Annotated in this window: 48 protein-coding genes and 4 pseudogenes (2 of these 52 only partly in view); 20 read left to right on the forward strand and 32 right to left on the reverse strand. The window is 64.8% G+C overall.

The features are described 5' to 3' along the window. Positions 1-206: the end of a cupin gene (locus tag ABQJ48_RS16870; RefSeq protein ID WP_367839146.1), read on the forward strand. It extends 340 nt beyond the left edge of the window; the window shows 206 of its 546 coding nt (coding positions 341-546); its start codon lies off the left edge, out of view; the stop codon is at positions 204-206. 310 nt (positions 207-516) lie between these two features. Further along, positions 517-2,598, forward strand: a complete 2,082-nt coding sequence (gene tkt / locus ABQJ48_RS16875) for a transketolase (RefSeq protein ID WP_367839147.1) — start codon at positions 517-519, stop codon at positions 2,596-2,598. Positions 2,599-2,702: 104 nt separating this feature from the next. Here the strand turns inward: tkt and ABQJ48_RS16880 are convergent, their stop codons facing one another. The 5 genes from ABQJ48_RS16880 to ABQJ48_RS16900 all read right to left on the reverse strand — a co-directional run bounded on the left by ABQJ48_RS16880 (position 2,703) and on the right by ABQJ48_RS16900 (position 8,604). Beyond that, positions 2,703-2,912, reverse strand: coding sequence for a hypothetical protein (locus ABQJ48_RS16880; protein ID WP_367839273.1), 210 nt, complete (start codon positions 2,910-2,912; stop codon positions 2,703-2,705). A gap of 262 nt (positions 2,913-3,174) precedes the next feature. Continuing rightward, positions 3,175-4,248, reverse strand: a complete 1,074-nt coding sequence (gene zapE / locus ABQJ48_RS16885; RefSeq protein ID WP_367839148.1) for a cell division protein ZapE — start codon at positions 4,246-4,248, stop codon at positions 3,175-3,177. Between the two features lie 125 nt (positions 4,249-4,373). Further along, the gene (locus tag ABQJ48_RS16890; RefSeq protein ID WP_367839149.1) at positions 4,374-6,716 is read right to left on the reverse strand and encodes a hybrid sensor histidine kinase/response regulator; all 2,343 of its coding nucleotides are present in this window, start codon (positions 6,714-6,716) and stop codon (positions 4,374-4,376) included. Between the two features lie 4 nt (positions 6,717-6,720). Beyond that, entirely contained in the window at positions 6,721-7,524 is an 804-nt protein-coding gene (locus ABQJ48_RS16895; protein WP_367839150.1) for an alpha/beta fold hydrolase, read from the reverse strand. Between the two features lie 177 nt (positions 7,525-7,701). Further along, entirely contained in the window at positions 7,702-8,604 is a 903-nt protein-coding gene (locus ABQJ48_RS16900; RefSeq protein ID WP_367839151.1) for a YihY/virulence factor BrkB family protein, read from the reverse strand. Between the two features lie 213 nt (positions 8,605-8,817). On the opposite strand from ABQJ48_RS16900, the gene ABQJ48_RS16905 reads away from it, so the two are divergent. The 3 genes from ABQJ48_RS16905 to ABQJ48_RS16915 all read left to right on the forward strand — a co-directional run bounded on the left by ABQJ48_RS16905 (position 8,818) and on the right by ABQJ48_RS16915 (position 12,533). Continuing rightward, positions 8,818-9,936, forward strand: coding sequence for a ligase-associated DNA damage response exonuclease (locus ABQJ48_RS16905; RefSeq protein ID WP_367839152.1), 1,119 nt, complete (start codon positions 8,818-8,820; stop codon positions 9,934-9,936). After that, positions 9,933-11,621 carry an ATP-dependent DNA ligase gene (locus tag ABQJ48_RS16910; protein WP_367839153.1) on the forward strand — a complete coding sequence of 563 codons (1,689 nt, stop codon included), beginning with the start codon at positions 9,933-9,935 and terminating at the stop codon, positions 11,619-11,621. Before ABQJ48_RS16905 ends, ABQJ48_RS16910 begins: the two co-directional genes overlap by 4 nt. Before the next feature lie 453 nt (positions 11,622-12,074). Next, positions 12,075-12,533: a response regulator gene (locus ABQJ48_RS16915; protein WP_473094148.1), complete on the forward strand. Its 459-nt coding sequence runs from the start codon at positions 12,075-12,077 to the stop codon at positions 12,531-12,533. A gap of 162 nt (positions 12,534-12,695) precedes the next feature. Here ABQJ48_RS16915 and ABQJ48_RS16920 read toward each other — a convergent pair whose 3' ends face one another. Continuing rightward, complete coding sequence (locus tag ABQJ48_RS16920) at positions 12,696-13,106, reverse strand: PRC-barrel domain-containing protein (RefSeq protein WP_367839155.1); 411 nt, start codon at positions 13,104-13,106, stop codon at positions 12,696-12,698. A 362-nt stretch (positions 13,107-13,468) separates the two neighbouring features. On the opposite strand from ABQJ48_RS16920, the gene glgX reads away from it, so the two are divergent. From glgX to ABQJ48_RS16935, 3 genes are all read left to right on the forward strand, one after another. Next, positions 13,469-15,685 (forward strand): glycogen debranching protein GlgX, encoded by a 2,217-nt coding sequence (gene glgX, locus ABQJ48_RS16925; protein ID WP_367839156.1) that lies wholly within the window; start codon positions 13,469-13,471, stop codon positions 15,683-15,685. 134 nt (positions 15,686-15,819) lie between these two features. Next, positions 15,820-15,999 carry a DUF2934 domain-containing protein gene (locus tag ABQJ48_RS16930; protein WP_367839157.1) on the forward strand — a complete coding sequence of 60 codons (180 nt, stop codon included), beginning with the start codon at positions 15,820-15,822 and terminating at the stop codon, positions 15,997-15,999. Between the two features lie 292 nt (positions 16,000-16,291). Then, positions 16,292-18,325, forward strand: coding sequence for an AI-2E family transporter (locus ABQJ48_RS16935; protein ID WP_367839158.1), 2,034 nt, complete (start codon positions 16,292-16,294; stop codon positions 18,323-18,325). Between the two features lie 72 nt (positions 18,326-18,397). Here ABQJ48_RS16935 and ABQJ48_RS16940 read toward each other — a convergent pair. The 3 genes and pseudogenes from ABQJ48_RS16940 to ABQJ48_RS16950 all read right to left on the reverse strand — a co-directional run. Beyond that, positions 18,398-18,589: pseudogene (locus tag ABQJ48_RS16940) on the reverse strand (EmrB/QacA family drug resistance transporter); the annotation flags it as partial. A gap of 111 nt (positions 18,590-18,700) precedes the next feature. Further along, positions 18,701-18,997 (reverse strand): DUF4148 domain-containing protein, encoded by a 297-nt coding sequence (locus ABQJ48_RS16945; protein ID WP_367839159.1) that lies wholly within the window; start codon positions 18,995-18,997, stop codon positions 18,701-18,703. 141 nt (positions 18,998-19,138) lie between these two features. Further along, positions 19,139-19,842, reverse strand: a pseudogene (locus ABQJ48_RS16950) (HlyD family secretion protein); the annotation flags it as partial. A 283-nt stretch (positions 19,843-20,125) separates the two neighbouring features. On the opposite strand from ABQJ48_RS16950, the gene ABQJ48_RS16955 reads away from it, so the two are divergent. The 3 genes from ABQJ48_RS16955 (at position 20,126) to ABQJ48_RS16965 (ending at position 27,307) form a co-directional block, all read left to right on the forward strand. Next, a complete protein-coding gene (locus ABQJ48_RS16955) occupies positions 20,126-22,276 on the forward strand; it encodes a hybrid sensor histidine kinase/response regulator (RefSeq protein ID WP_473094149.1) in 2,151 nt (716 codons plus the stop codon). Positions 22,277-22,439: 163 nt separating this feature from the next. Continuing rightward, positions 22,440-22,718 (forward strand): hypothetical protein, encoded by a 279-nt coding sequence (locus ABQJ48_RS16960; protein ID WP_367839160.1) that lies wholly within the window; start codon positions 22,440-22,442, stop codon positions 22,716-22,718. 383 nt (positions 22,719-23,101) lie between these two features. Next, positions 23,102-27,307 carry a CheR family methyltransferase gene (locus ABQJ48_RS16965; protein ID WP_367839161.1) on the forward strand — a complete coding sequence of 1,402 codons (4,206 nt, stop codon included), beginning with the start codon at positions 23,102-23,104 and terminating at the stop codon, positions 27,305-27,307. A gap of 157 nt (positions 27,308-27,464) precedes the next feature. Here the strand turns inward: ABQJ48_RS16965 and ABQJ48_RS16970 are convergent, their stop codons facing one another. The 3 genes from ABQJ48_RS16970 to ABQJ48_RS16980 all read right to left on the reverse strand — a co-directional run bounded on the left by ABQJ48_RS16970 (position 27,465) and on the right by ABQJ48_RS16980 (position 29,497). Next, on the reverse strand, positions 27,465-28,484 hold the full coding sequence (locus tag ABQJ48_RS16970) for a class I fructose-bisphosphate aldolase (RefSeq protein ID WP_367839162.1): 1,020 nt from the start codon (positions 28,482-28,484) through the stop codon (positions 27,465-27,467). A gap of 131 nt (positions 28,485-28,615) precedes the next feature. After that, on the reverse strand, positions 28,616-29,035 hold the full coding sequence (locus ABQJ48_RS16975; RefSeq protein ID WP_367839163.1) for a secondary thiamine-phosphate synthase enzyme YjbQ: 420 nt from the start codon (positions 29,033-29,035) through the stop codon (positions 28,616-28,618). A 141-nt stretch (positions 29,036-29,176) separates the two neighbouring features. Further along, entirely contained in the window at positions 29,177-29,497 is a 321-nt protein-coding gene (locus ABQJ48_RS16980) for a thioredoxin family protein (protein ID WP_367839164.1), read from the reverse strand. A 234-nt stretch (positions 29,498-29,731) separates the two neighbouring features. On the opposite strand from ABQJ48_RS16980, the gene ABQJ48_RS16985 reads away from it, so the two are divergent. From ABQJ48_RS16985 to ABQJ48_RS17005, 5 genes are all read left to right on the forward strand, one after another. Beyond that, complete coding sequence (locus ABQJ48_RS16985) at positions 29,732-30,028, forward strand: DUF2628 domain-containing protein (RefSeq protein ID WP_367839165.1); 297 nt, start codon at positions 29,732-29,734, stop codon at positions 30,026-30,028. 140 nt (positions 30,029-30,168) lie between these two features. Next, entirely contained in the window at positions 30,169-30,726 is a 558-nt protein-coding gene (locus ABQJ48_RS16990; protein WP_367839166.1) for a hypothetical protein, read from the forward strand. 187 nt (positions 30,727-30,913) lie between these two features. Beyond that, complete coding sequence (locus tag ABQJ48_RS16995) at positions 30,914-32,260, forward strand: sugar efflux transporter (RefSeq protein ID WP_367839167.1); 1,347 nt, start codon at positions 30,914-30,916, stop codon at positions 32,258-32,260. Positions 32,261-32,700: 440 nt separating this feature from the next. Continuing rightward, positions 32,701-33,738 (forward strand): phosphogluconate dehydrogenase (NAD(+)-dependent, decarboxylating), encoded by a 1,038-nt coding sequence (gene gnd, locus ABQJ48_RS17000; protein WP_367839168.1) that lies wholly within the window; start codon positions 32,701-32,703, stop codon positions 33,736-33,738. A 261-nt stretch (positions 33,739-33,999) separates the two neighbouring features. Beyond that, on the forward strand, positions 34,000-34,698 hold the full coding sequence (locus tag ABQJ48_RS17005; protein ID WP_367839169.1) for an HAD family hydrolase: 699 nt from the start codon (positions 34,000-34,002) through the stop codon (positions 34,696-34,698). Between the two features lie 74 nt (positions 34,699-34,772). Here the strand turns inward: ABQJ48_RS17005 and ABQJ48_RS17010 are convergent, their stop codons facing one another. Further along, positions 34,773-35,312: an ankyrin repeat domain-containing protein gene (locus ABQJ48_RS17010; protein WP_367839170.1), complete on the reverse strand. Its 540-nt coding sequence runs from the start codon at positions 35,310-35,312 to the stop codon at positions 34,773-34,775. Between the two features lie 106 nt (positions 35,313-35,418). Continuing rightward, a complete protein-coding gene (locus ABQJ48_RS17015) occupies positions 35,419-35,544 on the reverse strand; it encodes a hypothetical protein (RefSeq protein WP_367839171.1) in 126 nt (41 codons plus the stop codon). Positions 35,545-35,741: 197 nt separating this feature from the next. Here ABQJ48_RS17015 and ABQJ48_RS17020 point away from each other — a divergent pair. Then, a pseudogene (locus tag ABQJ48_RS17020) lies at positions 35,742-36,171 on the forward strand (phosphoketolase family protein); the annotation flags it as partial. 47 nt (positions 36,172-36,218) lie between these two features. Here ABQJ48_RS17020 and ABQJ48_RS17025 read toward each other — a convergent pair. Then, positions 36,219-36,506: a BON domain-containing protein gene (locus ABQJ48_RS17025; RefSeq protein ID WP_367839172.1), complete on the reverse strand. Its 288-nt coding sequence runs from the start codon at positions 36,504-36,506 to the stop codon at positions 36,219-36,221. A 266-nt stretch (positions 36,507-36,772) separates the two neighbouring features. Here ABQJ48_RS17025 and ABQJ48_RS17030 point away from each other — a divergent pair, with 266 nt between their 5' ends. Next, positions 36,773-37,465: a YceH family protein gene (locus tag ABQJ48_RS17030; protein ID WP_367839173.1), complete on the forward strand. Its 693-nt coding sequence runs from the start codon at positions 36,773-36,775 to the stop codon at positions 37,463-37,465. Between the two features lie 158 nt (positions 37,466-37,623). Here ABQJ48_RS17030 and ABQJ48_RS17035 read toward each other — a convergent pair whose 3' ends face one another. The 7 genes from ABQJ48_RS17035 to ABQJ48_RS17065 all read right to left on the reverse strand — a co-directional run bounded on the left by ABQJ48_RS17035 (position 37,624) and on the right by ABQJ48_RS17065 (position 43,932). Further along, positions 37,624-38,142, reverse strand: a complete 519-nt coding sequence (locus ABQJ48_RS17035) for an SLATT domain-containing protein (protein ID WP_367839174.1) — start codon at positions 38,140-38,142, stop codon at positions 37,624-37,626. Between the two features lie 228 nt (positions 38,143-38,370). Continuing rightward, on the reverse strand, positions 38,371-39,414 hold the full coding sequence (locus ABQJ48_RS17040; RefSeq protein ID WP_367839175.1) for a rod shape-determining protein: 1,044 nt from the start codon (positions 39,412-39,414) through the stop codon (positions 38,371-38,373). Positions 39,415-39,694: 280 nt separating this feature from the next. Then, positions 39,695-39,865 (reverse strand): hypothetical protein, encoded by a 171-nt coding sequence (locus ABQJ48_RS17045; protein WP_367839176.1) that lies wholly within the window; start codon positions 39,863-39,865, stop codon positions 39,695-39,697. Positions 39,866-40,149: 284 nt separating this feature from the next. Then, a complete protein-coding gene (locus ABQJ48_RS17050) occupies positions 40,150-40,974 on the reverse strand; it encodes an IclR family transcriptional regulator (protein ID WP_367839260.1) in 825 nt (274 codons plus the stop codon). Positions 40,975-41,084: 110 nt separating this feature from the next. Next, a complete protein-coding gene (locus tag ABQJ48_RS17055) occupies positions 41,085-41,813 on the reverse strand; it encodes an SDR family NAD(P)-dependent oxidoreductase (RefSeq protein ID WP_367839177.1) in 729 nt (242 codons plus the stop codon). Positions 41,814-41,832: 19 nt separating this feature from the next. Continuing rightward, a complete protein-coding gene (locus ABQJ48_RS17060) occupies positions 41,833-43,134 on the reverse strand; it encodes an MFS transporter (protein WP_367839178.1) in 1,302 nt (433 codons plus the stop codon). Between the two features lie 276 nt (positions 43,135-43,410). Continuing rightward, positions 43,411-43,932, reverse strand: coding sequence for a 2,4'-dihydroxyacetophenone dioxygenase family protein (locus ABQJ48_RS17065; protein WP_367839179.1), 522 nt, complete (start codon positions 43,930-43,932; stop codon positions 43,411-43,413). A gap of 331 nt (positions 43,933-44,263) precedes the next feature. Between ABQJ48_RS17065 and ABQJ48_RS17070 the strand changes: the two genes are divergently transcribed. Next, complete coding sequence (locus tag ABQJ48_RS17070; RefSeq protein ID WP_367839180.1) at positions 44,264-45,673, forward strand: trypsin-like peptidase domain-containing protein; 1,410 nt, start codon at positions 44,264-44,266, stop codon at positions 45,671-45,673. A 71-nt stretch (positions 45,674-45,744) separates the two neighbouring features. On the opposite strand, the gene ABQJ48_RS17075 is transcribed toward ABQJ48_RS17070, so the two are convergent. The 9 genes from ABQJ48_RS17075 to ABQJ48_RS17115 all read right to left on the reverse strand — a co-directional run bounded on the left by ABQJ48_RS17075 (position 45,745) and on the right by ABQJ48_RS17115 (position 56,305). Beyond that, positions 45,745-46,290 carry a TolC family protein gene (locus ABQJ48_RS17075; protein ID WP_367839181.1) on the reverse strand — a complete coding sequence of 182 codons (546 nt, stop codon included), beginning with the start codon at positions 46,288-46,290 and terminating at the stop codon, positions 45,745-45,747. Then, positions 46,227-47,228 carry a TolC family protein gene (locus ABQJ48_RS17080; RefSeq protein WP_367839182.1) on the reverse strand — a complete coding sequence of 334 codons (1,002 nt, stop codon included), beginning with the start codon at positions 47,226-47,228 and terminating at the stop codon, positions 46,227-46,229. Before ABQJ48_RS17080 ends, ABQJ48_RS17075 begins: the two co-directional genes overlap by 64 nt. After that, positions 47,218-48,849 carry an efflux RND transporter permease subunit gene (locus tag ABQJ48_RS17085; RefSeq protein WP_367839183.1) on the reverse strand — a complete coding sequence of 544 codons (1,632 nt, stop codon included), beginning with the start codon at positions 48,847-48,849 and terminating at the stop codon, positions 47,218-47,220. Before ABQJ48_RS17085 ends, ABQJ48_RS17080 begins: the two co-directional genes overlap by 11 nt. Positions 48,850-49,409: 560 nt before the next feature. Further along, positions 49,410-51,929: a penicillin acylase family protein gene (locus ABQJ48_RS17090; RefSeq protein ID WP_367839184.1), complete on the reverse strand. Its 2,520-nt coding sequence runs from the start codon at positions 51,927-51,929 to the stop codon at positions 49,410-49,412. A gap of 129 nt (positions 51,930-52,058) precedes the next feature. Continuing rightward, on the reverse strand, positions 52,059-52,958 hold the full coding sequence (locus tag ABQJ48_RS17095) for an amino acid ABC transporter permease (RefSeq protein ID WP_367839185.1): 900 nt from the start codon (positions 52,956-52,958) through the stop codon (positions 52,059-52,061). Beyond that, on the reverse strand, positions 52,955-53,599 hold the full coding sequence (locus ABQJ48_RS17100) for an amino acid ABC transporter permease (RefSeq protein ID WP_367839186.1): 645 nt from the start codon (positions 53,597-53,599) through the stop codon (positions 52,955-52,957). Before ABQJ48_RS17100 ends, ABQJ48_RS17095 begins: the two co-directional genes overlap by 4 nt. A gap of 22 nt (positions 53,600-53,621) precedes the next feature. Then, complete coding sequence (locus tag ABQJ48_RS17105) at positions 53,622-54,458, reverse strand: glutamate ABC transporter substrate-binding protein (protein ID WP_367839187.1); 837 nt, start codon at positions 54,456-54,458, stop codon at positions 53,622-53,624. 66 nt (positions 54,459-54,524) lie between these two features. Beyond that, positions 54,525-55,295: an amino acid ABC transporter ATP-binding protein gene (locus ABQJ48_RS17110; RefSeq protein WP_367839188.1), complete on the reverse strand. Its 771-nt coding sequence runs from the start codon at positions 55,293-55,295 to the stop codon at positions 54,525-54,527. Continuing rightward, positions 55,286-56,305 (reverse strand): asparaginase, encoded by a 1,020-nt coding sequence (locus ABQJ48_RS17115; RefSeq protein ID WP_367839189.1) that lies wholly within the window; start codon positions 56,303-56,305, stop codon positions 55,286-55,288. Before ABQJ48_RS17115 ends, ABQJ48_RS17110 begins: the two co-directional genes overlap by 10 nt. Before the next feature lie 105 nt (positions 56,306-56,410). Here ABQJ48_RS17115 and ABQJ48_RS17120 point away from each other — a divergent pair. Continuing rightward, positions 56,411-57,387: pseudogene (locus tag ABQJ48_RS17120) on the forward strand (LysR family transcriptional regulator). Positions 57,388-57,443: 56 nt separating this feature from the next. On the opposite strand, the gene ABQJ48_RS17125 reads toward ABQJ48_RS17120, so the two are convergent. Then, positions 57,444-57,671 carry the final stretch of a hypothetical protein gene (locus ABQJ48_RS17125; protein WP_367839190.1) on the reverse strand. The gene runs 516 nt beyond the window's last position, so 228 of the gene's 744 nt are visible here — the last part of the coding sequence; its start codon lies off the right edge, out of view — the gene reads right to left on this strand; its stop codon occupies positions 57,444-57,446.

Here is a 57,671-nt window from a genome sequence, read left to right on the forward strand (position 1 = left end):
CCGCCGGCACCGGCCACTGTCTGCAATCGTTCGAGCGGCAATTTCAGGTGGTGGCCGGTTATCCGGAGGGCCAGCAGTGGGATATTCGCCGCGAAGCGCTGTCGCCCCAAGAGTTGCAGGCGATGAACGCGCTGCCGTTCCCCGCGCTGGATCCGATCGACGGCAAGCATGGGCCGGTCGTCGAACAGTGGTTGCGTGCGGCGTGAGGCGGTTGCGATGCCACGATCAGGTTTCGGCCCGCGGCGTGCGTGGACGTGATGCGCGGCGACGCCGCGAGCGCCTCGGCGAAAACGGCTCGCTGTCGCAAGCACCCTGAAAGTTCGTTCGCCTTTCCCGGTCACTCCCGGGCTCACCGCATGCGAGGCACCGTGCAGAGTTGCGCGCATCGGCGCATCATCGGTGAGTCTTGCCGCGGTTCCACTGCGTGTTTTTACGCCGAACGGTCCGCCGTGGTGCGCGTTGCGCGTCGACAGTGCGTGCCGGTCGTCTTTCCAATCGCCGAACAAGGAGCGTTCCATGCAAAACGATCCCGCCCTCGACCAGTTGTGCATCAACACGATTCGCACGCTGTCGATGGACGCTGTGCAGAAGGCCAATTCCGGGCACCCCGGCACGCCGATGGCACTGGCCCCGGTCGCCTATCATCTGTGGCAAAACCATTTGCGCTACGACCCGGACGAGCCGTTGTGGCCGAACCGCGACCGCTTCGTGCTGTCGGTCGGGCATGCGTCGATGCTGCTGTATTCGCTGCTGCATCTGGCCAACGTCAAGGCCGTCGATCACGCTAGCAAGCCGACCGGAGCACCCGCCGTATCGCTCGACGACATCGAGCATTTCCGCCAGATCGACAGCAAGACGCCGGGCCATCCCGAATACCGCATGACGACCGGCGTCGAAACCACCACCGGCCCGCTCGGCCAGGGGCTCGGCAACAGCGTCGGCATGGCGATGGCCGGGCGCTGGTATGAGAGCCATTTCAACCGGCCGGATGCGCCGCTGTTCGATTACCGCGTCTATGCGCTGTGCGGCGACGGCGACATGATGGAAGGCATCTCGCACGAAGCGGCGTCGCTGGCCGGCCATCTGAAGCTGTCGAATCTGATCTGGATCTACGACAGCAACCGCGTGACCATCGAAGGCCACACGGACCTCGCATACAGCGACGACGTGGCAAGCCGCTTTCGCGGCTACCACTGGCACACACTGCACGTGGACGACGCGAACGACGCAGCCGCGCTCGAAGCGGCCTTCGTGGAAGCGAAGAGCGTGACCGACAGGCCGACGCTGATCGTGGTCCACAGCATCATCGGCTGGGGCGCGCCGAACAAGCAGGATACGGCGGCGGCGCACGGCGAAGCGCTCGGCGTCGCGGAAGTGGCGCTGGCCAAGAAGGCCTACGGCTGGCCCGAGGACAAATTCTTTTACGTGCCGGACGGCGTGCATGAACGTTTCGCGGCGGGCATCGGCGCGCGCGGCAAGGCGGCGCGTACCGAATGGCAAGCGCGGCTCGGCGCGTACGACAAAAAGTACCCGGACCTCGCGCGCGAATTCGCACAGATGGAAGCGCATGAATTGCCGGCCGGCTGGGACACCGACATCCCCACTTTCGACGCCGACCCGAAGGGCGTCGCGTCGCGCGAATCGTCGGGCAAGGTGCTCAACGCAATTGCTGCGCGCGTGCCGTGGATCATCGGCGGCGCGGCGGATCTCGCGCCGTCCACCAAGACCAATCTGAAGTTCGAAGGGGCGGGCAGCTTCGAGGCCGACAATTACGGGGGCCGCAATCTGCATTTCGGCATTCGCGAACATGGGATGGGAGCGGTGGTCAATGGGCTGGCGCTGTCGAATCTGCGGCCCTACGGCTCGACCTTCCTGATCTTCAGCGACTACATGAAGCCGCCGATCCGTCTGTCGGCGATCATGGAAGTGCCGTCCATCTGGGTGTTCACGCATGATTCGATCGGTCTCGGCGAAGACGGTCCGACCCATCAGCCGATCGAGCAACTGGCGTCGCTGCGCGGCGTGCCGGGGTTGACCGTGCTGCGTCCGGGCGACGCTAACGAGGTGTCCGAAGCATGGCGTGTGGCGTTGGCGGACCCGCGGCGGCCATCGTGCATCGTCTTGTCGCGCCAGGCATTGCCGACGCTCGATCGCAGCCGCTATGCCGCCGCCAGCGGCCTGCGCAAGGGCGCGTATGTGCTCGCCGATGCGCCCGCTGGAGAGCGGCCGCAGGTGATCCTGATGGCGACGGGCAGCGAGCTGTCCATTTGCGTCGACGTCTACGAGAAGCTCAAGGGCGAAGGCATCGCGGCGCGCGTGGTGTCCATGCCGTCGTGGGATATTTTCGAGCGCCAGGACGACGCGTATCGGGACTCGGTGTTGCCCGCGGACGTGGATGGACGCGTCGCCGTCGAGCAGGCCGGGACGCTCGGTTGGGACCGATACGTTGGCCGGCTCGGCGCGCAGGTGGTGATGCATACGTTCGGTGCGTCGGCGCCGCTTGCGGAATTGAAGAAGAAGTTCGGCTTCACGCCGGAGCATGTGTACGAAGCCGCGAAGCAGCAGATCGCGCGGGTGCAGTCCCAGCGCGGCGGCTGATGGCTCGACGCTTGCGGTAAAGCAACAACCGGCGGCATTCGAGCCGCCGGTGTCCCGAAGCATCCGGCTATCCAGGCGCCCGATTGCCCCCGCTCGATGCGGTCTCAGCTCGCCGGGATCGTCACCAGCAGCGCCTTGCTGCTGGTGTCGGCTGCCGCGAGCGCCATCAGATTCTGCACGACCGTAAACGCGTATTTTGAGTCAAAGTCGTTGCGCTCCACCCGAGGACCATGAGCAATCGACACATACGTGCACGCACCCGAGGTGAGGCACGCGGCGCACAACGCAGCGGCAAAGGAAACTGCTTCGACCATGAAGGCGAGACGCGGAGTGCAATCCGCTGACGAATGATCGTGAAACGGCGATAGCAGGACCGATCCCAGGCGGCACGCGTGCCGAGTGATTCGTCCGTTAGAGCCGATGAATAGGCGGTTGGCGCATTCAGCCGCGCATTCGGCCGGTACGTGAGCCGTTGCGCATGATTTGCCGCTGCATTGCAAGAATTGCACGAAGCGCGGGAGGATGGCGCACGGTCGGCACGCTGATGAGCATTCGCAATTGTGATGCCGTCGCGCACTATCCAGCGGCGTGGCCCCGATCTTCAAGCGTGTTGCGATACGCGCGCGACTGCATTTCGGCGAGCCGGCTCAAGGTCCGCGACAAATCATGCGCGCCCTCGACGCCGATCAACGCCGTATCGAGCGGTTGATCGGAAGCGATGAACAGTGCGCGTTTGCGGTCGTAAAAAATGTCGATCAGCCAGACAAGGCGCTGCAGCGTATGCGGGTGCCCGAGCCACGGGGTGCGCAGATTGTCGAGAATCAGACCGTGCCATTGCTCAGCGAGATCCAGGTAGTCGAGGTGCGAGCGGTTTGCCACGCACAGGCTTTCGAAGTCCGCCCATAGCAGCGCCGAGCCGGCCGCGCGCGCCGCGAGTGGGCGGCCGGCTGCGCTCCATGTGGCCGGCTCGACGCTCGCGCCGCCTTCATGGCGGGTGAAAATGTCCAGCAGCGCATCGCGGCTCGATGTATCGAGCGGCGCAAAGAAACGCTGCACTTCGGCGAGTTCTCCACCCAATCGATAGTCGCGCGCGCCGTCGAAATGAATGACGGCGAAGCGGCGTTTGATCTGCTCGATGGTCGGCAAAAAGCGCTCGTGAATCTCAGGGTCGGGCAGCAGTGCGTCGGGCGCGTAGTTCGACGTGAGCACGATGTGTGTGCCGAGGTCGATCCCGGTATCGAGAAAACGGCCCATCAGAAACGCGTCGGCGATATCGTGCATATGAAACTCGTCGAAGCACAGCAGCTCCACACCGTCGAGCCATTCACGCGATACCGTGCCGAGCCGGTCATCGCTGCGTGGTGCGTTGACGAGGCGCCGGTTCATCTCGCGCAGGAATTCGTGAAAGTGAAGACGCCGTTTGCGGCAGTTCACCAGTTCGAATGACGTATCGACGACGAGGCTCTTGCCGCGTCCCGGCAGCCCGTGACAATAGACGCCTTGCTGCACGAACGCGGCGCGGGGCTTGGCGTGCCGCGAGCCGTGGCTGCCGAGCAGAGCGACCAGCGCCGCGATTGCGTCGGACTGCCGGGCATCGGGCACGATGCCGCGCGCGGCCAGCTTGCGTGTGATGCGGGCTTCGTCAAGCATCGGCGAGCGTGCCCATGCACGGAGCAGGGACTGCGTGACAGCGCGATGCGAGGACGACGACGAGGTTGTTGAACATGACGTGAGGGCTTGCGAATATCGCGCCAGTCTAGCAGGCACGTCTGCTGTCAAACGCGCTGCTGGCTGCGCTGTTGGCTCAATACCCGTTGCAATGCGCGAGGATCGACCGGCTTGGTGAAGTGATGATCGAAACCGGAATCGACCGCGGTCTGCTTGTCGTGTTCCTGACCCCAGCCGGTCACGGCGATCAGCAGAATGCCGGTGTCCGGTTGCTCGCGCCGGATGCGCCGCGCCACTTCATAGCCGTTCAACTGGGGCAAGCCGATGTCGAGAATCACCGCGTGCGGCGCAAATGCGCCGATCAGCGCGAGGCCGGCAACGCCGTCGCTGGCCGTGCGCACTTCGTGGCCCTCGAGTTCGAGCACCATCGCGAGGCTGTCCGCGGCGTCGGCGTTATCGTCGACGATCACGATGCGCATGCCGCCCGGGTGCGGCAGTTCCGGCAGCGCGCCGGGGGCTGGCTTGGCTGGCGCTGCCGACAACGGCAGGCGGATCATGAATTCACTGCCGGTGCCGGGCCCGCCGCTGAATGCCGCCACCGAGCCGCCGTGCAATTCCGCGAGCCCGCGCACCAGCGCGAGGCCGATGCCGAGACCGCCTTGCGAGCGGTCGAGCGCCGGCGCGAGTTGCGAAAACATTTCGAACACACTGCTCAGATGCTCGCGCGGAATGCCGATGCCCGAGTCGCGCACGACGATTACCGCCTCGTTGCCGTCGCGCCGCGCCGCCAGCGAGATGCTGCCGCCGGGCGGCGTGTACTTGGCGGCGTTATTCAGCAGGTTCAGGATCATCTGCGACAGGCGCGTCGGATCGGCGTCGAGATACAGCGGTTCGTGCGGCAGCGTCACGCTCAGCTGATGCGACGACGCCTGCACGGTCGGCCGCGCGGCTTCCATTGCCGACTGCACCGCGCGCGCGAGTTCGAGCCGCTGCTTGCGCAATTCGAGCTTGCCCTGCGTGATGCGCGACACTTCCAGCAAGTCGTCGACCAGATGCGTCATGTGTTGCAGCTGGCGGTCGAACACATCGCGCGACCAGTTCAGTTGCGGGTCCGCGAACTCCTTGCGGCGCAAAATCTCCAGCACGTTGCGCATCGGCGCGAGCGGATTGCGGAGTTCGTGCGCGAGCGTGGCGAGAAATTCGTCCTTGCGCCGGTCGGCGTTCGAGAGTTCGAGATTGAGCCGCGTGAGTTGCTGCTCCGCGCGCCGCCGTTCGGTCATGTCGCGGCTCACGCACACCGCACCGTAGATGTCGCCGCGTGCGTTGGCGAGCGGCTTGACGACGGTATCGCATACGCCGCGCGTGCCATCGCGCCGCACGAAGGTCAGCTCGCCGCGCCACGTGCCCTCGGCGGCGAGCGCGGCCAGCGCCTGGCGGCGAATGCGCAGCGCGTCTTCCGGCGGATGGAAGATCGACACCGGCTTGCCGAGAATCTCGCGCAGGCGATAGCCGAGCATGCGTTCGCCGCCGACGTTGAAGTCCGTGATGTTGCCGCGCAAATCGGTGATCACGATCGCGTCGCTCAGATGCGCGAAGATCGCCGCCTGGCGCAACAGCACCGTCTGCGCCTGCTTGCGCTCGGTGATGTCGAGGCCGAGCCCGTAGATGGTCAGCGGCGTGCCGTCGCTCTCGTAAGTGGCGCGGCCGCGGCCTTCCATCCAGCACCATTCCCCGCTCGCATGCATGAAGCGGAATTCGGCCACATAGTCCTCGCCGTTCTTCACCGCGTATTCGACCGCTTCGTTCAGACCAAGCAGATCGCCCGGATGAATCAGATCGAAAAAGCCGCCGGCGCTGTGCGTGAAATGGCCCTCCGCATAACCGGCGAGCGCCTCCAGTTCGCGGCTCCACCAGAACTTGCCCGAGCCCGGATCGTGCGACCAGGCGCCCATGCGCGCGCCGCGCATGGCCAGACTCAGCACGTCCCGGCTTTCCTGCAAGGCCTTTTGCGCGAGCTTGTGCGCGGCGACCGACGCCTCGGCGTTGCGCCGCGCGAGCAGCAGTTCCTGCTCGTACTTGTGGCGGTCGGCGACGATCAGCATCGCGACTTCGAAGTAGCGCTTGTCCCCGTGACGGTGGCACACCGCGTTGAGCAGCATCGGCACCGTGTGACCATCGCGGTGGATCATGTTCAGTTTTACCTCGGCCACCGAGCCCTGCATTTGCAGCAACGGCGCCCAATGCGTCTGATAGAACACTTTGCCGCCGGCGCTCAACAGCTCCTGAATGTACTTGCCGCCGGTCAAATCCGCCGCGCCGTAGCCGAGCCAGCTGCAGAAGGTCGCGTTCACGCGTTCGATGCGGCCGTTGGTGTCGGCAACGAGCAGGGCGCACGCGGCGTTCTCGTATAACGTATCGGCTGACGGTAGCGGATGGTCGGCGGAGGCCATTGCTTTACACGCTCAACTGTCCGAGAAAGGCGTTGATTGCGGCGGAACTGGCGCTGGGCGCGCTCAGATGCGGACAATGGCCGACGTTCTCGACCACATGCAGCGAGCTGAGCGGCATGGTTTGCTGCATGTATTCGCCGACCGCGCATGGCGCGATGATGTCCTCGCTGCTTTGCAGGATCAACGCGGGCGTCATGTTGCGCGGCAGGATCGCGCGATGATCCGACAGGAACGTGACGCGGGCGAATTGTCCGGCGATCTCGGGATCGGTGCGGCAAAAACTGTTGGTCAGTTCGACGCCGAGCTCCGGTTGTGTCGGCGCGCCCATGATGACGGGCGCCATCGTACTCGACCAGCCGAGGTAATTGCTTTCCAGCGTGTGCAACAGATCGTCGATATCCTCGCGCGTGAAGCCGCCGATGTAATCGCCGTCGTTCACATAGCAGGGCGACGGGCCGACCATCACCTGAGCGGCAAACAGATGCGGCGCTTTCAGCGTCGCAATCAGCCCGATCATCCCGCTGACCGAATGGCCGACGAACACCACCGGATCGTCGGCCACCGCACGGACGATTTCGATGAGGTCGTCGGCGTAGCCTGCCAGAGAGTCGTATTTGACGGTGTCGTAGGCCGACAGGTCCGACGAGCCGCTGCCGACGTGATCGAACAGTACGGTGCGGAAATCGGCATGAAACGACGGGGCGAGATAGCGCCACATGGTCTGGTCGCAGCCGAAACCGTGCGCGAACACCATGGTGCGCTCGCCGCTGCCGGAGATGGATAGGCTGTTGCGTCGGCTAATGCTCATTGGCGAATCCTGAATATCTGCGCAAGCGAGCGGGGAACGCGGCCCGCTTGCATCGGGGCAATGTTACCGCACTCCTGTCGCAAGAAGGGGTCCGATACGGGCATGGAGCACTGTGCGATGGGGGGCAGATGGTCTCATCAGTCGCATCGTGCGATGCTTCGTTAGTCGCGCATCGGGTCATTCGGTTTTGATTCCGGGCTGCGGCGCGTGAATGGGTTCCCGGCCGAATCGTTCGTATTGCGAAATGACCTGTGCGCCGAACAGCAGCAGCGTAGCGAGCCATTCGAGGCTGAGCAGGATCACGATCGCCATGGTCAGCGATCCATACACCACACTGACCTGCGAGAGTGTCGCGAAGTACCAGACCAGCACATGGCGAGTGATCTCCCACAACACGGCGGCCACCACGCCGCCAAACAGCGCATTCTTCACCGACGCGCGCCCGACCGGCATGACCAGATAGATCGATGTCAACACGAAAATCTCGCCGGCGAGGCCCAGCAGATAAAGCAGCACACGCGTAGGTCCTTGCAGCGAAACGTGCACGCCGAACAGGTCGACGCCTTCAGCGCCAATCGATTCGAGCCCGGTCGACACGCACGTGACGATCAGCAGCCCCACGCCGAGACAAAGAATGTAGCAATAGGGCAGCAGCGCCGAGAGCAGGAAATGCCGCCGCCGGATCGCCACGCGGTGCACGAAGATGAGGGACATCGCGTTCTCCAGCACGGTGAACGCGAGCGAGCTGAAGAAGATCATGGTCAGCAGCAGCACCCAGCCGATGACCGCGCGATGTTCGAGAAAATTGGCAAGCTCCCGCACCAGCGCATTCGACTGACCGGGCACGAGCCATCGCAGCAGATGGGCGAGCGCGGCGAGCAACACCTGTTGCGGCAGGAACCGCGACAGCACGATGACGATCAGGATCAGCAGCGGCACGATCGACAGCAAAGCGTAATACGCAACCGCGCCCGCGAGCAGCAAACCCTGGTTAGCACGAAATGCCTTCAGCGTTTGCAGGATGAATGGGCCGGGGTGTTTCGCGATATACAGCGCATGCTGGTCGAAGAAGCTTTGCATGAGGGCTCCCGAGGCGAATTGGGGACCGCCGGGTGGCAGCCATTCTCGAGACGCCTCTTTGCTTTATATACCGTAAGCAAGAACACAGCCATAGCTGCCTCGCGCATGCGAGAGAGCACGTGCGCCCGAAGGGCCGGGAATGGTGTTTGCTTGACCCGTTTGCGCCGCTAGCGGACGCTTTCACCCACCGAGCCAGACTTCAGGAACCGCCCGATGGATCAGCCGGAACATCAATTGAATATCGGGTTTCAAAAAGCAGACAAGGAAGATGAACAGGACCAGGACGAGACGCGCGAGCTCGTCGTCGCGCGGCCGGAAGGTCTGTATTGTCCGGCGGGAGAGTTTTATATCGACCCGTGGCGTCCGGTCGAGCGCGCGGTGATCACGCACGCGCATTCCGATCATGCGCGCTTCGGGCATCGGCACTACCTCGCCGCGCGTGCTGGCGCGCACGTGCTGCTGGCGCGCTTGCCCGGCATTGCGTTGCAAACGCTTGCTTATGGCGAGCGGCTCACGATCGGCGACACGGTCGTTTCGCTGCATCCGGCCGGACATGTGCTGGGTTCGTCGCAAGTGCGCATCGAGCACGCGGGGCGCGTCTGGGTCGCATCGGGCGATTACAAGCTCGAGCCGGACCCGACCTGCGATGCATTCGAACCGCAGCGCTGCGATGTTTTCATCACCGAATCGACCTTCGGTTTGCCGATCTATCGCTGGGACGCGCCGCAAGCGGTGTTCGACGGTATCGATTCGTGGTGGCGTCACAATGCCGCCGAAGGGCGCGCGTCCGTGCTGTTCTGCTATTCGTTCGGCAAGGCGCAGCGCGTGCTGGCGAGTGTCGACGCAGCGATTGGCCCGCTCTTCTGCCACGGCGCGGTCGAGCCGTTGAACCGCGCGTATCGCGAGGCCGGCGTGCGCTTGCCGCCGGTTCGCCTCGTCGGTGAAGTCCCGGCTAAAGACAAGGCGGTGTTCAAGCAGGCATTGATCGTGGCGCCGCCGTCCGCACAGAACAGCGCATGGCTGCGACGCTTCGGCGACTATAGCGACGCGTTCGCCTCGGGCTGGATGCGGCTGCGCGGCGCGCGTCGCCGACGGGGCGTCGATCGAGGATTCGTGCTGTCGGATCATGCGGACTGGCCCGGTCTGCAAAGCGCGATACACGCCACGGGCGCCGCACGCGTGATCGTCACGCATGGCTCGATCGAGCCGATGGTGCGATGGTTGCGCGAGCAGGGCTTCGAAGCAGGCGCATTCGAAACGCAGTACGGCGACGACACGGTCGAAGCCGATGCGGCGGGCAGCGTCGAACCGGCCGCGGCGGGCCAGCAATGAAACGCTTCGCCGCTCTTTATACCGCGCTCGATGCGACCACCTCCACGCACGACAAACTCGAAGCGCTGATCACTTATTTTTCCGCTGCCGAGCCGGAAGATGCCGCGTGGGCCTCGTACTTTCTCGCCGGCGGCAAGCCGCGTCAATCGGTGCCCACGCGCTTGCTCATCGAGATCGCTCGCGAGCGCGCCGGATTGCCGCTCTGGCTGTTCGACGAGTCGCATGACGCGGTCGGCGACCTGGCGGAGACCATCGCCCATATCTTGCCGCCCGCGCAGCGCACCTCGGAGCTGGGTCTCACGCAATGGATCGAGCAGCGTGTGCTGACGTTGCGCGGCGCGCCGCCCGAGGAATTGCGCACGCGTTTGCTCAGCTACTGGGACGAGCTCGATTGGGGCGGCCGCTTTTTGCTAACCAAACTGATCGGCGGCGGCTTTCGGGTCGGCGTGGCGCGTCAGTTGGTGGTCAGGGCTTTGGCCGAAGTGGCGGGCATCGATCATAAGCGCATCGCCCAACGCATGGTCGGCTGGACCGATTCGCATCAGAAGCCGGACGCAGCGCGCTATCTGCGTTTGATCGCGCCCGAGACGACAGGCGAGGGCGCACGCACCGGCGAGCATGCGCAGGAACAGCATGGCGACAGCGATCTGGGCTTACCGTATCCGTTCTTTCTCGCGCATCCGTTGCAGAGCGATCCAGCGACGCTCGGCGACCTGTCGCAATGGTTGATCGAATGGAAGTGGGACGGCATTCGAGCGCAACTCGTGAAGCGCGGCGCACGTCTATGGTTGTGGTCGCGCGGCGAGGATCTGATTACCGAGCGCTTTCCCGAAGTGGCTGCATTAGGGGACGCGTTGCCTGACGGCTACGTGATCGATGGCGAGATACTCGCGTGGGAACCGGGCGGCGCCGCGCCTTTGCCGTTCGCGCGCCTGCAACCACGCATTACCCGCAAAACGCTGACGAAAAAAGTGCTCGCCGATTCACCCGCCGCGCTACTCGCTTACGATCTGCTCGAAGCGCAAGGCAAGGACTTGCGCATGACGCCGCTCGTAGAAAGACGTGCGCGGCTCGACGAATTGGCTGGGGGTCTGGACGCTACGTTGGCGCGCGATCTGCTGCGCGTGTCGCCACTGGTTAGCGCGCCCGATTGGCAGACGCTCGCGGCATTGCGCGACGAGAGCCGTGCGCGCGGCGTGGAAGGACTGATGCTCAAGCAGCGCGAATCGTTGTACGGGGTGGGCCGCACCAAGGCTTCGGGCACGTGGTGGAAATGGAAGATCGACCCGTATGCGGTAGATGCCGTGCTGGTTTATGCGCAACCTGGTCACGGCCGCCGTGCCAGCCTTTATACCGACTTCACATTCGCAGTGTGGGATGAAGCGAATGGCGTGCGCACGCTTGTGCCATTCGCGAAAGCTTATTCCGGTCTGACTGATGAAGAGATGCGCAAGGTCGACGCGATCGTGCGCAGGACCACCGTTGAGAAGTTCGGCCCTGTGCGTAGTCTGAGCCCAACCCAGGTATTTGAAATCGGCTTCGAAGGGATTCAGCGCAGTCCGCGTCACAAGTCGGGCGTCGCAGTGCGTTTTCCGCGCATGCTGCGTTGGCGGACCGACAAACGCATCGACGATGCCGATACGTTGGATATGCTCAAGGGCTTCATCGACGATCGTGCGGGATAACCCGCTGCGCGCAAACCCCTAAAACGTTGAGGTTATTGCCGCAAGTTTCCTCGCTTATTCTGTGAGTGTGTCGACGCTACCGATCGGCGCTGTGAACACACGTCAAATTTTGCCTCGGCCCCAACGATTCAGCAGCCGTATCGACCCTGCAAGCGCTTCATGCGATGCACGGGGCAAAGGCGGAGTGCACGGCACAAGTGCGTTTTGACACCGCGGTGCACGTGGGCAACGCGCGGGTTTGCATTCAATCGGCTGCGTGAATGGGCAAGCGGCGGCTGCTTCCAAACCGTGGACGCGGTGCACGCCGTACCCGGTGGTGCTGTGTGGCAGCGATGCGACGTCTTCGAGGCTATCGCGTGGCGAGCGATGAGCTTTGTCGTCGGGGTGGAGCGAATCTTGCGACCGCGTCCCCGGTGCCCGGCGGCGGCACACGCAAAAGCCAAGGAGAAGATGGTGACGTTTGATGAAAGAATGGACGACAGCGATGACGTCGTGGTGTGGCGGCCAATTCAGTATGCGATGGCCTCGCATCGTCGCGTGCTGGTGGTGGACGACTATCACGAAGCAGCCGATGCGTTGCAGATGCTGCTGAACGCCGATGGCTTCGAGTGCCGTGCGCTCGACGATCCATTCGCCGTGTGTGACATGGCTTCCGAATGGCAGCCGTTCGCCGTCGTGCTGGACATCAAGATGCCGGGACTGGACGGGCTGGAGTTGGCGCGTCGGCTGCGCGCACATCCGTCGACTTCGCAGATGCTGCTAGTGGCGTGTACCGCTTTCGCTTCGCGCGACGACCGCGCGCGCGCGCGCGCGGCCGGTTTCGATGCGCATTGCGCCAAGCCTTTGACGCCGGAGCGTCTGCTGCGCGTGCTGGAGTCGGCAGCGGCGGTGCACGTCGACGGACCACCGTAGGAACGGGCCCGTTTCAGAGGGACGACAGTTAGTTAGGGTTATTGATCATCTCGAACGGGCTTATTATTCGAAGGGTCTTGATCGCAGACCGCGCGCGACCTGGTTGAACTTGCGCGGTACACGTCAACGACTTTTTTCAGCCTCCCACCACTGCGTCAGTCGCTAATCCGGCGCGTACTTGAATTCAGGCAGCGCTTCAAGAGACTTCTTCGTGGCGTCAGGCAGCATGACGCGCCGGTTTTCGATTTGTAACTCGTTGAACGGCACCGCGACCAGGTGTTTGCCCATCCCCAGAAAGCCGCCCACCGACAGGATCGCGTAGATCCGGCGATCGCCGTTGGTCGAAACGATCAGATCGTCGAGCGTGCCGACGTTCTCCTTGTTCCGGTTGTACACATCTGCGCCGTGCAGCTTCGACGCGCGATAGCCGCTTCCGAGCTGGACCACGTCCGTGCGTTTCTCGGTGATCGATTGAGGAGCGCCCTGCGCGTATGCACCACCGTAACAAGTGGTGGCGAGCGCACTGAACAGCATCGCCGTGGCGAGAAGCGGTCTGACCTGCAGGTTGCGCATGATGAACGTCCTCCTTTTTCTGTTTGGCTCGCTTTGGCAGCACGTGGACGGCGGCCCTCGCAAACGACTTTTATTGGTCGGCTGCAAAACTCGTGCCGCGCTTGTGCTGCCCCCATGGAAGTGAGACGCTCGACTGGCCGATATCCACACGGCGCACTCCAGGTCTGGAACTTGCTGTTTCAGCGAGCCCTCAGGTCGATGCACCGACGGTGCTATCGCTCGAAACCCGCGCCACGCCAGATATCGCCCGCGGTTCGCGCGCTTTCGTGGCGTGCCGCCACCCTGCAATTGCCTGAATGCACTGAACCACTGCCTACATCCGAATACGCGCGCACGCGCCTCATGTTTCCACAGGAACCACTATGTCATCCCAGGCCACTTACTCGACACGCATTTCGGAAGGCACGCCTTTTCCGCTTGGCGCGACATGGAACGGAAACGGTGTCAACTTTGCGCTGTTCTCGGCGTATGCGACCAAGGTCGAACTGTGCCTGTTCGACGAGACGGGCGTCAACGAGATCGAACGTATCGAGCTGCCCGAGTACACCGACGAGGTCTGGCATGTGTTCGTGCCCAATCTGAAACCTGGCACGGTGTACGGCTACCGTGTGCACGGCCCATACCAACCGGAAAAAGGTCATCGCTTCAATCCCAACAAGCTGCTGCTCGACCCTTACGCGAAAGCACACATCGGTGAGCTCAAATGGGCGCCGGAGATATTCGGCTACACGCTCGATGCGCAAGACGCGGACCTCTCGTTCGACGAGCGCGACAGCGCGCCTTTCGTGCCGAAGTGCAAGGTGGTCGACGCGACTTTTTCGTGGACTCACCCCGAGCGCAACGCGCTGCCCTGGGACCGCGTGATTATTTATGAAACCCACGTGCGCGGTTTTACCAAGCGTCATCCTCGGGTGCCGGAGAAATTGCGCGGCACGTTCGCCGGGCTGGGAGAGCAGGTCGTGCTCGACCACATTCGCAATCTCGGCGTGACATCGGTCGAATTGATGCCGATCCAGACCTTCGTCAACGACAGCTATCTGCTCGATAAAGGTCTTACGAACTACTGGGGCTACAACACGATCGGCTTTTTCGCGGCCGATGCGCGATTCTTCGCTTCTCCGACTAACTCGGTAGGCGAGTTCAAGGAAATGGTGGATCGCTTTCATGAGGCCGATCTCGAAGTCATTCTCGACGTGGTCTATAACCACACCGCCGAAGGCAACGAGCGCGGCCCCACGCTATCGTTCAAAGGCATCGACAACGCGTCCTACTATCGTCTGATGCCGGATGAGCCTCGCTATTACATCAACGACACGGGCACCGGCAACACGCTGAACCTGTCGCATCCGCGTGTGCTGCAAATGGTCACCGACAGCCTGCGCTACTGGGTGACCGAAATGAAAGTGGACGGCTTCCGTTTCGACCTCGCGACGATACTCGGGCGCGAGAACCATGGCTTCGACGAAGGCGGCGGCTTTCTCGACAGTTGCCGGCAAGACCCGGTGCTGTCCAGCGTGCGGCTGATCGCGGAGCCATGGGACTGCGGTCCGGGCGGCTACCAGGTGGGCGGCTTTCCGCCTGGGTGGGCCGAGTGGAACGACCGCTTTCGCGACACCGTGCGCGAATACTGGAAGGGCGACGAAGGCAAGGTCGCCGATCTCGCCACACGTCTCACCGGCTCGGGCGACAGGTTCAATCATCGCGGCCGGCGTCCGTGGGCCAGCGTGAATTTCATCGCCGCGCACGACGGCTTCACGCTCAACGATCTCGTGTCGTACAACGACAAGCATAACGAGGCCAACGGCGAAGACAACACCGACGGCCACTCGGACAACAAGTCCTGGAACATGGGCGTGGAAGGCCCGACCGACGACGTCGAGATTCGCGCGCAACGCGAGCGTCAGAAACGCAATCTGCTGGCTACGCTGCTGCTGTCGCAAGGCACGCCGATGATACTCGCGGGCGACGAATTCGGCCGCACTCAGAAGGGCAACAACAACGCGTATTGCCAGGACAACGAGATCAGCTGGGTCGATTGGGAAGGCATCGACGACGACGGCCGCGCGCTCATCGAGTTCGTCAGGAATCTGACCACGCTGCGGCACCGTCTGCCGGTGCTGCGTCGCGGCCGCTTTCTCACCGGCGAATACAACGAAGCGCTCGACGTGACGGACGCGCGCTGGCTTTCGCCGGACGGCACGGACATCTCCGCGGAACAATGGGACGACCCGTCGATGCGCTGCTTCGGCCTCGTCATCGACGGGCGCGCGCAGGCGAGCGGCATCCGCCGTCTTGCGTCCGATGCGACCTTGCTGCTGGTGCTCAATGCGCATCACGATGTCGTCAATTTCACGCTGCCCGAGATTCCGGAAGGCGATACGTGGACCTGCCTGCTGGACACGAACATGCCGGTGCGCCCCGAGCTGCCGCAGTTCAGCGCGGGTGACGCTTACCAGGTGACGGCGCGCTCGCTGCTCCTATTCGCGCTCGAAGCGCCGAGCCGGGCAACCCAGCGCGTGTTCGACCGGCTCGAAGAGCAGCTCACTTCCGATGAAGGAGAAACCTCGGCGGGTTCGTGAGTCCCGTTGAACCGGTGCGCCTCCAGGCACAACCGTTGCTGTCCTCGTGAACAACAGTGCGCTCGCGGCGATGGCGTCGAGCGCATGTCGCAGCCGATGTGTCATGTTCGCGACGTTCAACCCGAGGTGATCAAATGGAACAGCAACAAACCGCTCAAGAGGAACAGATTCGCACGCGCGCTTATTACCTCTGGGAACAGGCCGCCGACCCCAAGGGCGCGCCTGACGAATACTGGGAGCAGGCGCGCGCGGAAATAGAGAAAGAAGCGCCACCCATAGAGAGCGGGCCCATTGCGCAGGAGCCGATCAAGTAAACGCGTCGTCGTAATGCTTGCGGGTGATGCGCCATGCCGTGTGAGCGCACGACGACACGGCCTACGCAACCCAGTGCGATTCTTCCGACCCGATGGGCCACGCCTCACGTAAAAAGCGTGGACCGCAAGTCATCGAATAGCCCGCATTGAACGAGTCAACGCAGCGCAGGGAGCTGCAACGCCGGCGCTCGCGCGGCATCGACGTCGCGACGCCATCGGCAGGCGCGGCTCGGATGTTCGTCGCGATTCTTTTACGACATAGCACCCAAGACGGATATCCAGACACCGAACCATGAAGGACCTACCCGAGCCACGCGGCGTGAGACCCGCTGCGCGCATCCAGGCGTCGGCCACCTTGGGCATCGACGGATTGGTTGCGCTCGGCGTGGGCGTGACGGTCGTCGCGTGCCTGTACTTTGCGAGCGCCGTGCTGATCCCGATCACGCTCGCGATTCTGCTCAGCTTTCTCGTGGCGCCGCTGGTCGATGCATTGGCCCGGCTCAAGCTTGGCCATGTCGCTTCGGTGTTTGCGGCGGTGCTCATTTCGGTGTCGGTCATTGCGCTGCTCGGCGCGGTGATCGCCACGCAACTGACCGATCTCGCCGCCGGCATGCCCCGCTATCAGGCGACCATCGAAGCCAAACTCGAGACCGCGCACAGTCTGACGATCGGCAAGCTCACACAGCTGTCCGACGCGGCCGGCCAGGCGCTGCAACGCGCGTCGGTCGAGCCGGCGCAACCGGCAACCCCGCGCGGCGCGTCGGCGGCGGGCAGCGCGCATGGGCCCGCTGCGGTACCGGTGGAAGTGCGCGAGCCGGTGCCCACGCCGTTCGAACTGGCGAGGCGTGTGCTGTCGCCCGCCATCAGTCCGCTCGAAACCGCGTTCATCGTGTTCGTGGTGATGGTGGTGATCCTGTTGCAGCGCGACGATCTGCGTGACCGCGCGATCCGTCTGTTCGGATCGCGCGACCTGCACCGCACGACCACGGTAATGGACGAAGCGGCGCGACGTCTGAGCCGCTACTTCGTTTCGCAACTGGGACTCAATGCGGGCGTGGGTCTCGTGATCGGCGTGGGGCTGTTTCTGATTGGCGTACCGAGTCCCATCCTGTGGGGCATTCTCGCCGCGTTGCTGCGGCTCGTGCCGTACGTCGGCATCTGGATCTCGGCCACGCTCGCCACCGCGCTCGCCGCTGCGGTGAGTCCCGGCTGGACGATGGCGATCTGGTCGCTGGCGTTGTTCGTCACCGTGGAGCTGCTGGTGGGGCAGGTGGTCGAGCCGCTGCTGTACGGCCGTAGCACAGGGCTGTCGCCGTTCTCGGTCGTGGTCGCGGCGATCTTCTGGAGCTGGATCTGGGGGCCGATCGGCTTGATCCTGTCGACGCCGCTGACGCTGTGTCTGCTGGTCCTCGGCCGGCATGTCCGGCGTCTGGAATTCCTTGACGTGCTGCTCGGCGATCAGCCCGCGTTGACGCCGGTCGAAAACTTCTACCAGCGCGCGCTCGCCGGCGACCCTGACGAAGCGATCGAGCAAGCGGAGATATTGCTGCGCGAGCGTTCGCTGTCGGCTTACTACGACGAGGTGGCGATCAAGGGCTTGCAACTCGCGGCGAACGACGTGATGCGCGGCAGCGTGACTGCGCCGCAGCTTGCGCGCATCGAGGCGAGCACCAACGATCTGGTGGACGGACTCGATGGCTATGACGACCGTCAGCCGGATTCGCAGACGGTGGAGCAGAACCTGAGTGCCGTCGCGCCGGTCGTGCCGTCGGCGCATGAGTGGGTGGGCGAGCGCGCCTCGCCTGCGCTCGCCGCGCAAAACCCGAGCGGCAGCGCCGCGGACTCAGCACACGATGAAGCCGCGCAGGAATCCGCCGCGTCGTTTCACGCACCGCATACGCGGGTGCTGTGCATTCCGGGACGCGGGCCCCTCGACGCGCTCGCGACCACGATCCTGTTGCAACTGCTCGCCAAGCACGGTTTCTCGGCGCGCTCGGTGCAGCACGAGGCAGCCTCACGCGCGTCGATCGATAGCCTGCAGGCGGGTGATGTCGGCATCGTGTGCATTCTGTATTTGCAGATCGACGGGATTCCTTCGCATCTGCGCTACCTCGTCAAGCGCATTCGCGTGCGCTTGCCCAATGTGTCGATCGTGGTGGGTCTGTGGGCGCAGGAAGATACGGACAAATGGAGCGCCGAGTTGCAAAGCGCGATGGGCGCGGAGTGTTATGCGACATCGTTGCAGGACATGCTGGCCGCTTGCCGGAAAATGGATCTGGCGACGAGGGCCGAGCGCAACGAGGTGACGGTGGACGAGGGCTACTGAAAGGGCATCCCCTGCATTCGCTACTTGCTATGGATAGGGCCGGGCGCTCGCTCGTGCAAAGTCGTCGTCCATGAGGGTCCAGGTTGCTTCGCCGTAACTGGCGGACATGGTGCCGGCGATGTGCGGCAACGCCACGTCCACGATGGTCGTATCGAGCACTTCCATGAACGACGCCGCGAGCGTCATGACGATGGCGATCAGCCACGGATTCGCCGCGGGTTTCCAGTCGGACCGAGGGTCGTGCGCGGCGTCGGTTGAACTCACGTTCTGTCCGCGCTCACGCGATCGCGCACGCCGCCGCGCAGCGGCGCTTAAGTCCAGTCAGGACGCGACACTCGCACTGCGTGCCGCTCGGGCTCGATGCGCCGGACGGGGTTACTGCGTGCCCTTGCCGGCTGGTACCGGCTGGCTTGCGCCGGCGCCGCCCGCGGCTCTCTGCTGCGCGCTCTGCAAGTTCTGCGGATACTGCGACTGGGTGGCGCTCGGCTGGTAGCCGTTCTGTTCCAGTTTCTTCAGTTCCGCTTTTTTGGCCGCGTGCGTGGACGAGCCGTTCTGCGACGTGACGGGCGGCTGTTGCGCGTGCACGAGAGACGCACTGCCCACGGTCAATACTGTGGCCGCCATGGCACGCGCGAACGCGCGACGTGCGTGTAGGTCGAAGATTCGTTTCATGATCCGCTCCGCAAGCTTACCGTTGACCAAAAGGAACGCAGCATGCCGCATGCCTCGAGGACGATGTGCAGCGCGAGCAGCGCGCATGGACCTGCCGCGATGCGCGCGCGACTGCGAGGGCGAACGTGAACGTGAACGGCTTCATTGCAGATACACCGTAGGCGTCACCGACAAGCCGAGCGCCAGTGGATGATCGCGCGGCAAGCCCGCGTCGACGACGATCTTGACCGGCACGCGCTGGACGATCTTCACGAAGTTTCCGGTGGCGTTTTCGGCCGGAAAAGCCGAAAAACGCGAACCGCTGCCGAGCTGAATGCTATCGACGTGTCCGCGCAAATCCAGCTTCGGGTACGCATCGACTTCGATCTTGACCTTGTCGCCGGCGCGCATGCGTTCGAGGTGCGATTCCTTGAAGTCCGCGGTCACCCATACATCAGGCGTGACGATATCGAACAGCGAGACACCGGCTTGCAGAAAGCTGCCCAATTGCACGTTGCGCCGCGTGATCCAACCGTCGGACGGCGCGCGCACTTCGCCATACGACAGGTTGAGGCGCGCCTGTTCGAGCTGCGCTTGCGCTTGCCGCACCTGCTCGCGGCGCTCGGCGACCGCGGCCTCGGTCTGACGGATTTGCTGCGGGACGAGGCTCGCGGTGCGCTGCTGCGCACGAGTCTGTTCGAGGCCGGCGCTTGCCGCTTGCCGCTGCGCGTCGGCGAATCGACGTTCTGTTGCGAGGTGGCGCGCGGATCGACGGCATGCTGGCGCACGTAGGCGGATTGCGCCTCGCGCAGATTCGCCTCGGCCGACGAGGTCTGCGCTGTGGCCTGCCGGTATTGCGCGGGATACGCGCTTCACGCTCGGCGGCAGTCGCATCGCAACCTGCGAAGTGCAGTGCAAATGCGGTGCGCGCAGTGCAGTGCAAGCCGGTCCGGGCGGCGTTGGTTTGTCTGAGCAATCCATGTGCCAGAGGGGCACGTGTCGGGGAACGCCGTCCCTTTGTCCGGCAGGCTTTGGAAGAACAGCGGAAGTGCTGTAAATTTCGCCAAGGGAACGGGCGCACGATCACCTATGCGGCACGCTACGTGCAGTACCGTGCCCCGTGTCTTAACTTTCATGGAGTCCGTGGCCGTGCAGCGTGCCGAGCGTGTCGCAGTCGATTTCCCCATGCCCTCGCGCAACTTTGCCGCGACGCGGCGCATGCTGCTCATCGTGCTGGCCGTGTCGGTCGTGTTTCCGCTGGTTTGCCTTGGCGGCTACGGCTATTTCGATTACCAGCGCCGCATAGCAGATGCCAACGACGTGATCGACCGCCTCGCGCGCGTCACGGAGGAGCAGGCCGACAAGGTGCTGGATCTGAACCAGCAAATGGCCTCGCGCATCGTCGAATTGCTCGGCAACGCGGACGATGCGCAGATCGGTGGGCGCGAAGCCGAATTACACGAGCGCCTGCGCGAGATTGGCGGCGACTTCCCACAGGTGTCTTCGATCAGTGTGCTCGGCGCGAACGGCGAGCTGCTCGTGTCGAACATCGCTTATCCCGCGCCGGTCATTTCCATTGCTCAGCGCGAGGACTTCCTCTCCGCGAAAGCAAGGCGCCCGCAGCCGTATTTCTCACGGCCGTTGTACGGGGCGGTGTCCGGAACGCACGTGTTCAATACCACGATTGGACGTTCGGGCGCCGACGGCAAGTTCCTCGGCGTGGTGTCGGTGGCGTTGCGCAACGACTACTTTTCGCGCTTCTATCGCGAGCTGACCAATGGGGACTCGTCGCTGGTGCTGGCGCTCTATCGGCAGGACGGCAGTGTGCTGGTGCGCTACCCGGCGCGGACGGCGTACCCGAAATCGGCTCCGCAAAGCGCATTCACCGAGGCCTTGCGCGACAAGCAGCTGTTCGGACGCCTGCGGTTGCGTTCCCCGGTAGATGGCGTCGAGCGCCTGCTGGCGTTTCGGCGCGTCGGCGACTATCCGCTCTACGTGGTGAGCGCGTATGCGACCGACTCGATCGCGCAGGCCTGGCGCCGCCACTTCCTGATCATCGCCGCGCTCACGGCGGTGCCTTGCATCGCGATCTGGCTGCTGGTGGTCTACTCGCTGCGCCAGCTGGCGGGCGAGCGCCGCGCGTGGGAACGCTGGCAGGGCGAGGTGGCGATGCGGCTGTCCGCCGAGGCGTCGACCCGGCAGCTGCAGCGCATGAGCGCGCTCGGCAACCTCGTGGCCAACGTCGCTCATGACTTCAACAACCTTCTCATGGTGACGTCCGCGAACATGGAGCTTGCGCGGATCAAGGGCTATAACGACGTCGAAAACGAAGTGCTCGCGGTGGAGCGCGCGACCGCCTCCGCCGAATCGCTGACCCGGCGCCTGATGAGCGTTGCGCGCAAGCAGCCGCTAAAACAGGAGCGGATCGATCTGGCCCGCTGGCTGCCCGCGGCGGCGCCGCTGATCGACGCCACCCTCGGCGACACCGTCGAATTTGGGTTGAAGATGGTCGACGACGTATGGCCAGTGTTGGCCGACCCGACCGACCTCGAATTCGCCATCGCCAACCTGGCAGTCAACGCGCGCGATGCGATGCCGCGTGGGGGGCGCTTCCTGATCCGCTGCCAGAATACCCGGCTGGTGGGCAGCGACACCTTGCTGCCGGACGGCGAATACGTGCTGATGTCCTGTACCGACGACGGCGAGGGGATGTCCGAGGCGGTCGCGCGGCGCGCGTTCGAGCCGCTCTTCACCACCAAGCTGCGCGGTTCGGGCACCGGCCTCGGGCTCGCGCAAGTCTTGTCGATGTGCGAGCAGGCGGGCGGCACCGCGAAGATCGGCAGCGTGCCTGGCAGCGGCACCACGGTGCGGATGTATCTGCCGCGTCATCGCGAGCGCAAACCGGCAGCGGCGGAGGTCCAGACGCTGCAGCAGCCCGCGTCGACGCCGTCCGGCGTGGTGTTGCTGGTGGAGGACAACGCGGACGTGGCGGCCGGCGTCGCGGCCGTGCTGGAAACCTTCGGCTGTGGGGTGCGACATGAGTCCACCGCGGACCAGGCGTTCGAGGTGCTCAACGGCGGCGAGCGTTTCGAACTGGTGCTGTCCGACATCCAGATGCCGGGCAAGCTTAACGGCATCGACCTCGCGGAAAGAGTCCGCAGCGCGTGGCCGTCGCAGAAGATCGCGCTGATGACCGGCTACGCCGACGAACTCGAACGCGCGCGGCGCCTGGGTGTGGCGATTCTCGCCAAACCGTTCAATATCGACGAGCTGCACGCGCTGGTGGCCTGCGAACCGTAGCCAGCGGTCTGGCACGCCTGGCGTCGTCTTCCGTGCATTTGAAGCACTGTGTGCCGAGCTGCTATGGAGCGCGGCATAGCCCTTGCTAAAAGGAGTCGGAGGCATGCGTTTTCCGGCTGGCGCAGCTGGCGCAACCCGCTTCTTTCCTGACAGGAGATCAGCTATGAAGACCCGATACGCACTGCTCGTTTCGACATTGTTTGCCGCTTCGTCGCTCGCTGTGGCGCAAGGCGGCGGTGGTGGCGGTGGCGGGCCGGCCGGCAACGACCCGAGCGCCGGCAACACCACGGCCAATTCGACCCGCGAAGGCGGCACGCCGGCCTCGGGCGCGATGGCTCATCCGAGGAAGCATCACATGAAGCACTCCAAGGCGACCAAGCCGGCCACCGACACGACCAACATGCCGGGCGCCGACGCCAGCAGCGACACGAAGGGGCAGTAAAAACGGGCGGTGCAGGAACAGGCCGCTGAACCGGCGCGCCGCGCCGGCTCTCACGGCAGCGCTCCGCGACAGAACGGCGGGCGCGGGCTGATGCGCGGCGGCCCGGACAGGCCCAGGGATCGCCGTGCCTCGCCGGGTTCCGCGGCCGCCCGGACTGCTTGCGGCTCGGCATGGCGCACGGGGTTCGGGCCTCGCCGAACGGCACGACTGCCATCGAGGCTCGAGAGCCCGCCCCGGCAGCCCGCCACCGCAAGCCGGACTTTGCAATGCGACGCTACACACGCGACAATATCTGCTACTAGATAAAAAATATCGATAGTTGAACGCCCCGCCGTCATGGGACGAGGCCGGCGCAGATGCGGCGCATCGCACAAGGGATGAGTATGAGTGGCAGTAAAGCAGGTGCGCCCCGGACAAACGCGCGCAATGCCGTGCAGACGAGTTCGCCCGCAGGCGCGCAGACGACTCCGGGCCCCGCCGCCGGCTCGGCGGGCAGCGCCGCACATGCGGCCGGCGCACTGGACTTTCCGGTGGTTGGCATCGGCGCATCCGCGGGCGGCGTGCAGGCGTTGCTGCGATTCTTCGAGAACACCCCGACGAACATGGACATGGCCTTCGTGGTCGTGCTCCATCTGTCGCCCAACCATTCGAGCAGCGCCGACCAGGTGTTGCAGCACGTCACCGGCATGCCGGTGCATCAGGTGCAACAGACGCTGCAGGTGGAAAAGAACCACGTGTACGTCATTTCGCCGTCGCACGACCTCGCGCTCGACGACGGCCACCTGACGTCCACCGAAACCGACCGGCCGCGCGGCCGCCCGATCGCCATCGACCTGTTCTTCCGCAGCCTCGCCGACACCCACCGCGAACGCGCCATCGCGATCGTGCTGTCGGGCACCGGCGCGGACGGCGCGACCGGCATCGGCAGGGTAAAGGAGCAGGGTGGCGTGACGATCGCGCAGGCCCCCGCGGACGCCGATTACCCAGAGATGCCGCAGAACGCGATCGCCACCGGCATGATCGACCTCGCGCTGCCGGTCGCGGACATGCCGCGCAAACTGCGCGAGCTGGCCGACAATGCGCGCTCCATCCGCCTGCCGGTCACGGACGACGAACCGGAAACGATCGCGGTCAAGCCGGCCGATTCGGCCTCCGCCGCCGAGCGGGCCCTGCTCGGCGTGCTCGCCACGTTGCGCGCGCGCACCGGGCACGACTTCCGCCATTACAAGCGCGCCACCATCCTGCGGCGCATCGAGAGGCGTTTGCAGGTCAACGGCATTCCCGATCTGCAGGCCTACCAGGACTACGTGCTCACGCACCCCGACGAAACGCCGGCATTGCTCAAGGACATGCTGATCGGCGTGACCAACTTCTTCCGCGACCGCGAGATCTTCGAGGCGGTCGAGCGCGAGATCGTGCCGAAGCTGTTCCAGAAAAAAAGCGCGGATGACCCGGTGCGCGCATGGGTGGCGGGTTGCGCGACCGGCGAGGAAGCGTACTCGCTGGCAATGCTGCTCGCCGAATATGCGGAGCGGCAGGCAGACATTCCGGTGCATGTGTTCGCGACCGACATCGACGAGCGCGCGATTGCGTTCGCCCGCGCCGGTCTCTATCCGGAGTCCATCGCGGCTGACGTCTCGGCCTCGCGTCTGCGGCAGTTTTTCACCGCCGAGCGTTCCCACTTTCGCGTCACCAAGGCGATCCGCGAACGGGTGCTGTTCGCCGTACACAACGTGTTGCGCGATCCGCCGTTTTCGCGCGTCGATCTGGTGTCGTGCCGCAATCTGCTGATCTACCTCGATCGCAGTGTGCAAGGCCAGGTGCTGCAAATGTTTCACTTCGCGCTGCAACCGGGTGGCTATCTGCTGCTGGGCAGTTCGGAATCCGCCGAGGCCGCCGGCGAGCTGTTCACGGCCGTCGACAAGAAGAACCGCCTGTATCGCGCGAACGTGGTGACGAGTGCGCTGCGTCCGCCGATCAGCCTGCCCGTGCTGCAGCATAGCGCCGCCGCCGTCGCGCATGCGGGGCGCACGCCGCCGCTGCCGCAGGCGCTGCCGTTTGCGGCGCTGCATCATCGGATCCTCGAGCTGTACGCGCCGCCGAGCGTCGTGATCGACATGGATGCGAACGTCCTCCATATGTCCGAGCACGCTGGCCGTTTTCTGCGCTTCGCGCGCGGCGAACCGTCGTACAACCTGATCGCGTTGGCGCAGCCGGCGTTGCGGCTGCAATTGCGCGGCACCCTGTTCCAGGCGCTGCGCAGCAAGCAGGAAGCGTCGACCGAGCCAATCGACTTTCCGCCGCAAGGGCGGGTGCGGATCATCGTGCGACCTTATCGCGGCACCGAAAACGCGCCCGAATTCGCGCTGGTGATCTTCGAGGAGATTGCGGCCGATGCCGCACCGGCGCCCCGCGAGACGCCCATGCCGGCTTCGCAGGATTCGCTGCTGGTCCATCTGGAGGACGAACTACATCGCACCCGACAGGAATTGCGCTCGACGGTCGAGCAGTCGGAGGCGTCCACCGAGGAGCTGAAGGCGTCGAATGAAGAATTGCAGGCGATCAACGAGGAATTGCGCGCGGCCACCGAGGAACTCGAAACCAGCAAGGAAGAATTGCAGTCGCTGAACGAGGAACTTTTCGCCGTCAACGCAGAGTTGCAGTCCAAGATCGAAGAGACAGGCAAGGCCAAGGACGACCTGCAGAACGTGATCGCGTCGACCGGTATCGCGACGCTATTCGTCGATCGCGAGATGCGAATCAAGCGCTATACGCCGGCTGCGACGGAACTCTTCAACGTGATTCCGTCCGACGTCGGCCGTTCGCTGCACGACATCACGCACCGGCTCGACTATCCGCAACTGGCCGAAGACACCGCCGCCGTCGTCGAGTCGCTGCAGCTGATCGAGCGCGAGATTCGCAGCACCGACGGGCGCTATTTCCTCACGCGGCTGTCGCCGTATCGCACCACCGACGACCGCATCGAGGGCGCGGTGCTGAGCATCGTCGACATCAGCGCCCTGCGGCGCGCCGAGCAACGGGTGCGCGCGAGCGAAGAGCGGCTGCATCTGGCCGCGCAAAGCACCAACGACTTCGCGATCATCGTGCAGGACATGGACGGCCGCGTGGTGACGTGGAACAACGGTGCCGAACGGATCTTCGGCTACAGCGAGAAGGAGATGGTCGGGCAGATGCTCGACCCGCTCTATCTGCCGGAAGAGCGCGAAGCCAACGAGCCTGCGATCGAACGGCAACGCGCGGCGCGCGAGGGCCGCGCCGAAGACGAGCGCTGGTACGTGCACAAGAACGGCGCGCGGCTCTATTGCAGCGGCGTGATCACGCCGATCTCGTCGGACAGCTTCACAGGCTTTGCGAAGATCGTGCGCGATCTGACGCAGCGCAAAGGCACCGAAGCGCTCGAACAGCGCAAGATTTCGCTGGAACGCTCGGTGCGGCAGAAGATCGAGGCGGCCAGCCGGCTCAAGGACGAGTTCCTCGCGGTGCTGTCGCACGAACTGAAGAATCCGCTGAACCTGATTCACGTGAAAGCGGACATGCTCGACCGCGCGCCGTCCACCCAGGGGCTCTCGGTCGTGCACGACGCGGCCGATGCAATCCGCCGCTCGGTAGTGAGCCTTGCGAAGATCATCGACGACCTGCTGGACCTGTCGCGCGTGCGCACCGGCAAGCTGACGCTGGAGCGCTCGCGGGTGGACATCGCGGCGATCACGACGGCCGTGAGCAGTGCGATCGAGCCCGACGCGCTCGCCAACCAGGTGAGCGTGCAGGTGGATGGCGCGGCGCAGCCGTTCTTCATCGAGGCCGACCCGGTGCGCATCGAACAGATCTTGTGGAACCTCGTTAGCAACGCGGTGAAGTTCACCCAGCCAGGCGGCAGCGTGACGATCCGGCTTTCCCACGAAAACGGCCAGGCATGCGTCGAGGTGCGCGATACCGGACGCGGCATCGAACCCGCGTTTTTGCCGCAGGTTTTCGACATGTTCAGCCAGGCCGAGGGTTCGCATCGGCGGCATAGCGGCGGTCTTGGCATCGGCCTCGCGCTCGTCAAGCAACTGGCGGAGATGCATGGCGGACATGTGCAGGCCGAGTCGGCGGGGCTCGGCAAGGGCGCGCGGTTTCGCGTGTGGCTGCCGGTCGGCAGCGCGCAAGTGCCCGGCGAAAGCGGCGAAACGCCCGGCGACGCGAGCCTGCTCAAGGGCATGCGGATCGTGCTGGTGGACGACGCGGTGGAAAGCCTGCAGGCGTTCCAGGCCCTGCTCGAAATGGAAGGCGCGCAGGTGTGGCCGCAAACCAATGGCGCGGCGGCGCTCGCCCTCGCCCAGCATCAGACGTTCGACCTGATCCTCTCGGATATCGGCATGCCGGGGATGGACGGCTATGAACTGATCGCCGCGCTGCGCCAGCTGCCGGGGACGGCGTCGGTGCCGGCGCTCGCGTTGACGGGCTTCGGCCGCCCGCAGGACGCCGCGCGGGCCATCCGCGCGGGCTACGACGGACATCTCGGCAAGCCGGTGTCGCTCCAGGCGCTGGTCGACAAGATCGCGCGCACGACCATCGGCAGCCGCTGATTGAAAATCGGCGGGCTCGGGTCTGGCAAAGCGGGCCGTGCAACGTCCGACGTGCAACGCCTATCGGTAACGCCGGCGCTGGCGCTGGCGTGCAACGCCTGGCGCGAGGCGCCCGCGTCAGACCCGAGCACCAGGCGCGCCGTCCCGCAACATTCGCCTAACTCTTTTCCTGCGCCGCGTCGTACTTGCCGAGCGCGGCCGCACTGTTCAGGCGTGCGCGTTTGAGCAGCGCCTGCTGGGCCGCCGCAACGTTGCCCGATTGGCCGCGCCACGCCTGCAACGGCGGCTCCTGCAGCGCACGTCCGTACGAGAAGCTCAGGTTCCACGGGAGCGCGCCGAGCCGGTTCATCGCGTCGAGGTTCGCGGTCGCTTCCTCGGGCGATTGCCCGCCCGACAGAAACACGATGCCGGGCACCGCTGACGGCACCGTGCGCTTGAGCACCCGCACCGTATAAGCGGCGATGTCCGCGCTCGACGACGGCTGCGCATGCTCGGACCCGGCGAGCACCATGCTCGGCTTGAGCAGAATGTGTTCGAGCACCACGCGATGGCGGTGCAGCGCGTCGAACACTTCATGCAGCACCGCCTCGGTGACTTCCGCGCTGCGCTCGATCGTGTGATCGCCGTCCATCAGCACTTCCGGTTCCACGATCGGCACGATGCCGGCTTCCTGGCTGATTGCCGCATAGCGCGCGAGCGAGTCGGCGTTGGCTTCGATCGCGAGGCGGCTCGGCAGGCTCGCGGTGATGTTGTAGACCGCGCGCCATTTGGCGAAGCGCGCCCCTTGCCGCTTGTAATCGACGAAGCGCTTGGCGAGGCCGTCGAGTCCTTCGGTGATTTCGTCGCCGGGGGCGAGCGCGAGCGGCACCTTGCCGAGGTCGACCTTGATGCCGGGCACGATGCCGTTGCGGGCGGCGAGCTGCGGGAACGGCGTGCCGTCGTCCGCTTTCTGGCCGAGCGTTTCTTCGTAGAGGATCACGCCGCTCACGAATTCGCCCAGTCCCGGCGTGCCGAGCAGCAGATTGCGATACGCGCGGCGATTTTCCTCGGTCGAATCGAGGCCGATCGTCTTGAAGCGTTTGGCGATGGTCGGGCCGCTTTCGTCGGCGGCCAGCAGGCCCTTGCCGGGTTGAACCATTGCGCTGACGGTGGCTTGCAGCTCGCTACGGGTGTCCATGAAATGCCTCCCTTGCTCCGGTTGAGGATCAGATGCCGCGACAGTCCTTCGATCAGTTCAGGTGCAAAAAACGGCGGCTCGCGGTGTCGGCTGACGGCTGACGATCGCGCCTCGCGCCCGTCAAGACCGCTTCACTCGCCGAGCAGATGCAGCACGATGTCGCGCGGCTGCGTACGCCGGCGATGTTCGAACAGGTACAAGCCTTGCCACGTGCCCAGCACCATCTGTCCATGCTCGACCGGCACCGACAGCTGCACCTGCGTCAGCGCGGTGCGCAGATGCGCCGGCATGTCGTCGAGACCTTCGGCGTCGTGTTCGTAGCGCTCGGCGTCTTCGGGTGCGAGGCTCGCGAAGTAGCGCTCCAGGTCGCGCTGCACCGAAGGATCGGCGTTCTCCTGGATCAGCAGCGACGCGGACGTGTGGCGGCAGAACAGCGTGAGCAGCCCGGTGCTGATGACCTGGCCGGCGACGAAGCCGCGCGCCTGGGCGGTAAACTCGACGAGGCCTGGGGCGCGGGCCTTGACGCTCAGATGGTGGATGGCTTGTCGCATGATCGGTGAAACGTGGTGGGTCGGTGCGATGCGGTGGATGCGGTTGCGGTGCCGGCGGCTATCCGTGTAGGGTGCGGTGCACCGGACGAAGCGCCCGGGCGCGGGCTTGCCTGACAGCTTTGCACGACAGCGGCGCGCGAATCAGAGCGACGCAAGCGCTTGCGCGATTTCCTCCGCGCTGCGCGGCCGAACGACCCGCGCCAGTTCGACGCCGTCGCGCACGATCACGAGCGTCGGCCAAAGCTTGATCCTGAACGAGCGGCCCAGCGGCCGGCCGGGGCCGTCTTCGATTTTCAGATGTCTGAGGCCGCTATGCGGCGCGAGCGCGCGGGCAATCGACGCTTGCGCGCCTTGGCAGTAGCCGCACCAGTCAGTACCGAATTCGACGACCGTGACGCCGGACAGCGCGTCGAGTTCAGCGCGTGATGGTGCCTTCGGAGAGTAGGCTGTGCGGGTTGCCATGCGAGCTCCAAGCGTGTTCGAACTTTGCAGGCGCCTGTGGCCTGCAGTGGATTTGCCAAGAGTAGCAGCTATGCTGCTGATCGTCACAGCGCGGAGCCACGCGAGTGCGAGCGAGCCGGCGAGCGCCTCGTCCTCGCGTGGATTGCGAGCCCGGCGCCCGGGTTGCACCGCCGCGCGTGGAACCTCATGCCTGCGCTGCCACAGGGCGGCGCGCCAATGCGTTCAGGAAGGAAAATGGAAGCACGGATCTATCTGCACTATCCCGGCAACGACGAAACCGTGGCGATCGCGTGCGGCTTCAATTGGGCCGCCTGTCTGTTGGGTTTCATCTGGGCGTTGTCGAAGAAAATGTGGTTCGCCGCTTTCGTCATGCTGGGGGTCAATCTGATTCTGCTAGGCATGGGTTTGTGGGGCGAGACGGCCGACCTCATCGGGCTGGTGTTGTCGATTCTGTTCGCGGTTGCATGCGGCGTTTATGGCAACCGATGGCATCGCTGGACGCTCGAAAAGCGCGGCTACGTCGTGGTGTAGCGCGCCGGGTCGCCCTCTGCAGGAGCGCATCTTGCTCGCGTCACGCCGCCGCGAGACCGAACGCGCCGGGCCGTGGTGCATCGTGCGCGGCAGCGTCGAAGGACCTCGAAGGTGGTGCTCAACCCGTCATGGAGGCATCTATGCACTTCGCATTTGCAATCGCCAGCAGCCGGTCTGCCACATACTCCGCGAAACCCGCTCGTCGCAGGCGGCGCGTAACGCTGGCGGCGTCGCTGGTGGTGTCGTTCGGGTTGTCGTTCGCTGCATTGTTCGCCGCATCGACTATCGCCGCGCCGCTCGCCTACGCCGACGAGCCCGCCCAAGGAACTGCCATCCCAGGCACTGCTGCGCTTGCGGCTAGCGCTTCGGCGCCGCTCGCCGCCTCCGCGCCCGACGACACTTTCCTGCTCACCATCTTCCTGCGCCACGACGAGTCCAAACCGCTGCCCAAGATCAACGACCAGTTGCGCGCGCAAGGCTTCTTCCGGAACTTTCCGCCGCCCGGCATCGAGGTCGTGTCGTGGTACGTAATGATGGGCATTGGCCAGGTGGTCACGCTGCGGGTCCCGGCGAGCCGGTTGCGCGAAGTCAACCGGGCGATCGAATCGACCGCCTGGGGCGGCTACCGTACCGAGTTCTATCCGACTTACGACTACAAGGCGCAAGCGCAGCAAATGCGTGCAACCGACGGTAAGTAGCCGTCAGCGGACGCGCAGTTCGCCGATCGCGCCGTTATCGTACGAGGCGCGGCTGCCCGGGCGAATTTGGGATAGCGCGGCGCGGGTTTACGTGAGCGCAAGCCAGGTCGATAATGCCCCGGTCGCTCCGGCTCCGAACCTTCGGCGCGCATCGCGCTTAACGGCTCGCCCCTGACCACCGCCCCTCGTGCTGAAAACCTCACGCTTTTTCGGACTGCTGCGCATTCCCGGCTTCAAGCCGCTGGCCGCCGCCACCCTCATGCTCGGCGTGGCGATGTCGTTCACCGCGCCGTACCTGTCGCTATTCGGCGTCGAGCGCGCCGGCATGACGCCGTTCAGGCTCGGCGTGTTCATGACGCTCATCGCCGCGAGCGGCGTCCTCTCCAGCGCGCTCGCGGGCCGCTGGACCGATGCGAGCGGCAGGCATCGGCCGCTGCTGCTGGCCGCGCTCATCGCCGCCTCGCTCGGCTATTTATCCCTGTGCGTGGTGCGCGATTACCGGCTGCTGCTCGCGGTTGGCATCGTCTTCATCGGCGCAGGCGGCTCAGCCATTTCGATGGTGTTCGCGTTCAGCCGCGCGGCGCTGCCGGTGCCGGACCCGCAGGAGCGCGTGTTCGCGAGCGCGACGCTGCGCACCGTGCTGTCGGCGGCGTGGGTGTTCGGGCCGTCGGTGGGCGCACTGGTGCTCGCGGCCACCAGCTTTTACGGGCTCTTTCTGTTCGCCGCGGCCAGCTTCGCGAGCTGCGCGGCGATCGTGTGGCGCATGCGCGAGCCGCAGGGACATCTCGGCGATCACACCGTCGAGGACACCGCGTCAGAGCCGTCGGCGTCCATCACCGTGCCGCCGCTGACCGCGCCCGCAGAAGACGCGCACGAGGTGTTGCCAGGCGTTGCGTCGGCCAACGACATCGCCCGCGCGGTAGCCGCGCTGACACTGCTCGGACTCGCCGCGAACGCGACGATGATCGTGCTGCCGCTTTACATCGTACATGGGCTGAACGGCTCGCATCTGGACGTGTCGGTGATGCTCGGCCTCGGCGCGTTGATGGAGATTCCGCTGATGCTCGCGCTGGGCGCGAAGTCGGCGTCGCTGCACAAGCCGAATTGGCTCGCCGCATGCGCGGCGGTGCATGCCGCGTACTTCGTCGGGATGTCGCTGGCAGGCAATGTCAACGTGCTGATTCCGATGCAGCTGCTCAACGCATTCGTGGTGGCCGTGACCTCGTGCCTGGGAATGACCTATGTGCAGGATCTGATGCCGCATTCGCCGGGCCGCGCCACCGCGTTGTTCTTCAACGCCGCGCGGGTCGGCTCGATTCTGTCGGGCGTGTTGTCGGGGATGCTGGTGCAGGCGTTCAGCTATCGCGGCACGTTCGTGTTCTGCGGCTTGCTCGCGCTGTGCGCGCTGGTGCTGTTCGCGGTGCCCGGTTATCGCTACCCGCTGATGTGGGGGGCGATCACGGAGTTTGCCGTGCAGCAGCAGCGAAAGCTTCTGGCCAGGCGCCGGCAGCAGGTGCCTGGGCAGGGCGAGTGACGTCGGGCCGTGTGCGGCACTTGGCCATGCCCGCGCCCATGGCTTACGTATCCTTCACCTATTGCTCACGTATTGCTCACGGAGGACGGCGCGCGCGCGAATATGCCCGCACGCGCAGAGAGACGAACAGTCACGTCCATCAAGGAACTGTATGCCGCACCACGCCTCTGCAAAGAGGCGTATCGTCTTTAAACGCGCGCGGCGATACGCGCTGGCCGCACGAACGAGCCAAGGCAGCTACCGTGTGTCCGGCGTTCGCGCGCCGAGGCGACTACAGTGATCGGCACAAACCACGAGGCCGCTCGTGTGCATTGAATTCACTACTGAACGCGCTACTGACCTGGCAAAGAAGCACCTGTCGCGATCACACCGGCACCGTCTCGCGACCACTAGCCGAAACGAGATCGAGCAGCACAACGAGCCACCTTCCGGAGCGAGATATGCAGCTAGGCATGATTGGATTGGGACGTATGGGCGCCGACATGGTCCGGCGCCTGACAAAGGGCGCTCAGCAGTGCATCGCTTACGACGTGCAGCCAGCGGCGGTCGAAAGGCTCGAGCAGGAAGGCGTGGTGGGCGCGGCGTCGTTGCAGGACCTGGTCGCCAGGCTCGACAAGCCGCGCGCCGTGTGGCTGATGGTGCCCGCCGCGGTGGTCGATGCGACGCTCGAAAAGCTCGTGCCCTTGCTGGAGCCGGGCGACATCGTAATCGACGGCGGCAACTCCTACTATCACGACGATATCCGCCGCGGCCAGCAACTCGCCGCGCGGCAGCTTCACTACGTGGACGTCGGCACGAGCGGCGGCGTCGCGGGGCGTGAGCGCGGCTACTGCCTGATGATCGGCGGCGAGCCCGAGGTCGTGAAGCGGCTCGAACCGATTTTCTCGACACTCGCGCCGGGCGCTGCCGCGGCGCCGCCCACCCCGGGGCGCCCCGCGAGCGCGAGCACCGCCGACCAGGGCTTCCTGCATTGCGGACCGCAAGGCGCGGGGCACTTCGTGAAGATGGTCCACAACGGCATCGAATACGGGATGATGGCCGCGTATGCGGAAGGCCTGAACGTTCTGCGCCACGCCGACGCAGGCAAGCACGCCCGCGAAGCCGACGCGGAAACAGCGCCGCTGCGGCGCCCCGAGCTGTACCGGTACGACCTGAATCTCGCCGACGTCACCGAGGTCTGGCGGCGCGGCAGCGTGATCGGCTCGTGGCTGCTCGACCTGATCGCCGGGTCGCTCGCCGGCGACGCCGATCTGCGGAATTACGCGGGACGCGTATCCGATTCGGGCGAGGGACGCTGGACGGTAGCGGCGGCGATCGACGAAGGAGTGCCCACGCCCGTGCTGAGCGCGGCGCTGTTTGCGCGCTTTAGCTCGCGCGGCGAAGCGGATTTCGCGAACCGCGTGTTGTCGGCGATGCGGCATGATTTCGGCGGCCACGTCGAAAAAGCGGCGCAGGCAGGAGAGGGGCCGAAGGGCTAGGCTCGTCGGGTCATCGTACGGTTGCGCGAGCGGGGGGCAGGACGGGACGTCAATGCACGGTCTCAGCGGGTGACCCGGGGGTGAGCCGGGATGACCCGGGGTGATCTGATGTGAGCTGAAGTGACCTGAATGCCCGACGCGCGCGACCCGACCCCGCGACCGAAGCGCGCGCCCCCAACACATGGCCCGGCGCGCCGCCCGCGCGCTCGACCCCGCCAACAAGTCAACGCCCCACGACACACCTCAAGCAAGGAAGCCGCGATGCAAGCCACCCCCTCCACGCCGCACGACGTCGTCTTTCTGTTCGACTGTGACAACACGCTGCTCGACAACGATCACGTGCTGTCGGACTTGCGCTCGCACATGATGCGGGAGTTCGGCGCCGAGAATAGCGCGCGGTATTGGGAAATCTTCGAGGACTTGCGTGCCGAGCTGGGCTATGCCGACTACCTGGGCGCATTGCAGCGCTACCGGCGCGAGCATCCGCGCGACACGCGGCTCTTGCTGATGGCGTCGTTCCTGATCGAGTACCCGTTTGCGAACCGTCTCTATCCGGGCGCGCTGGATGCATTGCGACATGTCGGCAAGCGCGGGCCCACGGTGATCCTCTCCGATGGCGACGTGGTGTTCCAGCCGCGCAAGATTTCCCGCTCGGGGTTATGGGACGAAGTGGAAGGACGCGTGCTGATCTACATCCACAAGGAACTGATGCTCGACCAGGTGATGGAATGCTACCCGGCTCGCCACTACGTGATGGTCGACGACAAACTGCGCATTCTGGGCGCGATGAAGCAGGCGTGGGGCGGCACTTTGACGACGGTGTTTCCGCGCCAGGGTCACTATGCTTTCGATCCGAAAGAGATCGCGAGCAACCCGGCAGCGGATGTGAGCATCGAACGGATTGGCGAGTTGGCGAACTTCGATCTCGATGCGCTGATGGGGGAGAACCGCGGTTCGTAGATGCGGGCGCGGACCCACATGCTTGCTCCATTCCATCGAGCGCTCGACGAAAACCGCCCGCACTGCCCGGCGCATCATGACCGGCCGAGCTGGTCGAGGCGCGCTTGCGCATCGCCCGCGCCCATGCGCGCGGCCGCCTCGCGTGCCGTGACGCCGTTCGCATCGCGGGCGTTGGGGTCGGCGCCGTGCGCGATCAGCAGTTCGATAATCGCGGTGCGATTGAACATCGCGGCGACCATCAATGCGGTGCGGCCATCCGGCGATGCTCCTTCGACGTCCGCGCCGTGCGCGAGCAAGGTCTCGATGACCTTGGCGAAACCCTTGAAGGCCGCGCCGGCGATCGGCGTCTGGCCGTTGTCGTTGCGCAGATTCGGATCGGCCCCGCGTTCGAGCAGCGTGCGCACCGCGTCCGCGTGACCGTGGTAGCTCGCCAGCATCACGAGGCTGTCGCCTTTGTCGTTGCGCAGGTTCGGCGGCGCGCCTTTTTCTATCACCGCGGCGAGCATCGCAGCATCGCCACGCCGTGCGAGATCGAAAATCTGTTGCGCGAGCGCCTGCAGTTCGAGGTCCAGGTGCGATCCCGAAGGGGCTGTGGTATCGGCGGCATCCGTCAATGGAGTCTCCTTGCGATGGAACGGGACAACAGCAACGCGGGGCGACGCGGCGCTCGCGCAACATCGCTCATGATTCGCAGTTTGCGCGCGAGCCGCGACTGTTGCATTACAAGAGGCTGAACAGCTTGACCAGCAACCCGAATACGCCGAGCAGTACACCGACGCCCACGCACACCAGCACGACGGACAGAACGATGATCGCTAACATTTTGGCAGGGCGGTGTGTCGACATGGCGGCGTTGCAGTAAGAGGGAAGGAAGGCGGGGCGCGTGGGTGGCGCTCCGCTACGCATCGGGCTTGCGGTTCGAGCAGCCCGGTTTGAACAGCTTAATACATTGAGTGCCGGTGCAGCGGAAGTCTACTGGAAGATCGGCGGATGCGGCGGCCGGCCCCGCTCGGTCCCTGGGGCTCGGACCCGGGGCAAAGCTTCCTGCTGGTGAGATCCGCTTCGTCAATGTGGTCGATCTGTTCCGGCTGATGCCCGCCCGTGCGCATCCGCACGAACTGTCCGACCGCGACTTCGACTCGCTGTTCACCACCAGCAAGCCGGTGATCTTCAACTTCCATTCGTATGCGTCGCGCATGCACAAGCTGACCTTTAACCGCACGAATCACGACAATCTGCACCTGCATGGCTATTTCGAAAAGGGCAACATCAACACGCCGCTCAAACTGGCCATCGTCAATCACGTCGATCGTTTTTCGCTGGCAATCAATGTGATCGATCGCGTGCCGTCGCTGCGCGGCGTCGGCGATCATACGAAGGAATGGCTACGCGGGCAGATCATCGAACATCTGGCTTGCGCATGCCGAGGGTATCGACCAGGACGTGGTCCGCAAGTGGACGTGGATAGGCTGAGCGGGCATGCCCGAGCGTTAGCGAGCCTGGCCCGACACGGACCGATGCTATCCCGACTTGACAACTGTGCGATCCGAGACGCCCGTCACGCCGAACAGGCGACTCACGTCTTCGAGCACGGCGGCTCTTTGCTGCTCGCTTTGCAATTCGCCGCGCAGCGTGATGCGGCCGCGCGAGACTTTCAGCTTGACCGTGTGTTTGGGCACGGCGGCATCCCACGCGAGCCGGCGGATCGCTTCCGTGGCAATCTGCGCGTCGCTCAGGCGCGCGGCCTCGTCGCTTTCGCGGCCGGCAGTGTGCGCCAGGCGGTGCTTCGCGACGCGGGCGGCGTGCATGGATGCTCCACAGAAACGATCTTGGTCAGACAACAGTAGCAGACAGCGCGCAATTGACCGTCGACGACAGCAACGTGCGCGGCGCTGCCCGGCGTGCGAACCGCGAAGCGGCCCGCATCCACTCGCTCGCGCTGCCGGCATGGCTACCCCGCGGCGCCCCGGGCCGTTTATCATAGTGCCCACAAACCACAACGCGCCGCCTGCTTGTTTGCCACGGTAACGCGCATCATCCACGAGACCCGGCGGCTTATGTCGCGACATCATTTATGAACTCCACTCCCGACGCTTCCTCCCGGCCTGCGATCCGTGCCTTGACGTTGCTCGAAGGACGCGTGCTCGGCGTGCTCGTCGAGAAGCAGCACACCGTGCCCGACAGTTACCCGCTCTCGCTCAACGCGCTGACGCTCGGCTGCAACCAGAAAACCGGCCGGGTACCAGTGATGAACGCGACCGAGGCCGAAGTGCTGACCGCCCTCGACGGTCTCAAGCGGCTCAGCCTCGCGCTGGAAGGCAGCAGCAGCCGCGTGCCGCGCTTCGAGCACAACATGAATCGCGTGCTCGGTTTGCCGAGCCAGTCTGCGGCGTTGCTGACCACGTTGCTGCTACGCGGTCCGCAAACCGCCGCCGAGTTGCGGCTGAACAGCGCACGTCTGCATGGCTTTGCCGATATCTCGTCGGTCGAGGCGTTTCTCGATGAAATGGCTGCCGCCGATCCGCCCCGTGTCGCCAGGCTGGCGCGCACGCCTGGCGAGCGCGAGAACCGCTGGACGCACCTGCTGTGCGGCGAAGTCAGCGCGAGCGAGCTTGCGCAGCCGGGCGCGGAGGACGAGTCGATGCCGTTGTCCGCTTTCGAAGCGGTGAAGGCCGAGCAGAAGCGTTTGGCCGACGAGGTGAGCCGGCTGCAGACGGTGGTCCGGCGCATGGCGGCTGAGCTGGGCATGAGCGTCGACGATCTTTGAAAGGCGGCAAGCCCGAGCCGGCACGCCGCGGTCCTGTTTGAAGGAGCCTTCGAACAGGACGATTCTATCGCTTGCGCGGTTCGCGGGCAGCCTTCGCCAACTCGTCGCGCAACGGCTCGCGCCGCACGTCGATGCAACGACGCTTCACGGTCGATCGCTCACGCATCGCGACTGCGCGGCGTGTCCGTCGACAGTGTGCGCTGCGTGCGGTAGAAGATGCGCGGCGGCACGTTCGGCGAATCTTCCGCGAGCCGGTCGAGTTCGTCGCGAATCGCGGTGAGATAGTGGCCGTCGCGCGCGTCGGGATCGCCGGCAAAGACCGCTTCGAGCTTGCGGCGCACGGCGCCATAGCGGGCGCCGGCCACACGATGCTTCTGTGCACGCTCCGCATAGCGAAGGAAGGTCTGCAAGGCGGCCGACACCACGGCCGCTACGCTTACAATCCCGACGAACATGCGCATTTCAATCGACACCGCGGCCAATCTCAGCGACGCGAACGCCGCGGTGCCGACGAACGCGGTCAATGCTGTCACGAGCCAGCCGATTCCGCGCTCGCGCGCGGACAGCAGATCGGCCATGTCGTAGTGGCTCATCTGCGATTCGCGCGCGCGGCGGATCCACTTCAGCAGCAGTTCGTTTTCGTCGACCGGAGGCTCGTAGGCGGGCAGTGTCGTCATGTCGCTCATGGGGCGGTGCGGTGGCGCACGCCTCGTAATGGCCTGACGATACTGTGCCACACGATACGCGCCATCGATGTGCCGCGCGTGATGCGCGCTGCGGGGACAGCGTGCGTCGGGTGCACATGAGATGCGAGGACGCGAACCGACGGCCCAGCGTCCGCGCTTTCAGCGCAATGCGAGCGACCGCAAGCGGCGGTCGCCGACGCGCCGTCCCGTCCCGTTCGCTCAATCGTACGAAAACGCTCCGCCGAATTTCTCGATCCGCTCGAGCGCCATCCCCGATCCACGCACGACGCAAGTCAGCGGCGCTTCCGCCACGAACACCGGCAGCCCCGTTTCTTCTGCGAGCAGCCGGTCCAGATCGCGCAGCAGTGCCCCACCGCCCGCCAGTGTGATGCCGCGCTCCGCGATGTCGGCGCCTAGTTCCGGCGGCGTTTGTTCCAGCGCGATCTTCACGGCGGAGACGATCTGGTTCAGGGGATCGGTCAACGCTTCGAGAACCTCGTTGCTGGACACGGTGAAGCTGCGCGGAATGCCTTCCGACATATTGCGGCCCTTCACTTCCATCTCCTTGACTTCCGAGCCTGGAAACGCGGAGCCGATTTCCTTCTTGATTGCCTCGGCCGTCTGCTCGCCAATCAGCATGCCGTAGTTGCGGCGGATGTAATTGACGATCGCATCGTCGAACTTGTCGCCGCCGACGCGCACCGAGCCCTTGTACACGATGCCGCCGAGCGAGATCACGCCCACTTCCGTCGTGCCGCCGCCGATGTCGACCACCATCGAGCCGGTCGGGTCCGACACCGGCAGGCCGGCGCCGGTCGCGGCGGCCATCGGCTCTTCGATCAGGTAGACCTGCGAGGCGCCCGCGCTATGCGCAGCTTCCTTGATCGCACGGCGCTCGACCTGGGTCGAGCCGCACGGCACGCAGATGATGATGCGCGGCGACGGCGCGAACATGCGCGACTCGTGCGCCATCTGAATGAAGCGCTTGATCATCTGCTGCGTGATGTTGAAGTCGGCGATGACGCCATCTTTCATCGGGCGGATCGCCTCGATGTTGCCGGGTACCTTGCCGAGCATCTGTTTCGCTTCCCTGCCGACGGCCAGAATGACCTTCTTGCCATTCGGGCCGCCTTCCTGACGAATCGAGACCACCGAGGGTTCGTCCAGCACGATGCCTTTGCCACGCATGTAGATCAGCGTGTTCGACGTGCCGAGGTCGATTGCCAGGTCATTGGAAAAATAGCCACGCAGAAAACCGAACATGCAAATTCCTGTGTGTCGGAGAGCGGCCGCGCGAGCGCCGCCGGGGGGGCCGCCCGATGGCGGCCGGCGACCAGCTGATGGTCGAAGGAGAGGGAAGAATAACAGCTTCGCGTGCGAGGGCGGGAGCGGCAGTTGTGTTGGCTGCGTGGGGCCTGCAACGACGGGATGCCGATATTCGGAGAATCATCGGTTGGCCTGCGCGGCATCGCACGCGAAGCGACGATAAAGAGCAGTACGGCGAGAGACCACGCAGCTCAGGGCTGGCTGGACGTGTACGCCGCTATGAACGATCGCGACTGCGTGCGCGGGTCGCGCCGGTAATGACGGCCACGCCGAGCAGAATCACAGCGACGATTTCGATCGTGTGTTGAGCCACGTGCAGGGTCATCAATCCCCAGCAAACGCCGCCGATCAGAATGATCCAGCCAGCCAGATAGATGAGCAGGGTCACTGTTGTTCTCCTAGTTCGATTCGATGGGTGCGCCCATAGCGTCCCGTGGACAGCGCGAGCGCATGGCCCGGATTCACCCCGTGATCGGCAAGCGATCAACGGGTCTGTCGAGACGCAGGTTTCGTGCCCGGCTCCGTGTGTCGGCCAGTGGCGCGGCTCTGTGCGCGGGCCAAGGCTGAGCGCTGTCTTTCCCATGCGCGCCAACGAGCCGACGAGCCAACGAGCCGCCGACAGCGCGATCGAAACGCGTAACCCCGTTATTCGAATCGCGTCGTAGCGCAAGCTCAGCGCGCCGAAGTCGGCCCGAGGCGCGCCGCGATGGTTCTGCAAGCGGCCAGCAACGGTTCGATATAGCGCGTTTGCGCGTCGGCTTGCCTGCGGTACGTCGGCATGCTGATGCTCACGCAGCCCACCGCGCGTCCGTCGACGCCGCGAATCGCCGCGCCGTAGCAGGAGATCGCGACTTCGTTCTCTTCGCGATCTTCGGCGTAGCCTCGCTGCGCCGTGGCGTTCACTTCTTTGCGCACTTCGTCGAGCGTGGTCATCGTGTGTTCGGTGAAGCGCGCAAGCGGCGCATCTTTGAGCAGCGCTTCGCGTTCGGCCTCGCCGAGCGTAGCAAGGTACGCCTTGCCGACCGAACTGGACGTCAGCGACACGCGCGTGCCGATACGCGAGGCCATGCGCACCGCGTGCGGACTTTCGAGCTTTTCGATGTAGACCATTTCGCCCTGGCTCGGTACGGCCAGGTGGATCGTCTCTGACGTGAGGTTGCGCAGTTCCATCAAGGCGTCGACGGCGGCAAGGCGCAAGTCGGAGCGCTCCCAACTGCGGCTTGCCAGATTGACGAGGCGCGGGCCGAGCCCGAAGGTGTTGCCCGCCGCGCACGTGCCGACGATCAGCCCTTCGGCCTGCAACGCAGCAACGATACGGTGAACGGTAGGGCGCGGATAGCCGCTCGCCGCGCTCAGCTTCGCGACGTTAGGCGGCGTCTGCGCGTCGGCGATCAGTTGCAGCACGGCGATGAATTTGGAAAACGCGGCAGCGCCCGCAACGGTTTTGGAATCGGCGGCGCCGACGCTCGGGGAAGGCTTGGAATCGGTGGTCGACATCAGGCTAGGGTAGGGCACGGTTGAGCAATTATGCCTTCATTTTCCGGCCTGGAATCTTGCCGGAGTGAGCGGCTATCCCGGCGCGTGTGATCTCCTTCGACACCCGGGCGTCACGCGACCAGGTAGCCGCCATCGACGGGCACGATCGCGCCGGTCATGAACGAAGCCGCGGGCGTGCAGAGAAATACGGCGACCTGCGCGACTTCGTCGGGCGTGCCCCAGCGACGCATCGGCGTGCGCTCCAGAATTGCTTGCGAGCGGCCGACGTCGTCCTGCAACGCCTGTGTCAGCGGCGTCGCGATCCAGCCCGGCGCGATCGCATTCACGCGAATACCGTCAGCGGCATAAGCGAGCGCGAGCGACTTGGTCAACTGCGCGACCCCGCCCTTGCTCGCGCTGTACGCAGGCACGAGGCCGCCGCCGAAGAAACTGAGCATCGACGCCGTGTTCACGATGCAGCCCGACGACGCCTTCAGCAAGTCTCGCGCAGCCGAACACACGCGCATCGTGCCGTTCAGGTTGATGTCCAGCACGCGCTCGAAGACCTCCATGCGATGTTCTTCGACGCGGCTGATCACGCCCGCGCAGTTCACCACGATGTCGAGTCGCTCGAACGCCCGCAACGCGGCGGCCACGTCGTCGCCCGAGCGCACGTCCAGGGTGACGCGCTGGATAGTGGCGTCGAGCGTGTCAGGCGTGCCCTCGGGCAGCGGCAAACCCGCGGTCACCGTTTTCGCGCCCAGCCGCGCGAGCTGGTTCGCGATCGCCGCGCCGATGCCGGAGAAGCCCCCGGTGACGAGCGCAGCCTTGCCCTGGAGTAGTTGATTCTGGAAGGTCATGTGAGTCAGCAACGAGTGCTCAGGTGGGTTGCGTGTTGACCGCCTCGGGCAGCGGCGCGGGCGCCACTTCCTTGACAACGAACAGATAGACGAAGGCGGCCGCGAATGCCACGCCCGCGCTGATCAGCAGCGCATTGACGAACGAGTGCGTTTGATCCACGACGATGCCGGTGATGACCGGCGCGAACGAGCCGCCCAGATAGCCGCCGAAGTTCTGCATGCTGCCGAGCGAGGCCACCAGATGGCGAGGCGCAGCGACGCTGACTAACGCCCAGGCGGTGCCGCTCGACATATTCACGAAGAACATCGCGCACGACACATAGACGATCGCGAGCGTGGTGCTCGGCGTATACGCGGCGGGCACCGTGAACGCCGCCGCGCCGATCAGGCCAATGCAAAGCGGCCACTTGCGGCTGCGGATGGGCGCCATGCCGCGCTTGAGCAGATAGTCGGCGATCAGACCGCTGCTGAGCATCCCGATGGTGCCGAAGATGTACGGAATCGATACCAGCCAGCCCGTGTGTGCGATGCTCAGGTGACGCTCTTTCTCCAGATAGCCGGGCAGCCACGTGAGGTACAGCCAGACCATGTAGATCACGCCCATGAAGCCGAAGATCATTCCCCAGGTATTGCGCAGCTTGAACAGCGCGCCCCATTCGGCGAAGCTCAGGCCGGCCGGACGCTCGACGATCCGCGTGCCTTCGTCCAGGTGCGCGGTTTCGGCGTCGGTGAGCGCGACCTGGTCGCGATTGCGGTAGACCACGTACCAGCCGAGCGCCACGAGAATGCCGAGCACGCCCATGATGATGAACATGGATCGCCAGCCGAACGCGAGCATCAGCACCGTGAGCAGCGGCGGGGCGATCATCGGCGCGATGGTCGACGACGAGATGAAGGTGCCGGTCGGCCGGCCACGCTCGCGCATCGCGAACCATTCGTTGACCACCTTGGCGCCCGCGGGAAACAGCGGCGCCTCGGCCACGCCGAGCACGACGCGCGCGGTGAGGAATTGATTGAGCGTCTGGACGAAGCCGCCCGCCATCTGCGCGATCGACCACACCAGCATGCCGAGCCCGAGCATCGCGCGCGAGCCGAAACGGTCGAGCAGCGCGCCCACCGGCAACTGCGAGAACGCATACGACAACGAAAACGCCGATAGCAGCAAGCCCATTTGCGAGGCCGACAGATGCAGCTCCTCGCTCACCAGATGATTGGCGATCGACAGCGTGCTGCGATCGAGATAGTTGACGATGCCTGCGATCGTCAGAAAGACGACTGCGACCAGCTGGATACGTTTCAGACGCTGCGACTTCTGAAGCATGGTTGTCTCCGGAGCAAGGGACTTGCTGGATGATTGGAATAGTACGGGTAAAGAAGCGAAGCAACGACGATGCAGGCGCGGTTCAGCGGCGGACCAGGGCGCACCCCGTCCGACGGACCGATCGACAATCGCGCCCATGCTAAATGCACCGGAATCCGAACAAATACTTGGCGGCGACTTCTGCTGTCGTGCCAGTCGCGTTTATGTCGATCATCGTCTGCAAGCGGGACGGCGACGCTTGCGCGCGCGCTGCGGTCTTCATCGCAGCCGGCGAACTCATCGGATGAACTGGTCCACGTAGTCTTCACCGAGGCCGACCGCCGCATAGTGCTTGCGGCACATGTCGATCTTGGTGAACACGTCCTCGTAGCCCGTGTAGTTGCCGTACGGGTCGCAATAGAACATCACACCGTTCACCTGGAAATACGTGATCATTTCTTCCACGTCGTCGGGCACGTAGAGCGTGTGCGTTTCGCCGGGCGGCTCGTACACGTAGCTGCCTTCGCTCGCTTCCCAGTCGTGCTCCAGATAACGCCAGCGGCCCTTGAGGACCATCCCGTGCACGCTTTGCGGATGACGATGGCGGCTCAGCACGCCGGACTTGCGAACCCGCAGCAGGTTCATCCAGTAGCCTTGCGACGCGTTCAGGCACAGCGGGCGAAACGACACGTTTTCGGCCTGGGGAACCCACAGGCGTTCATCGGTGGGGATCGCGAAGGGAACGACGATCTCCTGCTGCGCTTCTTTCGGGAACGGCAACTGATACGGCGTCATGGCGGAAGGGTTAGCCTCGGGCATCGGGTCCTCTTTCGAAATGTCCATATGATGGATAAACAGTCCACAATATGGTTATTATCGGAACGCTGTCGAGCGCGGTCAATCCTGGGGAATTCACTTAAAGGGGCCCGCAGGCGAGCAAGTTTCAGACACGCCATCGGCTTCGGAAAGACGGTCGCGAGCATCCTCACACATGCTGTCATGCGCCGGGCCGCCCCGCCGCGTGCTCGCATTGCGGCGCCGGCTGGCGTGCGGATGAACCGCCTGATCGCTCACCATCTTTAAGCTTCGCTTAAGTGCAGGCCACTACATTACGCATCCTTTCCGCAACCCACCGCAACGTCTCCAACCTATGATCATCAAGCAATATTGGCGCGGCAGCGCTGCCGTCTGCGTCGCGCTCGCGGCTGCCGGCACATATGCGATTACCCATCGCGAAGCCGATGCATCAATTAGTCATGCTAATGGACAGCTCGCCGCGCCGGGCGCTTCGTCTGGCATCACCGGCACGCGCTCTTCCGCGCCGGATTTCTCCAGCATCGTGACGCGCTACGGCCCGGCGGTCGTGCACATCGGCGCGAAGCAGGCTGCTTCGCCCGACGAAAACGGCGAGACCGGACGCGGTGGCGAAGCGCTGGGTTCGGGCTTCGTCATCAGCGAGGACGGCTACGTGCTCACCAATAACCACGTGGTCGAAGGCGCACAGACAGTCACGGTGAAGTTGATGGACGGCCGTGAATTCCACGCCCGGGTGGTCGGCACCGACAAGACATCCGACGTCGCGGTGCTGAAAATCGAAGCATCCAATCTGCCGACCGTGAAGATCGGCAACCCGGCGGACAGCAAGGTCGGAGAGTGGGTGGTCGCGATCGGTTCGCCGTACGGCTTCGACAATACGGTCACCTCGGGCATCATCAGCGCAAAAGCACGCCAGTTCTCCGACGACAGCCCGATCCCGTTCATCCAGACCGACGTGCCGGTCAATCCCGGCAACTCGGGCGGCCCGCTGTTCAATCTGAATGGCGAAGTCATCGGCATCAACTCGATGATCTATTCGCGCACGGGCGGCTTCCAGGGGCTCTCGTTCGCCATTCCGATCGACGCGGCGATGCACGTGAAAGACCAACTGGTGCGCACCGGTCATGTCACCCGCGGCCGCATCGGCGTGGGCGTACAGCCGGTTAGCGCGGAGCAGGCGAAGCAGTTGGGCCTCGACTCGACGCATGGCGCGCTGGTGGGTTCGGTCGATCCGAGCGGGCCGGCACAGGCGGCCGGCTTGCGCGAGGGCGATGTGATCGTCGGCGTGAACGGCGCGCGGATCGGCAGCACGACGGAATTGATGGCACAGGTCTCGCAACTCGCGCCGGGCAGTACCGCGACGGTCGACGTATGGCGTAACGGCGGCGAGCGCAAGCTGTCGGTCACGGTCGGTGCGCAGTCGCCGCAGATCGCCTCGGCTGCGCCCCGCGCGCGGCAGCAGCAGCCGGAGCAGGCGCGTCCGCGTCTGGGCGTTGCAGTGCGACCGCTTACCGACGACGAGCGCCAGGAAGCGTCGCTGCCCGGCGGCGTGGTGGTGCAGCAGGTAAGCGGTCCGGCCGCCGCGGCGGGCATTGAGGCTGGCGACGTCATCGTTGCGGTGGACGGCCATGTGATTCGCGGCGTCGAACAGCTTCGGCAGCTGATTGCGCAAGCGAACGACAGCGTTTCGATCACCGTGGTGCGCGATGGTGAAGAAGCGTCGGTCAACGTAACGCTGGGCTGATCTGCTGGCGGCATCTCAACAAGCAATCCAGCGAAGGGCGGCACTGTGCGTCCCGGGACGCGCGCAGTGCCTTAGCGGATCTGCCGGTTACCATCCTCTTGCGGCGGATCCGGCCCACCGCCCAGCGCGACGTAAAGCGACACATTGTTTTGCAGCGCTATTGCGCGCAGCTGAATGAGCTGCTGTTGGGCATCGAACAGATTGCGCCGCGCATCCACCACTTCGAGATAAATCGAAATACCGTTTTCGTAACGCAGCTCGGCGGTTTCCGCGAGCTGCCGTTGCGCTTGCACAGCCTGTTCCTGCGCCGCAATCTGTTGTGCGTAGCGCTGCCGTCCGATCAATGCATCGGATACCTCACGAAAAGCCACCTGCACCGTGCGCTGATAATTGGCGACCAGTTCATCGCGCCGCGCGTGTGCCTGCGAGAGTTGGGCCTGACGCTGGCCGGCATCGAAGATCGGCATGGCGAGCAACGCGCCGAACGACCAAGCCTGGCCGCCGGGCACGAACAGGTCGCCCAGTTCCGCCGACGCATAACCGAAACTCCCCGTCAACGCGATGCGTGGAAGGAAGTCGGCGCGCGCCGCGCCGATATCCGCATCGGCGGCGCGCAACTGCTCTTCGGCCTGCAGGATGTCCGGCCGATTGACGAGCAACGCGGACGGTAGTCCGGGGTCCAGTTCATTGAACTGTCTGGCGTCGGCGATTGGCGATGCGCTGCGCAGCGCAGCGCATCCCCTGACTCTTGGTTCAACGGACCGCCCACCAGCACGACTAGCTGGTTACGCTGCTGCTCGGTCGTTCTTTGCAGTTCCGCCAACTGGGTCTGCGCCTGAGTCATGAGGATCGCGGCCTGCTCGTAGTCGACCATCGAGGTCGCGCCGGCGTCCAGACGATCCTGCGCGACGGCAAGCGCATACCGGCGGCTCGCAAGCGTCTGCTCGGCGAGCGCGATGCCTTCTTCGCCGGAACGGATCGCATAGTAGCTGGCCGCGACATTGCCGATCAGCGACAAACGGAATGCGCGCTGCGCCTCGACGCTCGACAGATACCTGAGGCGCGCGGCATCGCTCACGTTGCGCACACGCCCCCAGAAGTCCAGTTCGAACGAACTCACCGCCGCCTGAACGTTGTATTGATTGAATTGAATCGACATGCCGGTGTCGCCCAGTTCCGGCTCGATCGAACTGAGCGGCGCCTTGGTGCGGGTCGACCCGGCGTTCACGTTCAGCTGCGGAAAGCGCGCGGCATTCTGGATGCGATAGAACGCGCGCGCCTGCTCGATGCGCGCGACCGACGCGGCGAGGTCGCGGTTGCGTTCGAGCGCCGTGGCGATCAGCAGTTTCAATTGCGGATCGGCGAAAAAGGTCTGCCAGTCGACCTCGGCTGCCAGACGTGAGTTCGGCGAGGCCGGTGCGGCTGGTGAAGTGGGCAACGCCGGTGTGTCGAAACGTTCAGCGATCGGCAACTCGGGCTGGCGGTACGTCGGCGCGAAATTGCACGCCGCAAGCGAGCAGCAGACGAGCGGGAGCAGCATTCGCTCAAGCATCATGCGGTCCTCCGCCTGGTCCGCCATGAGCTGGCGTGGGTGCAGATTGCGGCGCCGCGTCCAGATGGTCGGGATCGCTGTCGCGCTTCTTGCGGCTCAGCCAGCGGCGCGCGGCCACATAAAAGAGCGGCGTGAAAAACACGCCGAACAGCGTCGCGGTCAACATGCTGCCCATCACGCCGGTACCCACCGCGCGCCGGCTCGCCGCACCCGCGCCGGTGGCGAGCACAAGCGGCATCATGCCCAACACGAACGTGACGCTGGTCATCAGGATCGGGCGCAGGCGCTGCTGTGCACCGTTCTTCGCGGCGGTAACGGCGTCGCTTCCTTCGGACTCCTCCTTGATCGCGAACTCGACGATCAGGATTGCGTTCTTCGCCGCCAGCCCGATGATGGTCACGAGCCCGATGTTGAAGTAGACGTCCGCCGACAGGCCGCGCAGCATTGTCAGCAACACGGCGCCAATCACGCCGAACGGGATGATCAGCAGCACCGCCACGGGAATGGCCCAGCTTTCGTACAACGCGGCCAGCAGCAGAAAGACGACCACCAGCGACAGTCCGAGCAGCATGCCGATCTGCCCGCCGGCCTGTTTCTCCTCGAAGGCCGTACCGGTCCATTCGTACGTCAGATTGCCGGTCAGTACGTGCGACGCAATGCGTTCCATCTCGGCGATCGCCGCGCCGCTCGAACGGCCCGCGGCGGCCTGGCCCGAAAGAGTCGCGCACGGGAAGCCGTTATAGCGTTCGAGTTGCTGCGGGCCGGAAATCCAGCGAACGCGGCTGAACGCCGAAAACGGCACCATCTGGTTGTGGTTGTTGCGAAGCCTGAGCGCACTCACGTCCTCCGCTCTCATCCGATGCTCGGCGGCTGCCTGCAAGATGACGCGCAGCACATTGCCCTCGAATACGAAGTCGTTCACATAATTCGCGCCGAACGACAGCGCCAGCGCCTGATTCACCTGGCCGATCTGCAAGCCCAGTGCGCGTGCCTTGACGCGATCGATTTCCACGTACAGTTGCGGGGCCTCGGGCATGCCCTCCGAGCGAACGCCCGCGAGGACGTCGCTTTGCGACGCCTCGATCATCATGCGCCGCGCGGCCTGTTGCAGCGCTTCGCCGCCCACGCCGCTGCGGTCCTGGATCTTCATCGTGAAACCGGTCGCGTTGCCGAGCGACGGGATCGCGGGCGGATCGAGCGCGAAGATGGTCGCCTCGGGTATCTGCCGGAAAGCGCCGTTCGCGCGGCGCACCAGCGCGCTCGCGGAGTTCGCCTCGCCAGGGCGCTCGCTCCACGTCTTGAGGTCGACGAAGGACAGCGCCGCCGATTGTCCCTGGCCGAAGAAGCTAAAGCCCGTCACCGACGCGACGTTACGCACCTGCGGCTGTCGACTCAGGAATGCTTCGACCTGGCGGATCGCCTGCTGCGTGCGTTGTTCGGTGGAACCGGGCGCGCCGGTGTAAGTGATGAACAGATGCCCTTGGTCCTCGGTGGGCAGAAAGCCGCCTGGCAGACGCACGAACAGATAAGCGGTGATCACGCAGGCGAGCGCGAACACCAGCAGCCAGCGCAGCGGCGCGCGCAGCATCGCGTCGACGCTGCGGCAGGGCCGCCGCCGGCGCACCCTGTTTGTCGCCGCAAGCGCAAAGCGTGAGGGGCAGCGCGACGACCAGAATGAATACAGGATGACTAAACGAGCTGGACGCGGAGCGGGGCAAGAGAAACTCCTCAGTGAAGGCGTTCTTTGATTGCGCTTCAGTTCGGGTGCATTCTTACGGTCTTATGGCGGTACGGATCATGCGGTGTCACGCCGGGGTCATGCGGTCCTGCTTGTCAGTGGTGCGGTTGATGGTGACGTAGTGTTGGGGTTCTACGGCCGCTGGCCTTCGACATTTTTCAAGCCGTTGCAGGCGGCGTATGACGCGTGTGCTGTTCAACTACTCATTGCGGGAGTCGCTATTCCAATCCACGCTTACATGCGACATGCATTCGCTGGCCGAAGTAAGGCCTGCGGGCCCGATGCTATTTTTTGCTACTGCATAGTGATGCAAACAATAACGGACGCGACGCTTCAAGCTGGCGGAAAAAAGCTCACGCTGATATTACAACGTTTGCCTGGCTTGTCAAACCGACGCGTGCCTTTGCATAAGGACTACTGTGCGAATTGTATGGCCAGCGTGCGCACTAGCGGGCGTTCGCGTCGGAGGAACTCAAGGTGCGCACGCTCAACGCGGGGTCGCGTGCGATCGACGCTTCGGAAAAGGGAACAGTGAGCCAGCGCTGCGCGGCGTAGTAGCGTGTCGCGTCGGCGTAATGAGGCGACGCGGGATCGTCGGATTGGGACGAGGGGAGCAGGGTCCGCGCGCGCACCTGATCGTCGGCGAACGACACGATCTGCAAGTACGTGTTGCCGCTTGCGTCCACGTCCATCGAATAGGCTCGCGCATCGAAGGGATGGGCCGCGCAGGCGGCGGTGAAGTAGCCGCCTGCGTCGCAACCGCCGAACAGCGGAATGTGTTCGCCGTTGCGTTGCAGATAGAGCGCGGCACTGCGTGGTGCGTCGAGCGCAATGCCTGCTTCGTGCAGCGCCGCTGCCGCGTCGAGCAGCATGGCGGCGAGTCTCGCGGGATCGGCTGCGATGCCCGCCGGGGTAGTCAACGGATGCGCCGGATCGAATGGCACCGCATACAGTTGCGCGGGCGGAATCGTCGCAATGCGCCGCCACCATTCGTCCCATAGCGTCGCGCCGACGGCGTTGGCGGCGCCCGTGTCGTCCCATGCTGCGAGGACTGTGCAAGCCTGATGCAGTCCGTCGCCGTCGGCTGCGGCGTTCTTAGCCGTCTTCGCACCAGCCGCCGCGCCGTCGCTGCCCACGCACACGCGCTCCAGCACCGGCTGCTTGAAGAGCAGCGCCGACATCGAACGGCTGTCGAGCGCGGCGCGGGCGAGCGCGTCGGCGGACACGCCCGTCGAATCGCCCAGCAATTGCCTCGCGATGCCATGACCGAGGCGCGTACGCAGCGATTGCGGCGTGTTCGTCGCGCCGAAGATCTGCGCGTAGCCGGTCAACGGCGCAGCAGGATTGCTGAGCCAATAGCTGCCATTGAAATTGCCGACATAGTCGCGACGCAGCAGCTGCGGCATCTGCGCGACCGGCATGGCGCGCGGCTGCGCAGTGCGCGCCTGATCGCGCCAGTCGCACTCGCTGCGCGAACCGTCGAGAAACGGCACGCCGGGCATCGACTGCGCGAGCGCCTGGCCGAGGGGCGGCGTGCAGCGTTGCGCGAGCTCGTCGGGCACATTGGGCACTGCGCCGATATCCGCGTACCACACGCGCGGATCGCCACGGCCGATCGCCAGCGTATTGACCCACGGCACCGCCGCGTTCTTCTTCTGGATGCGAATGAAGTCGTCGAGCGACTTCGCCTGGTTCCATTCGAGAAAGTTTTCGAACACGCGGAAGTTGTCGGCATTGATATCGCGCAGCGCAATCGCCTGCTGTGCATTCCAGGCCAGCGCGGGCGACCTCGCGGCGAGGTCGACGAGCGGGCCGAAGCGCGAACGATACAGGGTGCGCGACACGGTGTGGATCGAACCGTCGGCGGCGCGCACGTCGACGCTCACTTGCGTGGGCGTCATCGCTTCCGTTTTGCCGTCGACCTGATAGCGGGTCGGCGAACCGGGCACGAGCGTCAGCCTGAACAGGCCAAAGCGCTTCGCAGTGGAGACCGTGTGCGCCCACGCGACGTTTTCATTGAAACCCATCACGATCAGCGGTATGCCGAGAAAGGACACGCCGCTCACGTTGAGCTGGCCGGGGATTGTCAGTTGTGCCTGGTAAAAACGGTCGGGTCCGCTCCAGAACCAGTGCGGATTGGCGAGGAGCAGCGCGCCGCCGCGGCGGGTCGAGTCCGCGCCGAACGCGAGCGCGTTACTGCCGATTCCGGCTTGGTCGCCAATAGAGCCGAGCAGCGCGTCAGCGGACAGTTCGCTGCTGATGCTGCGACGCCGTTCTTCAGGCTCTGGTTCACGCAACCCATCGGGCGATTGCACATTCGCAACCGGCGGCCTGGCAGTCGCAATCGCATTTACAAAGCGCGTTTCGCCGCCGGCCAGATTCGCCGCGTACAGACGCCGGTAGATATCCGCGCTGCTGATCTTGCCGGCCCAGGGCGCCCCGCGGCAGGCTGCGTGCGCACCGGGAAAGTCCCCGCGCGCGAGTTCGCCCACATAGCGGTTGTAGCCTGCCACGAAGCCGTCGATCAGCGCGCGCATCTGGGCGGTCTGACCTTGCCGGTAGCGCGATACGGCGGCATCGTCGACGATGAAGCGGAAGAAAAAGTCCGCGTTCAGATTGGTGGGTTGTCCGAAGGTCGCTTCGGAGCCGGGGTGCGCTTCGGCACCGAAGTAGCGCGAACGCTCGCCCCGATAAGTGACGAAGCCGTCGGCCATCGTGCACAGATTATCCTGTGCCTGCACATAGCCGTAACCGTAACCGAGGCTGCCCCAGTCGTCGGCTTTCACATGCGCAATGCCGAGCGCGGTGCGGCGGATCTCCACCTGATACGGTCCAGCGTGCGCATCGGCGTCGCCGTTGGGGACAGCGCAGCTTTGCAATCCCAACGCGATGAGGGGCAGGGTGGCCAGCAGTCGGAGCCGTTGTGCAAAACGGCTACGGCGGCCCGGGAAAGCATGGGAAGGCATGGGCGGCTCCCGAAAATCGCGGTTAGCGATAGAGAACATACCGCACTTGCACCGACTTACATGGCAGTGTGACCCATTAAACGCGCGAGCCCGGAACCGCACGGTCGCCGCGCGGCCCGCGCTACGCCATCATTCCGTAGGCAGCACCCGCGCCACCGACGCCTTCCCGACCTCCGTCGCCTGACACACGCTCGTGCAAACACCGCTGACGGCAGTGTTCGTCACGACCACACGTCCCTGACGGCGCGTCGCCCAGCGCTTCAGATAAAGCAGCGCCGCGCTCACCATGCCATACATCATCGTGACGATGAAAGCGGCCTGCAACAACGACTGCGGCGCATAGCTCGACACGTCCTGCGAGCGGTGCAGCAGTTCGTCGTAAGGGATCACATAGCCAAGCGACGTATCCTGCACGATCGCGAGGACCGAGCTGATCAACGCCGGCAGCATGGTGCGCAACGCCTGCGGCAGCACGACATACTGCATCGCCTGATACGGCCGCATGCCGAGCGCGAGCGCCGCCTCATGCTGTCCGCGCGGCAGCGACAGAATGCCCGCGCGCACGACTTCGGCCGTCAGCGCCGAGTGATGCAGCGCCATCGCGAACACGAGAAACCCTAGCGCCGGCCAGTGCAAGCCGAGCGCGGGCAGCTCGATCACCATGAACAGAATCAGCAGCAGCAAGGGTATCGCTCGGAAAAACTCGATGTACGCGCCAGCGAGCTGACGGATCCAGGAGCGCTTCGAGAGCCGCCAGAGCGCGAGTGGAAACGCCATCGCGAACGCGACGACTGCCGCACAGGCAGCCGCTTCGATCGTCGATATGAGGCCGTCGAAAAGAAACTTGGCGGTGCCCCAGTGCAGGAAGATCGCCCATTTGTCCGCTTCGAACTGTCCGCTCGCCGCGAGGCGAATGTCGATCGCCACGAGCAGCCCGCACACGGCAAGCGCGCTGGCCACTGAAACGAGCCGCTGCCGCATGCGCCCAAGCGGGCCCGGTGCTTCGTAGAGCGGGTTGGGCCGGCTCATCGCGCCACCGCCATTCTGTGTTCGAGGCGCCGCATCAGCTGGCCGAGTGGAATCGTCAACGCCATGTACGCGAGCATCGCACTCGCGAATGTCGGCACCGCCTGCGCGGTTTCGAAGTTGATACGTTGCGCCGTATAGGTGATGTCGAACACGCCGATCGCGGCCGCGATCGACGAAGCCTTGATCTGGTTCACGAACAGGTTGCCGAGCGGCGGAATCACCGTGCGCATCGCCTGAGGTATCACCACGTTCGACAACACCTGCAAAAAAGTCATGCCCATGCTGCGCGCGGCCTCGATCTGTCCGCCGGGCACCGCGTTGACGCCCGCCTTGAGCACCTCGGCGACCCATGCCGCGGTGTAAAAGCCGAGCACGAGCACCGACGACGCCGTCAGCGAATACATGAAGCCGAGCTTGGGCAAGCCGAACACGAACAGCAACAGCAGCGCGAGCAACGGCGTCATGCGCATGATTTCGATGTACGTCGCGGCGAACCATCGCAGCGGCGCGAGCGGACCCACGGACATCACGGTCAACGCGATGCCGAGCGCGAACGCCATCGCGAACGACAGCGCGGTGAGCTCGAGCGTGACGCCCATCGCTTCGATGAAGCGCCACGCAAACGCAAGCAGGGAAGTCATCGCGTCATCTATTGAAGGCGCATCAGCGCTCGATGGTCGGCACTTGCGGCTTGCCGAGCGGGCCTTCGAGATTCTTTGCGTACAGCTTGTTCCAGGTGCCGTCCTTGATCGACTGCTCGAGCTGCGCGTTGATCCATTCGCGAAACACCGCGTCGTCCTTCGCTACGCCCACGCCGTACGGCTCCTGCGTGAACGGCTTGCCGACGACGCGGAACTTGTTCGGCTGACGCAGCGATTCGCCCGCGAGCGTCGCGCCGTCATCGACATAGGCGTCGAAGCGGCCGTCGGCCACGCCTTCGACGCACGCGGCCGTGTCGTTGAAGGTGACGAACTTCGCTTGCGGCACGAGCTTTTTCACATTGTCTTCGACCGTCGTGCCGTTCAGCACGCAAGCGGTCTTGCCGGCCAGGTCGGTCACGCCGTGGATCGTCGTGTCGGCGCGCCGGGTCAGGATGTCCTGGCCCGCCACGTAATAGGGACCCGCGAAGCCGATCACTTTCTTGCGCGCGTCGTTAATGGTCAGTGTGGCGATCACCACGTCCACGCGGCCGTTCTGCACGAAGGGCAAGCGGTTTTCAGTCGTCGTCTTGACCCATTCGACGTTGTCGGCGGAACCGGTCAGCTTCTGCGCGAGCAGGCGCGCGAGATCGCCTTCAAAGCCCTCGGTCTGGCCGGTCATCGGATTGCGCACCGAGAACATCAGCGTATTGAGCGACGTGCCCACTACCAGCTTGCCTTTCTTGTGAATCTTCGCCATCGTCGAATCGGCCGGGAAGCTGTCGGCGTGGGCCGGCGCGATTGCCGCGACGAGCGTTCCGGCAACACACGACGCCATGACCGCAAACGATTTGAAACCCATGGTGCTATCTCCTCTCTTTTATAAAGCAGGCGTGGCCTGTCGGATCAATCGATAAAACGGTAAAAGTCAGTGCTCCAGAATTCTGGAGAGAAAGTCGCGTGCGCGCTCCGATCGAGGGGCGCGGAAAAACGCTTGCGGCTCGGCAATTTCGACGATGCGCCCGCCGTCCATGAACACGATGCGGTCCGCCGCCTGGCGCGCAAAGCCCATCTCGTGCGTGACGACGACCATCGTCATGCCGCTTTGCGCGAGCTCGAGCATCACCGCCAGCACTTCGCTGACCATCTCGGGGTCGAGCGCCGAGGTCGGCTCGTCGAACAGCATGACCTTCGGCTTCATCGCCAGCGCGCGGGCGAGCGCGACCCGCTGCTGCTGGCCGCCCGACAGTTCGGCGGGCACCGCGTCGGCCTTGTGCGCGAGACCGACGCGCGCAAGCAGCCGGCGGGCCTGCGTCTCGGCCTCGGCGCGCGACTGGCGCAGCACTTTGCGCGGTCCCATCGCGACGTTCTGCAAGACCGTGCGGTGCGAAAACAGGTTGAACGACTGGAACACCATGCCGATCTGCGCGCGCATCCCCGCGAGCGCACGGCCTTCTTCCGGCAGGCGTTCGCCCGCAAGCCGGATTTCGCCGGCGTCGATCGTCTCCAGCCGGTTGATGCAGCGGCACAGCGTCGACTTGCCCGAGCCCGACGGCCCGATCACGACGACGACTTCACCCGGCGCGACGTCGAGATCGATGTCGAACAGTACTTGCTGCGCGCCGAACGACTTGTTCACGCCGCGCAGCGACACGAGCGGCGCGGCCGCGCTGAGGTGTGCGCCGTCGTTCATGCCCATGTGAGTTGCACCGTTGCCTTGAGTTGCCCGACCTCGATGCCGCGCACGTTACGCAGCAGCGGATCGGCCCATTTCGCGAGCGGCGCGCTCTGCACGTCGAGCGGCAGGCCGAGCTGCCGTAGCACCGCGATGGTGGTGGCGTAAACGGCGCTGAAGTCGCCGTCGGCCACCTTGACCGCGACGCCGACGCCGGTGCTGCGCACGCCGATGGTGTGCACGCCGTCGGCGCCGACTTTCGCGACCCAGTCGCCGCCCGACGCCTCGGCGAGCGCGAGATCGCAGCGGCCCGTGCCCGACACCATGCGCGGATGCGCCGCCATCGCCGCGAAGATGCGCGTGAGCGCCGCGTCGTTGCTCGCTCCCGCGCCGGATTCGCCGGTGGCGAGTTTCGCCCACATCATCGCGAGGCGTGACAGCGGCATGCCGATGTTCGGCGCGCTGCACCCGTCGATGCCATGCCACAGCTCGGACTCCGCGAGATCCGCAAGACGCGCGACCTCGCGGCTGATTTCCCGCTGCAGCGGGTGATCGCGCTCCAGGTAGCTCGCGCGCGCATAGCCGTGCATGCAGCAATAGCCGAGAAAGCCGGTGTGCTTGCCCGAACAGTTATGGTGACGCTGGTCGAACACGCTGCCGCGTGGGGGCAGATCGTTCTCGCCGTAGTGGTCCGGCATGTGCACGCCGCAGCGCAGGTCGGCTTCCGCCATGCCGATCTTCGCGAGCATCGCGGTGACCGTGTCGACGTGAATGTCCTCGCCGCCGTGGCTCGCGCAGGAGAGCGCTAGTTCGGCGTCGGTGAAGCCGAAATGGTCCGGGCCGCCGTCGCGCACGAACGGCAGCGCCTGAAACGGCTTGAGGGTGGAGCGCGAAAACACCCACGCGTGAGGATCGCCCGCGTGGGCCAGCAGCGCGCCGGAGGCGTCGACCACGGCCACCGATCCCCAATGGATGCGCTCGACGTGAGCGTTTCGGGTAGCGACGACGAGCGGGACGTGCGAAGGAAGGGTCATTGCGTTCTTTTCACGGTGGAACAGACAAGGCCGAGTTTAATTATTGCAAAATAAAGCACTTGGACGTAATTTAGAAAATGGTTTTGCACTGGACGCAACAAGCCCATGTCAACGACGAAGACTAAAGAAGTCGGCCTCGACCACCTTGGCGCGATGCGCGCGCTGCTACGGATCGTCGAACTGGGCAGTTTTTCGGCTGCGGCGCGTGAGCTGAAGGTCGCGACGTCGACGATCGCGCGCAAGATCACCGCACTCGAGGACATGCTGGGCGTGCCGCTGCTGCACCGCTCGACTCACCATGTCGCGCTGACCGAGGCGGGCGCGCTGTATCACGCGCGGGCCGTGTCGATGATCGCGGATCTGGACGACACGCTGCGGGTGGTCGCGGAGCTGGATTCGGCGCCCAGCGGGCCGTTGAGGCTGACCGCACCGGTTGCGTTCGGGCGCCGTTACCTGGCGCCCCTGATTGCGCCGTTTCTGGATCTATACCCGGCCGTGCAGCTCGATCTGCGTCTGACCGACAACCACAACGACATGGTGATGGGCGGCTTCGACCTGGACATCCACGAGGGCGAGAATTACCTGGACAACCTGATCGTCCAGCCGATCTCGCGCAACGACAGCATTCTGTGCGCGGCCCCGCATACTTCGCACGACGCGGGCGGCCGAACACGCCCGCCGAGCTCGCGCAGCACAACTGCTTGCGCTATCTGCATCCGGAGGGCGATTTGCGCTGGCATCTGTCGGATGGAACGACGGTGCAGTCCGTGCTGCCGTCGGGCAACCTGCAGTCGGATCATTCAGAACTGCTGCTGGAGACGACGCGGGCCGGACTCGGGATCGCCGAGTTCGAGATCTGGCTGATTCGCGACCTGCTGGTGAGCGGCGAGCTCGAAGTTGCGCTGCCGCGATACCGGCTCGAAAACGCGCTGACGGGGCGGCAGATTTACATGGCCTATCTGCCGAACCGGCGCTTCTCGGCCAAGGTTCGCGCGCTGCGCGAGTTCATGGCCGAGCGGCTGAAAGGGATCGGCGAATTGCCGGATCGCAGCTTGCTGCCGGCTTGGGGGGACGCGAGCTGATGCTTGACGTACAGCACTCTGAGATGTCAACGCGCGAGCGTCGCAGCGCTCGCGGGCTATCGGTACACACCATCGACGATGCGCTCGCGCCGCAGCCTCGCACTCAGGCCCAGGGAATAGCCCGGATCATAGTAATGAATCAGCAGAGTACGGCGCTGCCCGGTTTCGACATCGAGATTCGCATGTTGTAGCGCAAATCCGTTGAATTCGTAGACGCTGCCCGGATGCACCGGGATGCGCAAGCAGTTGCCGCGATGCAGGTCGTGCAGCGTCAGCCATTTACG

Origin of the sequence: Paraburkholderia suaedae, assembly GCF_040812055.1 — a bacterium.
Taxonomy (GTDB): Bacteria; Pseudomonadota; Gammaproteobacteria; order Burkholderiales; family Burkholderiaceae; genus Paraburkholderia.

Bases quoted from the DNA above. Each gene is read 5' to 3' on its own strand.
- ABQJ48_RS17110 (WP_367839188.1), bottom strand. From the start codon at position 55,295: ATGGGCATGAACGACGGCGCACACCTCAGCGCGGCCGCGCCGCTCGTG.
- ABQJ48_RS17005 (WP_367839169.1), top strand. From the start codon at position 34,000: ATGCAAGCCACCCCCTCCACGCCGCACGACGTCGTCTTTCTGTTCGAC.
- ABQJ48_RS17050 (WP_367839260.1), bottom strand. From the start codon at position 40,974: ATGTCGACCACCGATTCCAAGCCTTCCCCGAGCGTCGGCGCCGCCGAT.
- ABQJ48_RS16975 (WP_367839163.1), bottom strand. From the start codon at position 29,035: ATGCGACAAGCCATCCACCATCTGAGCGTCAAGGCCCGCGCCCCAGGC.
- zapE (WP_367839148.1), bottom strand. From the start codon at position 4,248: ATGCTTGACGAAGCCCGCATCACACGCAAGCTGGCCGCGCGCGGCATC.
- ABQJ48_RS17115 (WP_367839189.1), bottom strand. From the start codon at position 56,305: ATGACCCTTCCTTCGCACGTCCCGCTCGTCGTCGCTACCCGAAACGCT.
- ABQJ48_RS16960 (WP_367839160.1), top strand. From the start codon at position 22,440: ATGAAGACCCGATACGCACTGCTCGTTTCGACATTGTTTGCCGCTTCG.
- ABQJ48_RS16895 (WP_367839150.1), bottom strand. From the start codon at position 7,524: ATGAGCATTAGCCGACGCAACAGCCTATCCATCTCCGGCAGCGGCGAG.
- ABQJ48_RS17055 (WP_367839177.1), bottom strand. From the start codon at position 41,813: ATGACCTTCCAGAATCAACTACTCCAGGGCAAGGCTGCGCTCGTCACC.
- ABQJ48_RS16965 (WP_367839161.1), top strand. From the start codon at position 23,102: ATGAGTGGCAGTAAAGCAGGTGCGCCCCGGACAAACGCGCGCAATGCC.
- ABQJ48_RS17080 (WP_367839182.1), bottom strand. From the start codon at position 47,228: ATGATGCTTGAGCGAATGCTGCTCCCGCTCGTCTGCTGCTCGCTTGCG.
- ABQJ48_RS17035 (WP_367839174.1), bottom strand. From the start codon at position 38,142: ATGACGACACTGCCCGCCTACGAGCCTCCGGTCGACGAAAACGAACTG.
- gnd (WP_367839168.1), top strand. From the start codon at position 32,701: ATGCAGCTAGGCATGATTGGATTGGGACGTATGGGCGCCGACATGGTC.
- ABQJ48_RS17100 (WP_367839186.1), bottom strand. From the start codon at position 53,599: ATGACTTCCCTGCTTGCGTTTGCGTGGCGCTTCATCGAAGCGATGGGC.
- ABQJ48_RS17060 (WP_367839178.1), bottom strand. From the start codon at position 43,134: ATGCTTCAGAAGTCGCAGCGTCTGAAACGTATCCAGCTGGTCGCAGTC.
- ABQJ48_RS16890 (WP_367839149.1), bottom strand. From the start codon at position 6,716: ATGGCCTCCGCCGACCATCCGCTACCGTCAGCCGATACGTTATACGAG.
- ABQJ48_RS16935 (WP_367839158.1), top strand. From the start codon at position 16,292: ATGAAGGACCTACCCGAGCCACGCGGCGTGAGACCCGCTGCGCGCATC.
- ABQJ48_RS16990 (WP_367839166.1), top strand. From the start codon at position 30,169: ATGCACTTCGCATTTGCAATCGCCAGCAGCCGGTCTGCCACATACTCC.
- ABQJ48_RS17015 (WP_367839171.1), bottom strand. From the start codon at position 35,544: ATGTCGACACACCGCCCTGCCAAAATGTTAGCGATCATCGTTCTGTCC.
- ABQJ48_RS16980 (WP_367839164.1), bottom strand. From the start codon at position 29,497: ATGGCAACCCGCACAGCCTACTCTCCGAAGGCACCATCACGCGCTGAA.
- ABQJ48_RS16930 (WP_367839157.1), top strand. From the start codon at position 15,820: ATGGAACAGCAACAAACCGCTCAAGAGGAACAGATTCGCACGCGCGCT.
- tkt (WP_367839147.1), top strand. From the start codon at position 517: ATGCAAAACGATCCCGCCCTCGACCAGTTGTGCATCAACACGATTCGC.
- ABQJ48_RS17095 (WP_367839185.1), bottom strand. From the start codon at position 52,958: ATGAGCCGGCCCAACCCGCTCTACGAAGCACCGGGCCCGCTTGGGCGC.
- ABQJ48_RS17090 (WP_367839184.1), bottom strand. From the start codon at position 51,929: ATGCCTTCCCATGCTTTCCCGGGCCGCCGTAGCCGTTTTGCACAACGG.
- glgX (WP_367839156.1), top strand. From the start codon at position 13,469: ATGTCATCCCAGGCCACTTACTCGACACGCATTTCGGAAGGCACGCCT.
- ABQJ48_RS16905 (WP_367839152.1), top strand. From the start codon at position 8,818: ATGGATCAGCCGGAACATCAATTGAATATCGGGTTTCAAAAAGCAGAC.
- ABQJ48_RS16880 (WP_367839273.1), bottom strand. From the start codon at position 2,912: ATGGTCGAAGCAGTTTCCTTTGCCGCTGCGTTGTGCGCCGCGTGCCTC.
- ABQJ48_RS17040 (WP_367839175.1), bottom strand. From the start codon at position 39,414: ATGTTCGGTTTTCTGCGTGGCTATTTTTCCAATGACCTGGCAATCGAC.
- ABQJ48_RS17065 (WP_367839179.1), bottom strand. From the start codon at position 43,932: ATGCCCGAGGCTAACCCTTCCGCCATGACGCCGTATCAGTTGCCGTTC.
- ABQJ48_RS16910 (WP_367839153.1), top strand. From the start codon at position 9,933: ATGAAACGCTTCGCCGCTCTTTATACCGCGCTCGATGCGACCACCTCC.
- ABQJ48_RS16945 (WP_367839159.1), bottom strand. From the start codon at position 18,997: ATGAAACGAATCTTCGACCTACACGCACGTCGCGCGTTCGCGCGTGCC.
- ABQJ48_RS17030 (WP_367839173.1), top strand. From the start codon at position 36,773: ATGAACTCCACTCCCGACGCTTCCTCCCGGCCTGCGATCCGTGCCTTG.
- ABQJ48_RS16985 (WP_367839165.1), top strand. From the start codon at position 29,732: ATGGAAGCACGGATCTATCTGCACTATCCCGGCAACGACGAAACCGTG.
- ABQJ48_RS16920 (WP_367839155.1), bottom strand. From the start codon at position 13,106: ATGCGCAACCTGCAGGTCAGACCGCTTCTCGCCACGGCGATGCTGTTC.
- ABQJ48_RS16970 (WP_367839162.1), bottom strand. From the start codon at position 28,484: ATGGACACCCGTAGCGAGCTGCAAGCCACCGTCAGCGCAATGGTTCAA.
- ABQJ48_RS17025 (WP_367839172.1), bottom strand. From the start codon at position 36,506: ATGCACGCCGCCCGCGTCGCGAAGCACCGCCTGGCGCACACTGCCGGC.
- ABQJ48_RS17070 (WP_367839180.1), top strand. From the start codon at position 44,264: ATGATCATCAAGCAATATTGGCGCGGCAGCGCTGCCGTCTGCGTCGCG.
- ABQJ48_RS17105 (WP_367839187.1), bottom strand. From the start codon at position 54,458: ATGGGTTTCAAATCGTTTGCGGTCATGGCGTCGTGTGTTGCCGGAACG.
- ABQJ48_RS16900 (WP_367839151.1), bottom strand. From the start codon at position 8,604: ATGCAAAGCTTCTTCGACCAGCATGCGCTGTATATCGCGAAACACCCC.